The following is a 57,308-nucleotide window of genomic DNA, read 5'->3' on the forward strand; positions in this document are numbered from 1 at the left end:
CTCCGCCCTGTCCGCCGAGCCGTTCCCGTTCTCGCAGTTCAGCGCCGAGCCGACGGTGCTGTACCGGTACCGCGCCACGGTGCCGGGATGACCGCCGACGCCACCGGCACCGGCCAGGCGGCCTGCCACCACGGGGAGATCCTCCAGGGCGTCTTCCGCGACCGCCACGGGCGGATGTGCCCCGGCCTGGTCACCCTGCCCGTGCCGCCGGAGACCGGTCTCGGCTGCCACGCCGAGTTCACCCGCCACCCGGCGGGCGACCCCGACGACCTCACGGTCGACCCGCCCGACCGCGCCAAGGCCCTGCGCGCGGCACGCCTCGCCGCGGCCGAGTGCGCCCGCCGGGCCGGCCGCTCCCCCGGCGCCGGACGGCTGCGGCTGAGCGGGACCATCCCGGTGGGGCTCGGCATGGGCTCGTCCACCGGCGACGTCATCGCCGCCATCCGCGCGGTCGCCGCCAGCCACCGCGTCAGCCTCGCCCCGCACGAGATCGCGCGGCTGGCCGTCACCGCCGAGGGCGCCTCCGACCCCCTGATGCTGGCCGACCGCCCGGTGCTCTTCGCCCAACGCGCGGGCCGCGTCCTGGAGGTCCTCGGCCCCGCCCTGCCGCCGGCCGTGGTGGTCGGCTGCGCCACCGGCGGCGGCCGCCCCGTCGACACCCTCTCCCTGCCCGCCGACGCCTACCGCGACCGGGACCTGGCCGCCTTCGAGCGGTTACGCGCCCTGCTGCGCCGCGCCGTCGCCACCGCCGACACCGCGCTGCTCGGCCGCGTCTGCACCGCCAGCGCCACCCGCCACCAGCGGCTGCTCCCCAAGGAGGAGCTGCCGGCACTCGTCGCCGTCGCCGCCGAGACCGGGGCGGCCGGCGTCCAGGTCGCGCACAGCGGCAACGTGGCCGGGCTGCTGTTCGACCCGGCCCGCCCCGGCCTGGCCCGACGACTCGACCGCTGCGTCGAAGCCCTGCGACGCCTCGGCCTCCCCGTCCTCATGACGTTCACGACCCGTCAGACCCACGACGAGAGAGTGAGCCACCATGTACGACCACGTCGCCGACGCGATCGGCGCCCCGGACCTGATACGCCTCGAACCCGGCCTCGTCTGCCTGCGCTTTGAGACGATGAAGGTCGTCTCCGCGCTCGCCGCCGTCCGCCACCTCCTCGACCACGGCGTCGTACGGCCCGGCGACACCCTGCTCGACAGTTCGAGCGGCATCTACGCCTACGCCCTCGCGCTCGCCTGCCACCGCCACGACCTGCGCTGCCACATCGTCGGCTCCACCACCGTCGACCGGACGCTGCGCACCCAACTCACCATCCTCGGCGCCCGCCTCGAACAGATGGCGCCGAGCGCGGACCTCAAGCTCGACCAGAGCCGCCGCGTCGCGCGGGTGCGGGAGATCCTCGCCGCCCACCCCGACTACCACTGGATGCGCCAGTACCACGACGACATCCACTACCTCGGCTACCGCGCCGTCGCCGAACGGGTCGTCAAGGAGACCGGCGGCCAGGCCGTCACGCTCGTCGGCGGCGTCGGCTCCGGCGCCTCCAGCGGGGCGCTCGCCGCCTACCTGCGGGAGCACGCCCCGGACACCACGCTGGTCGGCGTCCAGCCGTTCGGCAGCGTCACCTTCGGCAGCGAGCACGTGGCCGACCCCGAGATCATCATCGCCGGCATCGGCAGCTCCATCCCGTTCGGCAACGTCGACCACCGCCGCTACGACGTCATCCACTGGACGTCCTTCGGGGCGGCGCTGGCCGGCAGCGTCGACCTGCTGCGCCGACACGCCGTGTTCGCCGGGCTCTCCACCGGCGCCGCCTACCTCGCCGCCCGCTGGGAACACCGCGCCCGCCCCGACCGCACCGTCGTGTTCGTCGCCGCCGACACCGGACACCGCTACGCCGACTCGGTCTTCGCCCGGCACCGGGAGGCCGCCCCCGTCGACGACCTCGCGCCCCGCCAGGTCACCAGCCCACGCGAACTGGCCCTGCCCTGGTGCCGCATGCGCTGGGCCGGCTCCCCCGCCCCCGCGGCCGCCGCCGTTGCGCCGAAGCGGTGAACCGGCCGTGCCCTGAGGCGTCGGGTGCCGGGCGGACGGTCGGCGGGCCGCCGATCATGGGCGGGCGCCGACCAGTCGGCGGCGCGGGGTCGGATCGGACGACGGAGGCCGCCGGTGACATTGGTCGAGCGCACCACGGAGAAGCCCCAGCTGGTCGAGCGCGACGACGAGTCGGACGTCTACCCGGACGACCGGCGGTGGGTCGTCGACTGCGTCCAGCGCATCCGCGGCGACCTCGCCCCCGTGGCGACGGAGTTGACCGAGATCCCGCTGCCGCCGCGGCTCAACGGGCTGCGGCTGTACGTCAAGCGGGAGGCCGACCAGCCGTCCGGCAGCCACAAGCACCGCCTCGCGGCGGCGCTGCTCGTCCACGCCCTGGTCAGCGGCTGGCTGACCAGGGGCCGGCCGGTGGTGGAGGCGTCCAGCGGCTCGACCGCCATCTCCGAGGCCTGGTACTGCCAGCGGCTCGGCATCCCCTTCTACGCGGTGGTGCCCGACAACACCAGCCGGGAGAAGAAGGCGGCCATCGCGGAACTCGGCGGCACCGTCGTCCCCGTCTCCGGCGACATCGTCGCCTACGCCCGCCGGGTCGCGAACCGGTACGGCGGCCACTTCCTCGACCAGTTCAGCTACGCCGAACGCGCCTACGACTGGCGCGGCGACGAGGGGCTCGGGCCCGAACTGCTGCGCGCCGTGCCCGACCTGGACTGGTTCGTGATGGGCGCCGGCACCGGCGGCACCGCCACCTCCGTCGCCCGGCACGCCCGCTACACCGGCAGCGAGCTGCGGGTGTGCGTGCCCGATCCCGAGCACTCGGCGTACTTCGACGGCTGGTACTGGCGCGACCCGACGATCACCGACCGGGGCTCGCACATCGAGGGCATCGGCCGGCCCAGGGTCGAGGCGTCCTTCGTGCCCTCGACCGTCAACCGCATGATCCGGGTCCACGACGCCGCCTCGGTGGCCACCATGCGAGTCCTCCACGAGCGGCGGGAGTGGGGGATCTCCCCCGGGCCGTCCACCGGGACCGGGGTGTTCGCCGCGATCCGCGTGCTGCTCGGCATGCGTGACCAGGAACAGTCCGGCAGCGTCGCCACCGTGCTGTGCGACGCCGCCAGCCGCTACACCAACGAGTACTACAACGACCAGTGGCTCGCCGACCAGGGCATCGACTACCAGCCCTGGCTGCCGACGATCCGGAACTTCTTCGCCACCGGCGACTGGACGCCGCCCGAGCCCTTCCTGCCCGTCCCCCGGCCCCTCGTCACCCTCTGGAACATGTGACCGGGGCGGAGGCCGCCCGCCCACGACCGGGTGGCCTCCGGGGGCTCCGGCCGTCAGGGCGCCAGCGGCCGGCCGCACCGGGCCCGCGCGTGGCGGGAGCCGGCGAACAGCGTCTCCGTCCTGTCCGTCTGCTCCAGGGTCCCGATGCGCTGCCCCATGCGCAGTTGGAGCGCCGGGAACCTCCCGTACTGGAACAACAGGATGTTCAGCGATCCGCCGTACCTGAAGTTCCCGATCTTCTGCCCCTTCCGCACCCGCACCGGCCGCTCGGGCCGCCGGAACTCCGGCAGGTAGTTCACCGAGGCGATCGAGTTGAGGCCGACGGTCACCATCGCCACGTATGTCTCGTGCTCCCGCCCGCGCGGGTCGGTGAACACGGTCCTGAAGACCAGGTAGCCCCGGCGGAACCGGTCGAACACCTCGTAGTCGAAGCCGTAGCCGACGTTCCCCTTGTTGAGCAGGCCAGGGAAGTTCCGCATGCCGTAGTAGACGCCGCCGACGTCGTCGCGGGCCTCCACCACCTCGCCCGCCACCGGCGCGTGGTACCAGTGGTAGGTGTCGGGCATCAGCACGCAGGACACCGCCGTGCCGCCGGGCCTGACCACCTCGCCCGCCGCGTCCCGCTCCGGGACGAACCTCCGGTAGTGCGGGGAGTCCGCGAGGAGCTGTCGGACGTTCATGGTGACCGTCTTGACGGGGATCGGCGTCTCCTCCGTCAGGTCGTCGACGATCATGTTGATGACGCAGTCGGTCGGGGCGACCACCACGCTGTCGTCGTCCTCGGCGTCGATCGGCCGCCTGGTGTCGTCCCGCAGGTTCCGGGTGAAGAAGTCGTTGAAGCTCCGCCACGGGCCCGGCTCGAAGTCGTCCATCCGGGAGCCGAGTTCCTCCCGCCAGCTGGCGATGAGCAGCTGCCCCCGCTCCCCCTCGTCGTCCATCTGGGCGCCCTGGAGGGCGGTGAAGTCGGCCGTCATCCGCAGCCCGGGTCCGGTGGTCACGAAGACCATGCCGTAGTCGTTCTCGTAGGTGAGCCAGCTGAACTTCTCGATGTGGTGCAGGCCCTCGCTCGGTCTGGTGGTCCACCCCGCCTCGTACCACTCCCGGAAGAAGTCGCACAGGTCCTCGATCGACCTGCCCCGCCAGTCGTACCGCGCCCCGGGCGGCGTGTCCTCCGGGTACGGCACCACGTTCGCGATCGCCGCGTCGTACATGGTCGCGAAGCCGTCGCGGTCCTCGCGGTACCACCGCCTGACCCTGCCGAGGAACTCGTCGAGGGTCTTCGAACAGCTCTCTTCGCCCGTCATCGCTTCTCCCGCTCCTCGGACATCGCACGGCACGACGGATATGTGCCCGCCCCGGCCCCCGGCCAGGGGCAAACCCGGTCGCTTCACCGAAAAGTGGCCGCCTTTCGACGCGTCGATGGGGGCCGCCTCGCCATCCGGATGACGGACGTGACCCGCCGCGTCCCGGTGGCGGCCCGTAGGCTGGCCCACGCAGCTGGTTCGCCCCGTCCGCCAGGCGGGAGGCGTCGCAAGAGGGAACCCGGTGGGAATCCGGGACTGCCCCGCAGCGGTGAGCGGGAACGACCGCCGTCACACGCACTGGGTCCGGGAACCGGGCCTGGGAAGCGACGGCCAGTAGGTGTCCTCCGGTCCGGAGGGCGGGCCCGCGAGTCCGAAGACCTGCCAACTGCCCGCGCCCGGCCACCCGTGCGCGGACATCCCGGTGACCTCGAGGGCGGGTCGGCGACACACCAGGCGGACGGCGGCGCCTCGCGCGCGGGCCCGGGCCCGCCCGGTCACCGTCCCCTTCGCGTCCTCGTCCCGTCGCCGGGATCCCAGGGAACCATCTCGCGAAGGAGAGCTCCGTGACCCCCAAGCCCGCAGCCGCGGCAGCACGGGCCACCGTGTACGGCTACCCCCGACAGGGCCAGGACCGGGAGTTGAAGAAGGCCACCGAGGGCTACTGGAAGGGCCGCGTCACCGCCGACGCCCTCCGGGCCACCGCCGCCGAACTGCGCCGCGCCACCTGGCGGCGGCTGGCCGAGGCCGGCGTCGCCGAGGTCCCCACCGGCGACTTCTCCCACTACGACCACGTGCTGGACACCACCGTCATGGTCGGCGCGATCCCCGACCGGCACCGCGCCGCCTTCGCCGCCGACCCGCTCGACGGCTACTTCGCCATGGCGCGCGGCACCCGGGACGTCGCCCCGCTGGAGATGACCAAGTGGTTCGACACCAACTACCACTACCTGGTCCCCGAACTCGGCCCGGACACCGTGTTCTCCCCCGACTCCGCCAAGCAGGTCGGCGAGCTCGCGGAAGCCCTCGCCCTCGGCCTGACGGCCCGTCCCGTCCTCGTCGGCCCCGTCACCTACCTGCTGCTCGCCAAGCCCGCACCGGGCGCGCCCGCCGACTTCGAGCCGCTGGCCCTGCTGGACCGCCTGCTGCCGGTGTACGCCGAGGTCCTCGCGGACCTGCGGGCGGCCGGCGCCGAGTGGGTGCAGCTGGACGAGCCGGCCCTGGTGCAGGACCGCACCCCGGCCGAGCTTGCCGCCGCCGCCCACGCCTACCAGCGGCTCGGCGCCCTCGCCGACCGGCCGCGGATCCTGGTCGCCTCCTACTTCGACCGGCTCGGCGACGCCCTCCAGGTCCTGGCCCAGGCCCCCGTCGACGGGCTCGCCATGGACTTCACCGGCCCCGCCGCGGCCAACCTGGACGCGCTGGCGGCCGTCGGCGGGCTGCCGGGCAGGCGCCTGGTCGCCGGCGTCGTCGACGGCCGCAACATCTGGATCAACGACCTGTCGAAGTCCCTCACCACCCTCGGCACCCTGCTCGGCCTCGCCGACCGGGTCGACGTCGCCGCCTCCTGCTCCCTGCTGCACGTCCCCCTGGACGCTGCGGCGGAACACGACATCGACCCCCAGATCCTGCGCTGGCTGGCCTTCGCCCGGCAGAAGACCACCGAACTCGTCACCCTCGCCAGGGGCCTGTCCCTCGGCACCGACGCCATCGCGGCCGAACTCGCCGCCAACCGCGCCGACCTGGCCTCCCGCGCCGGCTCCCCCATCACCCGCGACCCGGCCGTCCGGGCCCGCGCCGGCGCGGTGACCGAGGCCGACGCCCGCCGCCCCCACCCCTACCCCGAGCGGGCCACCGCCCAGCGGGCCCGGCTCGGCCTGCCGCTGCTGCCCACGACGACCATCGGCTCCTTCCCGCAGACCGCCGAGCTGCGCGCCGCCCGCGCCGACCTGCGCGCCGGCCGCGTCGACCCGGCCGGCTACGAGGAGCGGGTCAGGGCCGAGATCCGGGAGGTCGTCGCCTTCCAGGAGCAGCTCGGCATCGACGTCCTGGTGCACGGCGAGGCCGAACGCAACGACATGGTCCAGTACTTCGCCGAGCAGCTCACCGGCTACCTCGCCACCCGGCACGGCTGGGTGCAGTCCTACGGCACCCGCTACGTCCGCCCGCCGATCCTGGCCGGCGACGTCTCCCGCCCCGAGCCGATGACGACGCGCTGGACGGCGTACGCCCAGTCCCTCACCCCGCGCCCGGTCAAGGGCATGCTGACCGGCCCGGTGACCATGCTCGCCTGGTCCTTCGTCCGCGACGACCAGCCGCTGGCCGACACCGCGCGCCAGGTCGCCCTCGCCCTGCGCGACGAGGTGGCCGACCTGGAGGCGGCCGGCACCGCGGTGATCCAGGTGGACGAGCCCGCGCTGCGCGAGACCCTGCCGCTGCGGGCCGCCGACCGGGCCGGGTACCTGGCGTGGGCCACCGAGGCGTTCCGGCTCACCACCGGCGGCGTGCGCCCCGACACCCAGATCCACACCCACATGTGCTACGCCGAGTTCGGCGACATCGTGCGGGCCATCGACGACCTCGACGCCGACGTCATCAGCCTGGAGGCGGCCCGCTCCCACATGCAGGTGGCCCGCGAACTCGCCGCGCACGGCTACCCGCGCCAGGCGGGCCCCGGCGTCTACGACATCCACTCCCCGCGCGTGCCGAGCGCCGAGGAGGCCGCCGAACTGCTGCGCACCGGGCTGCGGGCCATCCCGGCCGAACGCCTGTGGGTCAACCCCGACTGCGGCCTGAAGACCCGCGGTTGGCCCGAGACCCGCGCCTCGCTGGAGAACCTGGTACGGGCCGCGCACGCCGTGCGTGCCGAGCTGTCCACGGCCTGACCCGAACCCGCCCGCTGGGGCCGGTCCGCCACGCGACCGGCCCCGGCGGCGTCACCCCGCCGAGCGGGTTGACGGTGACCAGTCAGGCCGTTACGTTGCCAGCGCGTATGGGAGCGCTCCCAAAGTCGTGACCCCGAGCGTTCAGGAGGCGGAACAGTGACGTTACGTCCCAACGAGTCCACCGGAACCGGTCCCGGATCGCCGAGTCGGCGGTCGGTGCTGGCGACGCTGGGCGCCCTGCCGGTCATCGCCACCGCCACGCCGGCCCTGGCGGCGCCCGGGGCACCGATCACGGCGGCGGCCACCGTGGTGGTCGACCCCGCGGCGTCCCGGCAGACCATTCGCGGCTTCGGCGGCATGAACCACACCGTCTGGATCAGCGACCTGACGGCCGCCCAGCGCGACACGGCCTTCGGCAACGGCACCGGGCAGCTGGGCTTCACCGTGCTGCGCGTCCCCGTCCACGAGGACCGCAACAACTGGAGCCGCGAGGTCGCCACCGCCCGCCGCGCCGTCGAACTCGGCGCGACCGTCATCGCCTCGCCCTGGAACCCCCCGGCCAGCATGGTCGAGACCTTCGTGCGCGGCAGCCAGACCGACGCCCGGCGGCTGCGGTACGACAGCTACGCCGCCTACGCCCAGCACCTCAACGACTTCGTCGTCTTCATGCGCAACAACGGCGTCAACCTGTACGCGATCTCGGTGCAGAACGAGCCCGACTACGCGCACGACTGGACCTGGTGGACCCCGACCGAGATGGTCCGCTTCCTGCGCGAGAACGCCGGCTCGATCAGCACCCGGGTCATCGCCCCGGAGTCCTTCCAGTACGTCAAGAGCTTCTCCGACCCCATCCTCAACGACGCCCAGGCGCTGGCGAACATGGACATCCTGGGCGCCCACCTCTACGGCACCCAGTTCCAGAACTTCCCCTACCCGCTCTTCACCCAGCGGGGCGGCGGCAAGGAACTGTGGATGACCGAGGTGTACTACCCCAACAGCAGCGACTCCGCCGACCTCTGGCCACAGGCGCTCGACGTCGGGGAGCACATCCACCGCGCCCTGGTCGACGGCCAGTTCCAGGCGTACGTGTGGTGGTACATCCGCCGCGGCTACGGACCCATGCGGGAGGACGGGCAGATCAGCAAGCGCGGCGCCAACATGGCGCACTTCTCGAAGTTCGTCCGCCCGGGCCACGTCCGCGTCGACGCCACCCCCAGTAGCCAGTCCAGCCTCTACACCTCCGCCTACCGGGGCACCAACGGCCAGGTCGTCATCGTCGCCGTCAACAAGGGGACCTCGGCGGTGAGTCAACCGTTCACCCTCACCAACAACGCCTCCACCCGCGTCTCGTGGTGGTTGACCGACGCCAGCAGGAACCTGGCGCCACAGACCACGCTCACCATGACCAACGGCACCTTCACCGCCCAACTCCCCGCCCGCAGCGTCACCACCTTCGTCACCGGCTGAGGTCCGCCCATCCGGCCGGCGGCCGGGTGGGCAACCTCCGGGGGCGCCGGACGGTCCAACCGGGCGGCAACCGCCCCGACCTCGTTGGAGGCCCCATGTCCGCACGCCGACTCCTCGCCACCACCCTCGCCGCCGCCTGCGCCCTGGCCGCGGCGCTCACCGTCTCCGATGTCGCCCCGATCCTCATCGGCGGTGTGCTGATCGGGGCCTGAGCCGCTTCTTGCCGGGCCCGCGAGCCCCGCGGCCGGGCCGGTCAGGCGCGCGGGGCCCGGGGTCCGCCGACGCGGCGGACGGAGCCGAGCTGGTTGCGGTCCAGGTTGGTGTCGGTGAACCGCTCGGCCACCGCGTGCAGGATGTCGATCATGGCGAGGGTGGCCGGCGTGGGCATCCGGTTCTCAGGGCGGGCCAGCAGGATTCGGCGAATCGGCGCGGGCACGTCGGCGCCGAGCCGCACCAGCCGCACGTCGTTGCGCCGGTTGGTGAGCGCGAGCCGGGGCGCGATGGCGATGCCGAGGCCGGCGGCGACCATGGCCTGCGCCTCCTGGTAGTCGTGTGACTCGTAGGCGATCCGCGGCTCGAAGCCGGCGAGCCGGCAGCTGCGCCGCAGCACCTCGGCGACCGGATGGTTGTCGGCCCGAATGATCCAGTGCTGGGCGGCCAGGGAGCGCAGGCTGACCTCGGGCTCGTCGAGGAGCCGGGAGTTGGCCGGGACGACGAGCACGGTGGGGTCGTTGAGCAGGTGGGTCAGGGTCAGGGCCTCGTCGCTGACCCGGTTCCACCGGTAGTCCCACAGCAGGGCGAGCTCGACCTCGCCGGTGTGCAGCATCTCGCGCAGCTGGGCGAGCATCGCCGATCTGACCACCACCTCGGCGCCGGCGTGGGCGCGGGCGAACCGGGTGAGGGCCAGCGGCAGCAGCGAGGCGCTGACGGTGGGGAAGGAGCCGAGCCGCAGGGTGCCGCGGTCGAGTCGGGCGAAGGCGTCGAGATCCGCCTGGGCGGCGCGCAGCTCGCGGCGGATCGCCCGGCCCCTGGCCACCAGCGCCTCCCCCGCGCCGGTCAGCCGCACGCCGCGGGGCAGCCGTTCGAGCAGCGGCTGGCCGACCTCGGCCTCCAGCCGGGACATCTGCTGGGAGGCGGCGGAGGCGGTCATCCCGGCGGCGGACGCGGCGCCGGTCAGCGAGCCGTGTTCGGCGATCTCGGTGAGCAGCAGCAGTCTCCGTACGTTGAGCACGCGTCGAGTCTAGCCTTTAGCTCCACTAAACCCCTTCTAAGAAAATGGGTATTGTTCTCAACTCTTCGCGGTGCCATCGTGAGCGCGTCCACCCCCCGTAATAAGCACAGAAGGACGGCTGAGGTGCGCGTTTCCGCGAGTCTGGTGCGTGGTGGCACGAGCAAGTGCTGGCTGTTCGACCACCGGCACGTCCCCGCCACGCTGGACCGCCTGGAGCGGCTGCTGGTCGACGCGTACGGCGCGAAGGACCCGGTCCACCTGGACGGCGTCGGCGGTGCCACGCCGACCACGTCCAAGGCCGCGGTCGTCAAGCCCTGCCCGGACGAGGGTGTCGACGTCGAGTACCTCTTCGGCCAGGTCGGCATCGGCGTCGACCGGGTCGAGTGGGGCAGCAACTGCGGCAACTGCGCCACGGCGATCGCCCTGTGGTCGGTGGCCAGGGGGCTGGTCCCGGTCGGCGGCGACCTGACCCGGGTCGTGATGCGCAACACCAACACGGGCGCGCTGCTGGAGGCCACCGTCGACACCGCCGGCGGTCTGGTGCCCGAGTTCGGCACCCAGACCGTGCCGGGCACCAGGTCCGGCGGGGTCGCGGTCGGCCTGACCTTCCTCGACCCGGCAGGGCGGACGACGGGCGCGCTGCTGCCGACCGGCAACGCCGACGAGGAGCTGCGGCTGGCGGGCGAGGCGGTCCGGGTGACCATGCTGGACGCCGGCGCGCCCGTCGTCCTGGTCGACGCGGCCGCGGCCGGCCTGACCGGCGCCGAGCCGGTCGCCGCGCTGCGCGGCGAGGTGGGCTGGCTGCGCGCGGTGCGGCACGCCGCCGCGCCCCGGATGGGACTGCTCCGTGCCGGCGAGGAGCCGGGCGACGCGGTGCCCAAGGTGGGGCTCGTCGGCGCGCCGGTGCCCTACGTCAGCTCGACCGGCGACCGTGTGGCCGCGAGCGACTACGACGTCTCGGTGCGGATGCTCACGATGAACGACCCGCACCCGGCGATCGGCCTCACCTCGGCGGTCGCCGTCGCCGCGGCGCACCTCGTTGACGGATCGGTGGTGCGGCGGGTATCAACGGCCACAGCCGACTCCCAGCTGCGCATCGGCACACCCGCCGGTGTGGTGCTGGTCAGCGCGACCGACATCGGCCCATCGGGACCTCACCGGGTCACCGTGCGTCGTGCCGCACGCGTCCTGTGCGACGCCGAGATCCTCGTGCCGGAACCGGCCCTTCCGACAGCGGCCTGACGGTTCCGCCTTCTCTCTCCCCCGGTAAGGACGACAACGATGTCTGCTGAAGCCATATCCATCGCCGCGCTGTTGGTCATGTTCCTGGTCGGCACCGTGCTGCCGATCAACATCGGCATCCTCGCCTTCGTCGCCACGTTCGTGGTCGGCACCTCGGCGCTGGGGATGACCGAGGACGAGATCTTCGCGGGGTTCCCGGTGAACCTGTTCGTGACGATCGTCGGCGTCACCTATCTGTTCTCGATCGCGCGCCGCAACGGCACCATCGACCTGCTGGTCACCGCCGGCGTGCGGCTGGTCCGGGGGAAGGTCGCGCTGATCCCCTGGGTGCTCTTCGTCGTGGCCTCGGTGCTGACGGCGTTCGGCACCTTCACGCCGGCCGCGGTGGCCATCCTGGCGCCGATCGGTATGAACTTCGCCTTCCAGCACCGGCTCAACCCGCTGATGATGGGGATGATGGTGATCAGCGGGGCCCACGCGGGCGCGTTCTCGCCGATCGCCGTGTCGGGCGCGCTCGTCCTGGACATGGTCGAGGACACCTCGGTCTCGGTGTCGGCGCCGACCCTGTTCTTCGCCAGCTTCGGCTTCAACCTGCTGCTGTCCGCCCTGACCTTCGTGCTCCTGCACTGGCGGGCGCGCGCCCGGGTCCCGGCCGGCGCGACCGGGAGCACGGCCGCGGCCGAGCCCGCCGAGCCCGCGGAGGGCACCACTACCGGCGTGACCTGGCGGCAGGCGCTGACGCTCGTCGCGCTGCTCGTCCTGGTGGTCGGCGCGCTGGTCTTCGAGCTGCAGATCGGCTTCCTGGCCCTGGCGGCGGGCGCGGTGCTGGCCCTGGTCGACATGAAGAACCAGGAGAAGGCCGTCGAGGGCATCGGCTGGTCGACCATCCTGCTCGTCGCGGGCATGATGACCTACGTCGCGATGCTGGAGCACGCCGGCACCATCGAGATGATCTCCGAGCACGCGGCCGGCGTCGGCGCGCCGCTGGTCGTCGCCCTGCTGCTGTGCTTCACGGTGGCGGTGACCTCGGCGTTCGCGTCCTCCACGGCCATCCTGACGGCGATCATCCCGATCGCCGTGCCGCTGCTGCTCGCCAGCCACCTGAGCCCGGCCGGTCTGATCGCGGCGCTGGCGATCTCCACGACCATCGTGGACGTGTCGCCGTTCTCGACCAACGGCGCCCTGGTGCTGAGCAACGCCAGGGGCGTCGACCGGCAGGGCTTCTACCGCCAGGTCATGAGCTACACCGCGGGCATCGTCGGCCTCGGCCCGGTCCTCGCCTGGGGCACCCTGGTGCTGGTGCCGTGGTCCTTCTGATCGGGCCGCCGGGGGGCGCGGGCGCCACGCCCGCGCCGTCAGTAGCAGAACCAGGCGTCGGGCAGGTCGTCGTACGCCTCCCGCGACTCCGTGACGTTGTCGTCGTAGGTGACGTACCCGGCCGCCAACCGCTCCGGCCTGAAGGCCAGACCACCGCCGCGCCCCGAGACCGTGGTGGCACGTATCTCGTACGTGGTCCCGGCGCGCGGTTCGGCGGTCAGCGGGTGTCGGGTGGTGTAGCCGTCCGGCTCGCCGCCGAGGCCGATCTCACGCACCGGCTCACCCCCGTCGACCTCGACGCGCCATAACAGCAGTCGTTTGCCGGTCCGCTCGGCGGAGGCCGAGTTCGTGTCGCCGCGCAGGTACAGGCTCATCTCGGTGATGCCGCCTCCGGACTGGCAGTCCCGCACGCTGATGACCGCGTCCTCGGCGTCGTCGCCCTGGACGAAGAACACCCCGTAGTACGGGCCGCACGCGCTCAACAGTGGAATCAGACAGAGGACCGAGATCACTCTTCCCCACCTCATGCGGTGGAGCCTACGAGCGGCAGGGCACCGCGCGGTTCCGCGGACGTCTCGATCCGACGGCGGTCGGCGCCCGGGCGTCGCTGGTGGTGGGTCAGACGGCGAGGGTGGCGACGATCGTGCCGTAGAGGACGATGAGGAGGACGCCGTCGAAGCCGACGCGCAGCCAGCCGCGTTCCTGGCGGACGAGGAGGCCGCCGAGCAGGATCGTGGTCATCACGAGGGCGCCGGCGGTGAGGAACAGCTCGTCGGGGCTGGCCGCGTGGTAGAGGGATCCGCCGCGGTAGGCGAGGTCGCCGACGACGAGGTTGAGCGCGTCGAGGCAGTTGCCGCCGATGACGGCGGCGACCGCGAGGGTCACCGCGCCCCGGCGGACGGCGGCGATGGCGGTGACGGTCTCCGGCAGCGCGTTCACGATGCCCAGCAGGACGGCGCCGACGAAGCCGGCGGCCAGGCCGGTGGCGGCCACGAAGGTCTCCGCGGCCCGGACGACGACCCAGCCTCCGGCCACCACGACGACCGCGATGCCGAGGAACTCGGCCCACAGTCGGCCGTTGCCCCGCCGGGCGGTGGCCGGTCCTTCGTCGGGCACGTCCGGCACGGTCTCGGTGGTCCTGACGGCCACCCACAGGGCGCGGCGCCGGTCGCTGATCAGCCGCAGGCCGCCCCAGTAGCAGAACACCAGGACGGCGGAGGCCGGGTGCACGCCCCACAGGGTGACGTCGGGGCTGAAGGCGGCCATCAGCGTGATGCCGAGCAGGGCGATGAGCAGGCAGCCGAAGAGCAGGTTCGGCAGCGAGGCCGCCGCGTGTTCGAGGTTGACCCTGCGGTAGGCGAGGTCGGCGGCGGCGACGGCCAGGGTCTGGGCGGCGATGCCGCCGACCGCGTTGGAGTAGGCGAGGTCGGGGTGGTTGTCGGCGGCGCTGACGGCGGTCATGACGATCCCGGAGAGGGACGTCACCAGGCCGAAGAAGACGGCGCCGAACAGCGCCTCGCCCTGGCCGGTGCGGTCGGCCAGGACGTCGCCGAGGGTCGCCAGGCGGACGCTGCACAGCACGGTGAGCGCGCCCGCCACCAGGAAGAGGACGATGCTCCAGCCGAGCGGCCATTCTCCGGTCACCAGGTCGGGCACCATCAACTCCTCGTCTCGGAAACGCCGTACCGGGACCGTTTCGGGTACCCGGGGCACGGTGTCGCACGCTTCCGAGCCGGCGTTCAGCGGGCCGTGGGCCTCACTCTCGCGCCACGGGGTCGGGCCGCGCGGCGGGCGCCCCGACCAGTTCCGCCAGGACGTCCTCCATGGTCACGAAGCCGAGCAGGGTGCCCTTGTCGCTGGTGACGGCGGCCAGGTGGGTGGAGGCGGCGCGCATCGCGGTGAGCGCGTCGTCCAGCGGGGTCTCCGGCCGGACGCGGATCACCGGGTGCGCGGCCTCCCGGGGGAACGGACGGTCGCGCTCGACGGCGGCCAGCGCGTCCTTGACGTGCAGGAAGCCGAGCACGGTGGCGCCGGGGCCGGTCACCGGGAAGCGGGAGAAGCCGGAGGTCGCGGCCGCCCGTTCCAGCTCCCGTGGCGTGACGCGGTGGCTGACGGTCGTCATCCGGCTCAGCGGGACGGTGATCTCGGCGACGGCGCGGGTGCCGAGGGCCAGCGCGGTGCGCAGCCGCTCGCTCTCCGCGGTCTCCAGCAGGCCGGCGTCGGACGAGCTCTGCACGATGCGGGCCAGCTCCTCGTCGGTGAACACGGAGGCCACCTCGTCCTTCGGCTCGACCCGCAGCAGTCGCAGCAGGGTGTTGGCGAAGGCGTTGATCCCGAAGATCACCGGGCGCAGTGCCCGGGTGAGGCGCACCAGCGCGGGGCCGAGCACCAGCGCGGTGCGCTCGGGCGCGGCCAGCGCGATGTTCTTCGGCACCATCTCGCCGACGAGCATGTGCAGGTAGGTCGCCACCGAGAGGGCGATGGCGAACGCGATCGGGTGCACCAGGCCGTGCGGCACATGGGCCGCCTCGAACACCGGCTCCAGCAGGTGGGCGATGGCCGGTTCGGCGACCGCGCCGAGCACCAGCGAGGAGACGGTGATGCCCAGCTGGGCGGTGGCCATCATCGGCGAGAGGTGTTGCAGCGCCCACAGCACGGTGCGGGCCCGCCGCTCGCCGGCGGCGGCGCGCGGCTCGACCTGGTCGCGGCGCACCGAGATCAGCGCGAACTCGGCGGCCACGAAGAACGCGTTGGTGAACAGGGTCAGGACGCCGAGGGCGAGTTGGAAGGCGGTCACCGGTCGTCCTCCTGCCGGGTCTCCTCCGGGCGGGGGGCGGTGATCCTGACCCGGTCCGCGCGGTGGTGCTCGGTGGCCAGCACGGTCAGCCGCCAGCCGGTCACGACGGTGGTGTCCCCGGCCTCGGGTATCCGTTCGAGGCGGTGGGCGACGAGTCCGGCGACGGTCTCGTACGGGCCCTCGGGGACGGTCAGGCCGACCGCGTCCCGCAGCTCGTCCACCCGCAGGCCGCCGTCGACCTCCCAGGCGCCCGGGCCGGTGGCGGTCAGCTCGGGGCGCTCGGCCGGGTCGTGCTCGTCACGGACCTCGCCGACGACCTCCTCCACGATGTCCTCCAGCGTCACCACGCCGGCGGTGCCGCCGTACTCGTCGACGACCACCGCCATCGGGCCCTCGTCGCGCAGCCGCTCCAGCAGCCGGTCGACGGGGGCGCTGTCGGGGACCAGCGGCGGCTGCCTGACCAGCTCGGCGACCGGGGTGGTGCGGCGCTTCTCCTCGTCGAGGGCGAGGACGTCCTTGATGTGCACGATGCCGTCGATGTCGTCGAGGCCGGTGTCGTAGACCGGGAACCGGGAGTGGCCGGTGGCCAGCGTGAGGTTGGCGGCGTCGGCGGCGGTGGCCGAGGCGTGCAGGGCGTGGACGTCCACCCGGGGGGTCATCACGTTCTCCGCGGTCAGCTCCCCGAGGTGCAGGGTGCGCACGAACAGCTCGGCGGAGTCGCGCGGCAGCACCCCCTCGGCGGCCGAGTGTCGTGCGAGGGCCACCAGCTCCTGCGGGGTGCGCGCCGACGCCAGCTCCTCGGCCGGCTCCAGGCCGAACCGCCGCACCAGCCGGTTGGCCGTGTCGTTCAGGTGCCGGATCAGCGGGCCGAACGCGGCGGTGAAGCCGCGCTGCGGGCCGGCGACGACCTTGGCGACGGCGACCGGCCGGGAGATCGCCCAGTTCTTCGGGACCAGCTCGCCGATGACCATGAGGAGGATCGTGGAGACGGCGACCCCGAGGGCGACGGCGACCGAGGAGGCCGCGCCGTCGGGCAGCCCGGTCGCGCGCAGCGGGCCGGCCAGCAGGCGGGCCAGCGAGGGCTCGGCGAGCATGCCGATGACCAGGGACGTCACCGTGATGCCGAGCTGGGCGCCGGACAGCTGGAACGTGAGGCGGCGTACGGCCGCCAGCGCGCCGGCCGCGCCCTTCTCGCCGGCCTCGGCGGCGCGCTCCAGCGCGGCGCGCTCCACCGTGGTCAGGGAGAACTCCGCCGCGACGAACACCGCGCAGGCCAGCATCAACGCGAGGGCCAGCGCCAACAACAGCACTTCGGTCACCGTGTCACCCCCGCCCCGGCTGCTCGGTTCGGTCGTTCGGGGGGACACGGCGGCTACTGGGTGGCTCGTCCACGGGGAGTGCGCACGCTCCGTTCGGTCGTCCAGGGCTGTTCGGGTGAGCCCATGCTAAAGGGACGACCGGCGAGCGGCCCGGTGGCCGTAGCCACCCGGAACGCGAGCCGGGGCCCGCACCATGCGGTGCGGGCCCCGGTGGGTGATGCTTCGAAGGCGATCAGGCGGGGGTGATGTTCTCCGCCTGCGGGCCCTTCTGGCCCTGGGTCACGTCGAAGGAGACCCGCTGGCCCTCCTGCAGCTCACGGAAGCCCTGAGCCGCGATGTTCGAGTAGTGGGCGAAGACGTCGGGGCCGCCGCCGTCCTGCTCGATGAAGCCGAAACCCTTTTCGGAGTTGAACCACTTAACAGTGCCCTGAGCCATGACATTCTCCTTCGGTAGGCAGAGGCCCCATCCGGAGAAGCCGGAGAAACAAATAATGCGCCTGAGAGAAGCAATCTCGTCAGGCGCACATAAGTCATATGGGTACCACAACTGCAACTACCTTCAGCCTAGCACGATCCGCCCCGGAAGGAACGCGAAGGCCGACACCTCGGCGTGTTCAGTCGGGCAGGGGTTCCGCGTAGTGCCGGAAGGCGTCGCGGGTCCGGTGTATGTCGTACAGCCGCTCGGCCAGCGCGGTGGGGCTGCTGTGCTCGGCGTCGGGCCGGATGGCACCGGGGACGATCAGCTGCGCGGCGTGGATGTTCTCGGGGGCCAGGGCGTCGTGGAGCATACGGGCGTAGGCGCTTTCGGCGGCGAAGGCGACGGAGGTGCCGGCGCGCTCGGGGTGGGGGCGCACCGCGCTGCCGCCGTTGACGAACAGCAGGGTGCCCCTGCCCAGCTCGCGCATCCCGGGCAGGACGGCGTTCACGCAGGTCACGGGGGACCTGAGGGAGAAGGTGAGCGGGTCGTCCAGGTCGTCGGCGCCGGTGTCGAGGACCGGCCTCATGAAGTCGGCGCGGGGCACCGGGCTGTACTGCAGGATCTCGACCGGGCCCAGGGCGGTGGCCGCCTCGGCGAGCGCGGCGGTCAGCGAGGCGGGGTCGAGGGCGTCCGCGGTGAAGCCGCGGGCGGTGATGTCCGCGCCGGCCAGCTCGGCGGTCAGCGCGTCCAGGTGGCCGCGGTCACGGGCGACGAGGGCGACGGAGTGGCCGGCCGCGCCGAAGCGGCGGGCGGCGGCCAGGCCGAGGCCGGGCCCGGCGCCGACGAGGGCGTAGGTGGTCATGACGGGCTCCCTGAGGGGGACGGGTGCGGTGGCCGGCTTCCCGGCGGGTCAGTCGTTCGTCGTCGTGGTGGGTCGGGCGCTCTCGGCCCGCGCCCGGTCGCCCGTGGCGCCGGACTCGCGGGTCGCCGCCCAGCTGGCGAGCAGCGCGAACTTGTCGGCGGACTCCGTGCCCGGGTCGACGCTGTAGGTGACGATCGACAGGCCCGCCTCGCCCGGCATCTCGAAGACGTCGAACGCGACCTCGACCACGCCGACCTCGGGGTGCCGGAAGGACTTGACGCCGGTGCGGTGCGAGTGCACGTCGTGTCCCGCCCAGTCCTTCCTGAACTGCGGGCTGCACGCCGAGAGCTCGCCGATGAGCGCCGTGAGCTCCCGGTTGAGCGGGTCGCGGCCCGCTTCGAGGCGCATGATGGCCGCCACCGTGCGCCGGGCCTGGGGCCAGTCGACGTAGTAGTCCCGGGCCCGGGGGTCGAGGAAGACGAACCGGGCGATGTTGGGCTGCCGCTGGGTGTCGAAGTGCGGCGCGTACAGGGCCCGCCCCATGAGGTTGGCGGCGACCAGGTCCTGGGTGGCGTTGTGGACGATCGCCGGGACCGCCAGGTTGTCCAGCACGCGCCGGACCGACTCGCGGACCGACCGCTGCGGCCGGCCGCGGCGCGCGGTCGGCGCCGCGGGGGCGGTGCGGGCCAGGTCGAACAGGTGGGCGCGCTCGACGTCGTCGAGCTGGAGCGCCCGCGCGATGGCGTTGAGCACGCTCTCGGAGGCGCCGCGGATGTTGCCCCGCTCCAGGCGCGTGTAGTAGTCCACGCTGACCCCGGCGAGCATGGCGACCTCCTCGCGGCGCAGCCCTGGCACCCGCCGCTCCCCGCCGAAGTCGGGGAGGCCCGCCTGCTCGGGGGTGACGTTCGCGCGGCGGGAGATCAGGAACTCCCGCACCTCGTCCTTGGTGCTCATGACCTCAACGGTAGATCGGTCCCCGGCCCGGGTGGGGGGTCCCGTCGCAACCCCCCACCCGGGCGCACGTCTCGTCGCGGGCGGGGGTCAGGCCGCGGCGAAGGTGCTGGCGTCGATGACGAAGCGGTAGCGCACGTCGGAGGAGAGCACCCGCTCCCAGGCCTCGTTGATCTTCTCCGCCGGGATGATCTCGACCTCGGGGGCGATGCCGTGCTCGGCGCAGAAGTCGAGCATCTCCTGCGTCTCGGCGATGGAGCCGATCTTCGACCCGGCGAAGGAGCGCTGGTTCTCGAACAGGGTGAACAGGGTCACCGGGACGGCCTCGGGCGGGGCGCCGACGCTGACGATGGTGCCGCCGAACGACAGCAGCCCCAGGTAGGCGTCCAGGTCGAGGGGCGCGCTGACGGTGTTGACGATCAGGTCGAAGCTGTTGGCCAGCCGCTCGAACGTCGCCGGGTCGCTGGTGGCGTGGTAGTGGTCGGCGCCGAACCGCAGGCCGTCCTCCCGCTTGCGCGGGCTCTGCGAGAGCACGGTCACCTCGGCGCCCAGGGCGTGGGCGATCTTCACGGCCAGGTGCCCGAGGCCGCCCAGGCCGACGACGGCGACCTTCCGGCCGGGGCCGGCGTTCCAGCGGCGCAGCGGCGAGTACGTGGTGATCCCGGCGCACAGCAGCGGGGCGGCCTTCTCGAACGGGATCGCCTCGGGGATCCGCAGCACGAAGTGCTCGTCGACGACGATCCCGGTGGCGTAGCCGCCCTGGGTGACCCGGCCGTCCCGGTCCTTGCCGTTGTAGGTGTCGGTGAAGCCGTTCAGGCAGTACTGCTCGCGGCCGGCGCGGCAGTTCTCGCACTCCCGGCAGGAGTCGACCATGCAGCCGACGCCGACCCGGTCGCCGACCCGGTGCCGCGTGACCTCGGAGCCGACCTCGGCCACCACGCCGGCGATCTCGTGCCCGACGGTCAGCGGGTAGGGGACCGGCCCCCAGTCGCCGCGGACGGTGTGGATGTCGGAGTGGCAGATGCCGGCCCACCGGATGTCGACGCGGACGTCCCTGGGGCCCACGGCACGCCGCTCGACCACCCCGGGAACGAGCGGCTCCGTGGCGGAGGTGGCGGTGTACGCGGGTACGGAAGTCATGGGTTGTCCTCGGAAGAAGTCGATCGTGGAACGGGTGGTCGACGGCCACGTTTCACCCCGAAGGTAGGCGGACAGACGCGCTGGGTGGGAGGCCCCGTCAGGACCCCCCGCGCGCGGAAGACGCGCCGTTAACGTCGACCGATCACCGGACCAACGTCGAACAGGGATGTTCCCCATGCAGCAGCGCTCCATCGGAGATGTGCGGGTCAGCGCCATCGGGCTCGGCGGGATGCCGATGTCGGTCGAGGGCCGCCCGGACGAGGACCGCTCCGTCGCCACGATCCACGCCGCCCTGGACGCCGGCGTCACCCTCATCGACACCGCCGACGCCTACCACCTCGGCGCCGACGAGGTCGGCCACGACGAGACCGGCCACAACGAGTCCCTGATCGCCAGGGCCCTGCGGACGTGGGGCGGCGACACCTCCGGGATCCTCGTCGCCACCAAGGGCGGCCACCTGCGCACCCAGGACGGCACCTGGATCCTCGACGGCCGGCCGGAACACCTGAAGCGGGCCGCCAGGGAGTCCGCCGCCCGCCTCGGCGTCGAGGCCATCGGCCTCTACCAGCACCACCGGCCGGACCCCGAGGTCCCCTACGCGGAGACCATCGGGGCGCTCGCCGAACTCCTCGACGAGGGCGTGATCCGCCTGGCCGGCATCTCCAACGCCGACCTGGACCAGATCCGGCTGGCCAACGAGGTCCTCGGCGGCCGGCTGGCCGCCGTGCAGAACCAGTTCTCGCCCGCCTTCCGCTCCAGCCTGCCCGAGCTCGACCTCTGTGCCGCGCTGGGCATCGCCTTCCTGCCCTGGAGCCCGCTCGGCGGCATGCGGCACGCCGGGGAGCTCGCCGCGCGGCACGCCGCGTTCGACACGGTCGCCAGGCGGCACGGGGTCAGCCCGCAGCAGGTCTGCCTCGCCTGGGAGCTCGCCCTCTCGCCGACCGTCGTCCCGATCCCCGGCGCCTCCCGGCCGGAGACCATCCGCGACTCCCTCGGCGCCCTGGACCTGACGCTCACCGCCGAGGAGCTCGCCAGCCTGAACGCGGCGGGCTGAGGGGCGGCGCCCCGCACGCCCCCACCCCGCGTACCGACAGATTTTCCTGTCTTGACAAAAATTATTGTCGGTACGAGGCTGGGGGCGTGCTGGACGTCGCTGTGATCGAAGAACCCGCCGCGGCCGAGGCGTCCCTGGACCCGACCCGGTCCCGGATCCTCGCCGCCCTGGCCGAGCCCGGCTCGGCCGCCATGCTGGCCGGCCGCCTCGGGCTGCCCCGGCAGAAGGTCAACTACCACCTCAAGGAGCTGGAGCGGCACGGCCTGGTCGAGCTGGCCGAGGAGCGGCGCAAGGGCAACGTCACCGAGCGGGTGTACCGCGCCACCGCCGCCTCCTACGTGATCTCCCCCAGCGCCCTGGCCGCCGTCCGCCCGGACCCGTCCCGGTCCCCCGACCAGCTCTCCGCCCGCTGGCTGCTGGCGCTCGGGGCCCGGCTCGTGCAGGAGGTCGGCACCCTGCTGACCGGCGCCGCCCGGGCCAGGCGGCGGGTCGCCACCTTCGGCGTCGACGCGGAGGTGCGGTTCGCCTCCGCCGCCGACCGCACGGCCTTCGCCGAGGAGCTGGCCCAGGCCGTCACGGGCCTCGTCAGCCGCTACCACGACGAGTTCGCCCCCGGCGGCCGGAGCCACCGGGTGGTCGTCGGACTCCACCAGATCCCGCAGATCCCGGCCGAGCGGCCCGCCACCGAGGGGACGCCGGAGCAGGCGTCCGACGCGCGACAGGAGAACCCGCGATGACGCACCCCTTCGAGATCGAGCAGCGGGCCGACCTCCCGGCCGGTCCGGAGGAGGTCTGGGAGGCCATCGCCACCGGCCCGGGGATCGACTCCTGGTTCATGGGGCGCAACGAGGTCGAGCCGCGCGAGGGCGGCACCACCGTCATGGAGACCGGGGGCCAGCGGGAGGAGGCCGTGGTCACCGCCTACGAGCCGGGCAAGCGCTTCGCCACCCGCACGCCCACCGCCGAGGACGGCCGCTTCATGGCCTTCGAGTACCTGATCGAGGGGCGCGACGGCGGCAGCACCGTGCTCCGCGTCGTCCACAGCGGCCTGCTCGGCGACGACTGGCAGGACGAGTACGACGCGCTGCGCCGCGGCTGGCCGTTCCACCTCCACACGCTCACCGAGTACCTGGCCCACTTCCCCGGCCGCACCGGCACCCCCGTCTTCGCCGTGGCGCCGGCCGGCGAACAGCCGGTGCGGCGGGTGCGGGACGCCCTCACCCGCGCCCTCTCGCTGCCGAGCCGGGTCGCCGTGGGCGCGCGGGCCCACGCCGAGCCGGCCGGCCTGCCGCCGCTGGACGGCGAGGTGACCTGGGCGGACGACGAGCGCTTCGCGGTCCGCACCGCCGACGGGATCTACACCTTCCACCACTTCCCCGGCGTGGCGCTGATGTTCCACCACCTCTTCGGCCCCGCCCCGGAGGCCGCCGAGGCCGCCTGGCAGCGGTGGCTGACCGACCTCGTGGCCTGACCGGCCCCCTACCGAGACAACGGGAGAACCTCATGCGCACCCTGATCAGCACCGCCTTCGTGTCGCTCGACGGCGTCGTGGAGGCACCGGGCGGCGAGCCCGGTTACCGCAACGCGGGATGGACCTTCAAGGAGGTCGAGTTCCTTCCCGAGGCGTTCGAGATCAAGGACCGGGAGCAGCGGGAGTCCACCGCGCTCCTGCTGGGCCGGGTCAGCTACGAGTCGTTCAGCCCGGTCTGGCCCGGCATGGCGGACTTCGCGCACTACAACACGCTGCCGAAGTACGTCGTCTCCACCACCCTCACCGAGGACCGGCTGGTCACCGACTGGGGCGAGACCACCGTCCTGCGCTCCCTCGACGAGGTCGCCGCGCTGAAGGAGACCGAGGGCGGCCCGATCATCGTCCACGGCAGCGCGACCCTGAACCACGGCCTCTCGGACGCCGGCCTGATCGACCGCTACCACCTGCTCGTCTTCCCGCTGCTGCTCGGCGCGGGCAAGCGCCTGTTCAGCACCACGGACAGGGACACCCAGCGGCTGCGTCTGGTGGAGCACGAGGTCTACGGGAACGGCCTGCAGAAGCAGGTCCTCGACGTCGTCCGCTGACCCGGCGGCGCCCTCCGGTGACTCCCGGGGGACGGTCTCGTTCACCGGTCATGACGCCGAGAACGACCGGACGCGCGGAGCAGGCTCCGCCCGCCACGACCGTCCACCTGCCGCGCGGCGGCCCCGACGCGTCCTGGTGGGACCGCAGGTTCGAGACCGACCGGGTGGAGTACATCGACCGCCCGGACGCCGAGGCGCGGTGCCGGCGGGTGCTCCGCGGCCTGCACCGGTTCCAGCGCCTCACGGGCGCCTACCGGGTCTTCAGCCGTCTCGCCCTCGCCGAGGTCGAGGGGGTGCCCGAGCCGCGCGTGCTGGAGCTCGGCGCCGGCTACGGCTCGCTGGCGCGGCACCTCGTCGACCGGCACCCCACCGTCAGGATCACCGTCAGCGACGTGAACCCCGCCGTGGTCGACGCCGTCCGCCGGGGACCGATCGGGCACCACCCGCGGGTCGACTGCTCGGTGGTCGACGCCACCGCGATCGACGCCGACGACGGCGCGTACGACCTGGCGGTGCTGACCACCTCGCTGCACCACCTGGCGCCGGACGGGGTGGCGGCGTTGCTCAGGGAGGGCACCAGGGCCGCCAGGACTCTGCTGGTCGTGGACGGCTGGCGCACCCCGCTGCTGCTCGGGGCCGTGCCGCTGATGTTCCTGACCGGCGGACCGGCGCAGGCCCACGACGGCATCCTCAGCGTGCGCAAGATGTACGGCGCCGCGGCCCTGCACGCCCTGGCCGAGCGGTGCGGGGCGCCGGTCCGGCTGCGCACCCGGTTCGCGCTGCCCGGCTACCTGGTCGCCAGCGCGGCGCGCGACCCGCGCCCGCCCCGGAGGGCGGCCGGTTGAGCCGCCGCCCGGCCGGGCGGCGGCTCAGCACCCAGGTCGCGATCGTCGGCGCCGGGCCCGCCGGTCTGGTGCTCGCCTGCGCGCTGGGGCGGGTCGGCGTCGACGCGCTCGTCTTGGAGCGGCATCCCCGCGAGGTCGTCGAGCGGCGCCCCAGGGCCGGGCTCCTCGAACCGCGGGTCGTCGCGTACCTGCGCTCGCTCGGCCTGGCGGACCGGCTGCTGGTCGAGGGCACCCGGCACGGCTGGTGCGACTTCCTGTGCCGCGGCGAGCGGCTGCGCGTCGACTACGCCGCCCACAGCGGCGGGCTCCGGCACTGGGTCTATCCGCAGCAGTCGCTGGTGCGCGACCTGGTCGCCGCCCTGTGCGGAGCGGGCCGCCCGCCGCTGTTCGGCCGGCCGGTGACCGCCGTGCCGGCTCCGGCCACGGGCCGTCCGCGCGTCGAGTGCGCGGGTCTGGAGATCGACTGCGAGTACGTGGTGGGCTGCGACGGCGCGCACGGCGTGACCGGCGACGCGTTGCCGAGGGCCCTGAGCGGCCGCGGCGTCCGCCGTTACCCCTACGACTGGCTCACCGTGCTGGCGGAGGTGGACCGCCCGGTGGCGGGCGTGCTCTACGCCCTCCACGAGGAGGGCTTCGCCGGTCTGATGCCGCGGAGCCACCACGTCGCCCGGCTCTACCTCCAGGTCCCGGCCGGCGACGACCCCGCGCGCTGGCCCGCCCCCCGGATCCACGAGCGGCTGCGGGTCCGCCTCGCCGGGGTCGTCGGGGAGCTGCCGCGGATCGGCCGCGTCACCGGGACGGGCGTGCTGCGCATGCGGAGCAGCATCAGGGACCACCTGGTGAGCGGCCGGCTGCTGCTGGCCGGCGACGCGGCGCACGTCCTGACCCCCTCGGGCGCCAAGGGCATGAACCTCGCCATCGCCGACGCCGCCGAGCTGGCCCACGCCTTCGCGCGCCGGTACCTGGACGGCGACCGGCAGGGGCTCGCCGCCTACGCCGCCCGCCGGCTGCCGCACGTGCACGCCACCCAGCGGTTCTCGGACCGGCTGCTGCGGCTGCTGCACCTGTCGCCGCGCGACCTGCACGACCCCCCGCGCGCCCTGGCCCTCCGGGCCGCCGAGATCCGCCGGCTGACCGAACCGGGCCGGCACGCCACCGCCTTCGCCCGCCAGTACGTCGGCGCGGGCCCCGAACTGCCGCCCCTCCCGGCCGCCACGGCGCGGGGCGTACGGTCGGGGGCGTGGCCGACCGCGGCGAGGCCCGGACCGGTTCACGCGTCCCACACCACCCAGACGGGAGACGACTGACATGGCACTGGTCCTGGTCACCGGGGCGTCCACCGGCCTCGGGCGCGGCACGGCCGAGGCGTTGGCCGACGACGGGCACGAGGTGGTCGTGCACGCCCGCAACCCCGCCCGGATCACGGACCCCGCCCGCTGGAAGGGCGTCGTCTTCGGGGACCTCGCCGATCCGGACGAGACCCGGGGCGTCGCCCGGCAGGCCGCCGGGTTCGGCCGCTTCGACGCCGTCATCCACAACGCCGGCGTCCTGGGTTCCCCCGACGTGGTGGCCGTCAACGTCCTCGCGCCCTACCTGCTGACCGCCCTGCTGGAGAAGCCGGGCAGGCTCGTCTACCTCAGCAGCTCCATGCACCGCACCGGCTCCACCAACCTGCGGCGGCTGACCGCCGGCACCGCCTCGTACGACGACACCAAGCTGTGGGTCACCGCGCTGGCCCTCGCGTTCGCCGCCCGGTGGGAGGGGACGTCGAGCCACGCGGTCGACCCCGGCTGGGTCCCCACCCGCATGGGCGGCGCCGGCGCCCCGGACGACCTGGTCGCCGGCCACCGCACCCAGGCCTGGCTCGCCACCCACCCCGACGTGACCCCGCCCACCGGCGGCTACTGGTACCACCAGCGGACGCAGGCGCCACACCCCGCCGCGCTGGACGAGGACTTCCAGGCCCGCCTCGTCCGAACCCTGGAGACCCACACCGGCGTCCCCCTCGACTGACCGCGCCGGTGGCGCCGCGCTGGGGCCCTGCGGGTGGGCTGCTCAGCCGAGTTCGGCCAGGCGCCGTACCGCCGGCGCCACCCGCTCCTCGATCCAGCGGGCCGGCCGGGGTTCCGCCGTGGCCGCGATGACGGTGTCGATGCCGAGTCCGGCGTGGTCGGCCATCTCCCGGCCGAAGGCGTCGAGATCGCCGAGCGCCTCCCCCCGGCAGATCACCGTCTTGCGGATCCGGTCGTAGTCCCGCCCGAGGTCGTCGCAGTGGCGGCGCAGCACGTCCAGCTTGTGCGCGGTCTCCTGCGGGGTGGAGGTGAGCAGGTTGCAGGCGTCGGCGTACTGGGCCACCAGCCGCAGCGTCTTCTTCTCACCGCTGCCGCCGATCATGATCTCCGGGTGCGGACGGCTCAGCGGCGCGGGCACGTCGCGGGGTTCGGCCAGGCGGTAGTACTCGCCCTCGAAGGGGCCGTTGTCCTCCGGGTCCCATACCCGCAGGCAGATCCGCAACGTCTCCTCGAGTCGCTCGAACCGCTCGGCGACCGGCGGGAACGGCACGCCGAGCCCCAGGTGCTCGCGTTCGTACCAGGCGGCGCCGATGCCGAGGGTGGCCCGGCCGCCGGAGAGGGTGTCCAGGGTGCTGACGATCTTGGCCAGCAGCCCCGGATGGCGGTAGGTCACCCCGGTCACCAGCGCGCCGAGCCGAACGGTGGAGGTGTGCGCGGCCAGGTAGCCGAGGGTCGTGTAGCACTCGAGCATGGCGAGTTCGGGGCCGCCCAGCTGCTCCATCTGGAAGTAGTGGTCCATCACCGACAGCCAGCTCGCCCCCGCCGCCTCGGCCGCCGCTCCCGCGGCGGCCAGCTCGGGGCCCAGCGCGCCCGGCCCGTCCGGGTGGTCGAACCCCGTGATGTGAACGCCCAGCTGCATGTTCCCACTCCTCGTGAGGTTCTGTCGGGTGCGGATCACCCGCTCGGCCGTGCGGTGAGCCTGCCGTTGCGCCCCGGGGAAAGCCCGGTCCCGGCACGGGTGTTACTCGGGCGCCGGCGGACGCCTTCAGCAGGCGTGCCTTCCCGTGGGAGGCCACGATATGCACACGCGGGCGCCACGGAAACGCCACCCGCCGCACGCGGCTTCACACACGGCCCGGCCACCCGCACGGCCGGCCGTCGCCCCACCGCCTCGCCGGCTTCCGGGAGTCACCGGGCAAACACCTGGTCAGCGGGGCCTGACGTGCCAGGACCGCCGCCGGACCCAGGTAGTTAATTTCATGTGCCAATTATCTCGGGCAGGTTCCCCTGCCCGTTGGCCGCGCTTACGGTCTCCTGCAAGCACGTCGCACCACAGGAGGCAACATGAGTATCAGCCGTCGCACATTCGCCAAGCGGGGCGGGCAGTTGGCGGTCGGCGCCGCGTGGGTGGCCAGTGGGGCGGCGGGGTTGGCGGCACCGGCGCGGGCGGCCGCGCGCGGGCGGGCCGAGCAGGTGACCGTCAGTGAGATGACCAACGCCTCGGTGGCGCTCTCCCCCGACGGGCGGACCCTCGCGTTGGACCTGCTCAACCTGCTGTGGACCGTGCCCGCCTCCGGCGGCGAGGCCACCCGGCTCACCGGCGTCGAACAGGAGGCGACGGAGCCGGACTTCTCGCCCGACGGCCGCCGGATCGTCTTCGTCTCCTACACCGAGGACAACTTCCACCTGTGGCTGGTCAACACGGACGGGACCGGCCTGCGCCGGCTCACCAGCGGTTCCGCCGACCACCGCGAGCCCCGGTTCTCCCCGGACGGCACCCGGATCGCCTGCGCCGTCGAGACCGGCGGCCGGTACGCCGTCCACGTGCTGCCGGCGGACGGCGGCGAGAGCGAGGTCTGGACCGAGGGAACGGCCCAGGAGGCCCAGCCGGTGTGGACCCCGGACGGCTCCGCGATCGCGTTCACCTCCGGCACCGGCAGCGCGCCCCGGGCCGTCGAGCAGGTCGACGCGTCAGGACGGCGCACCACCCTGGCCACCGTCTCCGAGGGCTTCCTGGCCGGCCCCTCCTTCTCGCCCGACGGCCGCCGCCTCGCCTATGTGCACCTGACCTCCGGCGGGACCGCCCTGGTCGTCGACGGCGAGACCGTCAGCGCGGCGGGCGAGGACGTCTTCCCGTTCCCCGCCCGCTGGATATCCGACGACGAGCTGCTGTACACCGCCGACGGCCGGCCGCGGGCCCGGGTGCTCGGCGGCGCGGCGCGCGACATCCCGTTCACCGCCCGCGTCACCGTGCCGCGCGTCGAAGAGCGCCCGTCCGCCCGGGACTTCGACTCCACCGCGCCCCGGCCGGTCAAGGGGCTCGTGAGCCCGGCCCTCTCCCCCGACGGCACCCGGGTCGCCTTCGCGGCCCTGGGCGACATCTGGATCACCCGCCGCGGCGGCACGCCCGAGGCCGTGGTCTCCGACGGGCACCACAACACCGCGCCCGCCTGGTCCCCGGACGGCCGCACGCTCGTCCACGTCAGCGACCGGACCGGCGCCGAGGAGCTGTGGCTGTACGCGACCGAGGACGGCACCCGACGGCAGCTCACCGCGCTCGACGGCTCCGTCGCCACCCCCGTGTTCAGCCCGGACGGCGCCACCGTCGCCTTCGTCAACTCCGCCGACCTGTACACCGTCGACGTCGCCACGGGCGACCTCCGCAAGGTCACGGGGCCGCTCAACTCCCCGGGCCGCCCCAGCTTCACGGCCGACGGCCGGCGGCTCTCCGCCGCCGTCCTGGTGCCCGTCACCCCGCGCTTCCGCGAGGGCCGCAACCAGATCCTCACCGTCGACCTCGACACCGGCGAGGCGCACTACAGCGAGCCGGTGCCCGGCGCCTCGCTGAGCAACCGCGTCGACGCCGGCCCGGTCCACTCGCCGGACGGCCGCCGGATCGCCTACGTCGTGGGCGGCACGCTGCGGCTCAGCGCGGTCGACGCCGCCGGCCGGCCGACCGGGGAGGCCACCGAGCTCAACGGCGAGACCGCCGACGCCCCCACCTGGAGCGCCGACTCCCGCTCGCTGCTCTACCTGTCCGACGGCCGGCTGCGCCTCGCGGACGCCGACGGCGGCCGCGCCAGGGACGTGCCGGTGCGGCTGACCTGGCGTCAGGCCCGGCCCACCGGGCGCACCGTGATCCGGGCCGGGGCGCTGTGGGACGGCACGGGCGACACGCTGCGCCGCGAGGTCGACATCGTGCTGGACGGCAACCGGGTCGCCGAGGTCGCGCCGCGCGGCGCGGCCCGCACCCGCCCCGGCGACCGGATCGTCGACGCCCGCCACCTCACCGCGCTGCCCGGCATGATCGCCGTGCACGAGCACGGGCCCTGGGGCCGCAACGCCACCAGCCGCCTCTGGCTGTCGTTCGGCGTCACCGCCGTGCGCTCCCCCGGCACCGCCAACTACCACGCGGTCGAGGCCAAGGAGGCCGTCGACTCGGGTCGCCGCACCGGCCCCCGGGTGTTCGCGGCCGGCGACCTCGTCGACGGCTCGCGGGTCTACTACTCCTCGGGCCGGCCGGTGACCGACGAGGCGGAGCTGCGGCGCGAGCTGGCGAAGGCCAGGGCGCTCGGCCACGACCTGGTCAAGACGTACGTCCGGCTGCCCTACACGCTGCAGCGCGCGGCCATCGAGGGCGCGCACCGCCTCGGGCTGCGCACCACCTCGCACTACCTGTTCGGCCCGCTCGCCCTCGGCGGCGACGGCGTGGAGCACATCGGCGGCACCAGCCGCTACGGCCGTCGCCAGAAGGAGACCCACCTCGGGCACACCTACCAGGACGTGACCGGGCCGCTGGTCGGCTCCGGCATGCCCCTCACCCCGACGCTGGGTCTTTCGGGGCTCGGGCTGCCCAGCGTGCGGGGCGGGCTCTACCGGTACGCCGAGTGGGCGCTGGACGACCCGCGGCTGACGGCGCTCATGTCGCCCGCGGAGTACCGGGAGTTCGCCGAGGACGTGGCGGCCGCGCTGGCCGAGGAGCCGGCGGCGGAGGTCGCGTTCGTCCGGCGCCACGCGGAGACGGTCCGCCGGCTGATCGACGCCGGCGGGCGCGTCGTCATCGGCACGGACAGCCCCCTGGTGCCGCCCGCCGTCTACTACCACCTGAACCTGCAGACCCTGGTGCGCAACGGGGTCAGCCCGTACCAGGCGCTGCGCTCGGCCACCGTGGAGGGCGCCCGCGCCCTCGGGCTCAGCGCGGACCTCGGCACCGTGGAGCCGGGCAAGCTGGCGGACCTGGTGCTCGTCGAGGGCGACCCGCTGGCGGACATCGCGGCGGCGGCCGCGGTGCGGCAGGTCGTGGTCGGCGGCACGGTGCACAGCGTGGACGACCTGACGACGGGCCGGGCCGCGACGAGGACCACGGCCACGGCGAGCGCGGGGACCGTCCGCAACGCGGCGCTCCCCGAGGTTCCCCAGGCCCCCGCCCGGGACCGCTTCTGGTGGCACCACGAGGAGCACGCGCCCCACTCCTGCTGCTGACCGGGCGCGGCGGTGGGCCGGGTGGTCAGGAGACGCGGTCCCTGATCCACACCCCGGCCTCCTTGAGGGAGGCCGGGTCGGCCCACCGCCCGCTGTCGCAGGTGCCCGGCTGGAAGACGGCGCCGGAGCGGAAGTCGTCGGAGTAGTTCCAGTTGGTCCAGCTGATGCCCTTCTCCGCCATCAGGTCGAGGTACCGCTGGGCCATGGCGAAGTCGTTCGGGCCGTCGCCGCTGTAGTCCTGGGTGCCGAACTCGGTGACGAACACCGGGAGCCGGTCCGCCGCCCGGGAGAGCGCCTGGAGGTAGGCGTCGCGGTGGGACGCGGCGTAGAAGTGGAAGGTGTACATGATGTTGTCGGCGTCCACCGGGTTCGCCACCACCTCGGACTCGTCGGCGCCGTCCGAGACGCCGAACGAGGACCAGGCCCGGGTGCCGACGAGGACGACGGCGTCGGGGTCCCCGGCGCGCACGACCGGGATCATCTCCTCGGCGTAGCTCCTGATGGCGTCCCAGCTGACGCCGTTGGGCTCGTTGGCGATCTCGTAGAGCACGTTGTCCTGGTCGCCGTGGCGGGCGGTGATGTCGGTGAAGAACCGCTTGGCCAGCTCGGTGTTGGCGTTGGGGTCGCCGGGGGTGAGCAGATGCCAGTCCACGACGACGTACAGGCCGCGCTCGGTCGCCTGGTCGATCACGCGGCTCGCCAGGTCGGTGAAGTACGCGGGGTCGGTCTCGTACCCGTCCTCCTGGACGTAGGTCGACACGCGCACCACGTTCGCCCCCCAGTCCCGGGCGAGGACGTCGAGCGAGGCGCCGGTCACGCAGTTCTCGTACCACTGGGTGCCGTGGGTGCTCATGCCGCGCAGCCGCACCGGCTCGCCGTCCTCGCCGCACAGGGTGGTGCCGCAGACCGCGATCCTTCCGTGCTCCTGGTACGGGGTGGCCGCCTCGGGCGGCGCGGCCCAGACCGAGGCGGATCCGACGACGGCCGCGCAGCCGGCGAGCACGCCGGCGGTCCAGGCGAGGCGATGCGACTTCGGCACGATCCTTACCGTCCTCTCCGGTACGCGGGGCCCGTCGACCGGCCCGCGCGGTGGGGGCGATGGAGCTGAGGTCGTGGTGACCGTACGATCGGCCGCCCACCCGGTCAACGGGCCCCGCGCGCCGGGATCGACGGGCGGCGGCTCTCGTTCAGGGCGTGGCGCGCACCGCCGCGCGCAGGCGGGGCAGGGCCTCGGGGTCGGCGAGGGCGGAGCCGATGGCGACGGCGGAGCAGCCGGCGCGGAGGAAGTCGGCGGCGTTGTCGGGGCCGACTCCGCCGGTGGCGACGAAGTGGACGTCGGGGAAGGGGGCGCGCTGGGCGGTGATCCAGCCGGGGCCGAGCTGTCCGGCGGGGAAGGCCTTGACCCAGGTGAGTCCCGCGGCCTCGGCGGCGGCGATGTCGGTGGCGGTGGCGACGCCCGGCAGGTGCGGCAGCCCGAGCTCACCCGAGGCCGCGACGACGGGCGGGTGCAGCCCGGGGGCGACGGTGAACGCCGCGCCCAGCTCGTGGGCGGCGCGCAGGCGCCGCTCGGTGGTGACGGTGCCGGCGCCGACGTGCCTGCCCTGCTGCCGCGCGGCGTCGACCGCGGCCTCCAGGGAGGGCAGGGCGGCGTCGGACTGGATCGGTATCTCGACCAGGTCGACGCCGAACTCCCAGGCGCGGTGGCAGAGTTCGACGGTGGCCCGGGGGTCGAGGCCGCGGAAGATGCCGATCACCGGGGTCTCGGCCAGGTGGCGGGCGAAGAAGGCGGCGCTGACGTCGGTGGTGGTCGTCATCGGGGGGTTCCCTTCCAGCCGAGCCTGGTGCTGACGCGCTCGGCGGCGGTGCGGAACTCGTCGAGGTGGGCTCGGAGTTCGGTGAGCGGGGCGACGGCGGCCAGCGCCGTCACGGAGATGGCGTGGGTGACCTTGCCGCGCGCGTCGTAGACCGGCAGCGCGACGCAGTTGACGTGTCCCTCGTGTTCGCCGTCGTCCTCGGCCCAGCCCCGGGAGCGGGTCAGGGCGAGCTCCTCGACGAGCGACTCACGGCTGGTGCGGGTGGTCGGGGTGTAGCGCTCGAACGTGGCGCGGTCCAGGATGCGTTGCCGGGTGGCCTCGTCCTGGTGGGCGGTGATCGCCTTGGCGACGGCGGCGGTGTGGGTGCGGGCGGGCAGCCCGATCCGGGAGCCCATGGCGACGCTGCCGCGCCCGTCGACCTTGTCGACGTAGATCACGCGGTCGCCGACGAGTTCGCCCAGGTGCGTGGTGTGGCCGTGGCGCTCGCTCAGCTCCTGGAGCACGGGGTGGGCCAGCGCCCTGGCCTCCACCTGGTCCAGGGCGAGTTGGCCGTAGGCGATCAGCTGGAAGCCCATGGCGTACCGGCCGTCGACGCCCCGGCGGACGAAGCCGGCGTCCTCCAGGGTGCGCAGCAGCCGGAGCGCGGTCGACTTGTGTACCCCGAGCCGGTCGGCGACCTCGGTCAGCGAACGCGACCGGTCCGAGACGAAGCCGACGATCTCGATGGCGCGGGCGACGGTCTGCGACACGGTGCCGCCCCCTATCCGCCGGTCGTGACGCCGCTGGGGGCCGGCTCGTCCACCAACCCGGCGACGATCTCCGCGGCGCGGGGCAGTTCCGCGAGGTCGGAGGCGGAGGCGAGGACCTGGGCCGCGGCGTAGTGCCCGAGCCCCAGGCAGAGCGTCTCCCGGTGGCCGGTGAGCCAGCCGCTGAGCCAGCCGGCGGCGAAGGCGTCGCCCGCGCCGACGGCGTCGACGACCCGCACCCGGCGGGACGGCACGCGGGTGACCCGGCCGCCGGTGAACGCCACCGCCTCGACGGCCGCGTCCTTGACCACCAGGCGCTCGGGCCCGTCGACGAGGGCGCGGACGCTCTCCGCGTCGGTGGTGCCCCACAGCGCCTCGGCCTCGTCCCGGCCGACGAAGACGATGTCGCTGCGCTGGGCGAGCTCGAGCAGCGTCTCGGCGGCGCCGGCGGGCTGGCCCGACCACAGCACCGGGCGGTGGTTGACGTCGAAGCTCACGGGCGCGTCCCCCCAGGGCCGGTCGACCACGATGTGCCTGGCCAGCGCGGCGCAGCTCGGGGAGAGCGCGGGGAGGATCCCGGAGAGGTGCACGACCCGGGGGCGGACGGCGGCGGTCCACGCGGCGACGTCCGCCGGGCCGAGGCCGGCGGCCGCGGAGCCCGAGCGGTAGTAGGAGACGCGGGTGCCCTCGGGGGTCGGGTCCTTGAAGTACACGCCGGTGGGCCGCCCCGGGTCGCGGCGCACGAGTGAGGTGTCGACGCCATGTCCGGCGAGCACGGTGGTGACGAGGTCGCCGAGCCGGTCGGCGCCCAGCGCGCTGGCCCAGTGGGCGCGGTGGCCGAGCTGGGCGAGCGAGGCGGCGACGTTGGACTCGGCGCCGCCGGGGCGCAGCAGGTAGGTGGAGTCGGCGTCGAGGCGGCCGCCGGCCTCGGGGGTGACCATCGCCATGGTCTCGCCGATCGTCAGGACGTCGGTGTGGGCGGCGGGGGTCCGGTGCTCGGTCATCGTGTGTTCACTGCCATCCGCCTTCTCGCTGTCGCCGCACACCTCCACGCGTTGCATCATGTGCAACACCAGTGCGGCATACGCAAAACCTAGGTGGCGTCCGCCGACCGTGTCAACGGGCGGCGGTCTCGGCGTCACAGCAGGACCACGCCCGCCACCATCGCGGCCGTGCCGGCGAGCAGCAGGACGACGATGAAGCCGATGGCCCGCTCGTTCCCGCGGCGCTCGAACGCGAGGTCGGGGGTGTGCACGGTCAGGTCGGAGGGGGCGTAGTGGATGGTGAGCTCACGGCCGAGGGACCGGCTCGGTTCCGGGATGCCGTCGCGGGAGAGGATGGTGACCCGGGTGCCGTCGAGGGTGGTGAAGGTGACGACGGGGGCGTGGTTGACGATCTCGCCGCCCTCGCCGTCGGTGTAGACGTCCCTGGTGACGGCCACGACCCGGGCCGGGACGGCGACGGCCGAGGCCAGCAGGGCGTCGCGGGCGCGCGCCTCGCGGATGTCGGGGCTGACCGCCGCGAAGGCGGTGACCAGCGCGCCGAAGCCGAGCAGCGCCCCCGGCCAGCCCCAGAGGACGGTCGCGTGGACGGCCAGCCCGACGAGCAGCAGGATGACCGCGCAGTTCGGGCCGGCCCGGCCGTGCCGGTCGTCCACGTCGTGGAGCACGACGCGGAACCGGTCGGGCCGGCCGCGCGGGTAGCGCACCGCGACCTCACGGCCCACCCAGGCCACCTCGACGGAGTCGCCGTGCTTGCCGGCGTTGGGCAGGGTGAACTCCCGCCCGGTGGCCGGGTCCCGGAACGCGACCGTCACCGGTATCCCCGGCCGCTTGGAGGCGAGGTGCGCCGGTATTCCCACCGCCACGATCCGCGCCGTCACCCAGACCGCGCGCTGGGCCCGGCTCAGCCCGGCCAGCGAAAGCCCGTAGCCGAGCAGCGCCAGCGCCGAGGGCACCAGCCACCACAGCCGCACCACCTCGTACACGTTCGTCGACCCCGCTTTCCTCGTGCGGGTCGCCGCTCAGAGGTCGACCCGGAACAGGTTGTCGGCCGGGTCGACCACCGCCCCGAGCCGGAGCCCCACCCGCAGGGCGGGGTGGTGCGACCGCTTCCAGGTCGACTCGAACGTCCGGAACCCCGGGCCGCTGACCCGCAGCCCGACGACGACACCGGTCGACTCCCCGTCGTCCCAGTCGGTCAGGCTGGTCACCTCCGCGGTCGCCGCGACCCCGGCGGCGTCGAGCCGCCGGTTGTTCTCCCGTTCGTGGGAGGTGCTGAACCAGATGACGAGGCCCAGGGGCGTGCAGAGCACCGTGCACAGGACGCCCCCGATCAGGAGGCCGGCGCCGGCGAGGACGGCGCCGACCAGCATGACGGGACCGGACCCGACCAGCGCCACGGAGAGGGAGTACAGGAACAGGGCACCGAGCGGACCGATCCTCGACGCCTGGACGGGCCCCGGGCCGTCACCGTCGTCCGTCATCTCGGCCTTCCGTTCGCCCGGCGACGCTCCGCGCCGGCGCCTCGTACGGCGGGGTCGGCGTCACGGCGCCACCCCGTCCCCGGCGTAGAGGTAGCCGCCGGGCCTGGCGGGGTCGGCGACCAGCAGCACCTGGTCGCCGACGCGGGGGATCCGCAGCTTGGAGACGACGGCCTGGAGGGCGATCGACTCGGTCGCCCCGGCCGGCCGGAGGACCAGGTCGACGACCGGGTCGAAGTTGACCAGCCTGCCGGTGTCCCCGATCGACACGACGGCGGCGGGTGTGGTCGGCGCCCCGGCGGCGAGCAACTGCTGGACGTACTGACCGGAGTTGTAGGCGCCGATCGACTGCTGGACCTTGGCGAAGTCCTCGGCCCCGAGGAACGCGCGCATGGTGCGGCCGTAGATGCCCTTGCCGCTCGCCACCTTGCCCGCGATCTCGGCGGCCCGCTCCTCACGGCTCTTGCGCCGTCCGAAGATTCCCATGGCCTCTTTCCCCTCCGGCGATGTCGCCCTCGTTGGGCGTTCCTGCCTGACGGCACGGACACTAGACGGGCGGGAACGCCTACCGATCCCAGGTTCGCCCGCCGCTCTCCCGGCGTACGCTCCTCACATGCCGCCCCCGAGCCCGCCGACCGGTGAGCGCCGACCGCGCGCCCTGGTCATCGACCACGCCTGGCGCGGCCTCGGGCCGGGCGTCGAGCCGTTGAGCGGCCCCGGTGGGGCGCCGCTGACCCGGACGGTCAAGCTGATCGTGCTGCCGCTGGTCGTCAGGCCGACGCTCCGTCCGGAGTTCGCCGGGGACTTCCTCGATCCCGAGCAGGCCGCGCGCCTCGACGGGCTGATCCGGGAGTCCGGAGCGCGACTCGTCGCGACGGCGCGGTGGTTCACGCTGCTCAAGCGGGCCCGCCGGGCGCGGGGCATCGTCTCGGGCCACCCCCAGGACCTGTACTTCCAGCGCTGCTTCGAGCTGGCCACCGAGCACGGACCGCCCGCGGCCGGCGCGGAGGCGACGGCCCTGGCCGTGGTCGAGGAGGTGGCGGATACGGCCGGCGGGCGCACGGTCGAGGCGCTGAGGGAGTATCTGGCGGACGCCGCCCGGCGGGCCCGGCTGGACGGGGAGTTGGCCGCCGCCTGGGTGCGCCGGCCCCCGCCCGCCGACGCGGCCCCGGCGGTGGCGCGGGCCGCCGAGGTGCTGGACGCCTGCGGCGGGCCGGCCCCGGTCGGCGGCGCACCGGCGCACGCCGCCATGGTCGAGGCGGGACACGGAGCGCTGTTCGGCCGGGCCCTGTGGGCGCACACCAGCGGGGTCTGGGGCCGCGACGACCTGCCGACGCATCTGGGGCTGACGGCGCGGCGGTTGCCGGCGCGCCCGGAGGTCGGCCGGGGCGCGGCGACGGCCACGCTGCCCGCGCCGCTCGACCGCTCGCTCGCCGAGCGGCTCTTCGTCGTCCTCCAGTCGTCGGCCAGGCGGGAGGAGTTGCCGGCGCTGCCGGAGCTCGTCGGCCGGGAGGTGGACCGCGGCTGCGCCCCGCTCGGCCTGCACGACGAGACGCTGCGGGTCGCCGTGGTCCTCGGCTGCCGGCTCGCGGCCGGACTCGATCCGCTGGGCAGCGGGGAGCCCGCGACGGGACGCACGGCGGCGCACCGGGCGGTCAACGGCCGCTGGCGGCGGGAGGCTTCGGCCCTCCGCGCCCGCCGCATGACCGTCTCGCCCCGCCCCGACCCGGACGGCGGCGTCCTGGAGGCCCTCGCCCAGGACCTCCGCACCCCGTGGGCCGCCTACACCCGGCGGCTGTGGGTGCGACTGCACGGGCGCGACGTCCGCGACACGCCACTCCCGGATCTGGCAGCGGTCTGGGCGGTGCTCGACGGGGTCGCCCGCTCGGTGATGATGGACCACCGCGCCCGCGTCCGGGCCGCGCTGCGCGGTCTGTCGGCGGCCCCCGCGCGGCCGGCCGGGTCGAGGAGCGCGTGATGGCGCGGGGCGGCGTCGACGTCCGGGTCGCGCGGGACGCGGACGGCACGGTGCGGATCGCCGCCGGGCCCGCCCCGGGCCACGTCGAGGCGTCCGACGATCTCGCCGCCGGGGGCCCCGACTTCACCCGGGCCGTCCTCGACGTCGCGGGCGCCGTGCTGGTCTGGCCGGTACTCGGCGACCCCGGCCCGCCGTCGGCGTGGGTCCACGATCCGGAGCGGGCCCAGCAGTGGCTGTGGGCGCTCTACGGCGAGCGCGTCGCCGCCGCCGTGCACGACCGGCCGGCGCGGGACCTGGGCGGCGTGCGGGTGGCGGCGGAGCCGACCGCACTCGCGGGCGGCGCCGCCCGGCTCGGCCTCGGGCACTGGGCGGCCCGGTGGTGGCCGGCGTCGTACCCGGACGGCATACCGGCGCTCGAACCCGACGTGCACGGCCTGGAGTTGGCCGCGCTCACGCACCGCTGCCAGCAGCTCTTCGACGACGGGGACGATCAGCCCGACGACTGCGCGGCCCACCTGGTCGGAGAGCACCGGGCCGCGCTCGACCCCCTCGTCCGGTGGTGGCTCGGGGCACCGGGGCCGGCCACCACGGCACGCCGGCTGGAGAGCGTGCTGCGGCTGATCGACGCCGCCGCGGACGGCGCCGGCCTCGACGGGCCCGAGCTGCGCCGCCTCCGGTCGGCGCTGGAGCGGCACGGCCCGGCCGGCGCGCCGGTCGACCCCGGCGAACTCTTCGCCCCGCACGACCGCTACGCCCTCGCGGCCGGCGAACCACCCACCGCGGGCGGCCGGGTGATCGCCCGTGGCTCGGGCATCAACGACTGGCGCCGCTACCCGCCCGGCCTCGTCGACGCGGCCGAGAGCGCGGTGTCCTGGACCGTGCGCGCGCTCGGCGCGCGCCGGCGGATCGAGGTCGAGGTCCTCGCGCTCGGCACGGCACCCGCCGCCGGCGCGCCCCTCTTCGCCGAGGTCCTGGTGAACGGTGGCGGCCCGCTGCGGGTGCCCCTCACCGGACGGTACGACCTGTGGACCGGCGGTTTCGAGCTGGGCCCGGAGCTGGGCCCGGAGCCGGCGGCCGGGGCCACGCCGCCGCGCGTCGAGGTCGGCGTCCTGCTGCCCGGCTTCGACCCGGGCCCCGGCCCGTCGGGCGAGGCCGACGCCCGCGCCGCCCGGGAAGCCGTCCGCGCCCTGGTCGGACGGCGGCTGGCCGCCGCGGCGCGGCCGCCGGCCTACGAGGGGTCGCCGCACGACACCCCCACCGCGCCGTTCCTCGCCGAGACCACCGCCGCCACCACCGACGAGGAGTACTGACCCGTGCCGGACGAGGACCAGGACGAGGGCACGGGGGTGCCCCGGCTGTACGGGGAGCCGTTCGACGGCGGCTTCGCCCTGGCCGAGGAGCACCAGCGGGCGGCCGATCTCACGGCCGCCCGCGCCGTCTACGAGGAGTTGCTCACCGTGGCCGAGTCCTTCCAGGACTCGCCCGACGTGCGGTTCCTGCGGGCGCATCTGCTGTCCGACCTCGCCAGCGTCCGGCTCACCGCCACGGACCTGGCCGGGGCCGAGGACGCCGTCGGGCGCTCCCGCGGGCTGCTCGACTCCGTCGCGTCGGCGCCGATGGGGCCGCGCGGCCGTCAGCTGTGGCTCGAGGTCCTGCTGAAGACGCTGCTCGCCGGGGCCGACCTGCTGCGCACCAGGGGACGGCTCGACGAGGCGGGGGCCTGTCTCGACGAGGCGGCGGCGAGGCTGCCCGAGTTCGACGATCCCGAGGGGGTGCGCGCCGCCGAACTCGGCCTGAACCGGGTGCATCTGCTGATGGAGCGGGCCGAGTGGGGAGCGGCCGAGGAGCAGGCGACGGCGCTGCTGTCCACCCTGCCGTCGACGGCGGTGGAGACCGCGCCGCGGCTGCTGACCGCCCTCGGCCTGATCTGCGCCGCGACCGGGCGGTTCGACCCGGCCGAGGACCACCTCGCCCGGGCGGCGGACGGCTACCGGGCACTCGGCGACGCGGGTGAGCAACACTCGCTGCTCGCCAACCGGGGCTACGTGGCGCTGCGCCGCGGTGAACTCGACCTGGCGGAGCGGTTGTTCGCCGAGGCGTCGGCGTTCTTCGAGCGGCACCGGCGGTTTGGTGACCTGGCGGTCTGCGAACAGGCCCGGGCCTTCCTCGCCGGCCGGCGCGGCGACCTGGCCCGCGCCGGCGACCTGACGGCGGCGAGCCTGGCCCGGTTCGAACGGCTCGGCGCCTCGATCGCCGCCGCGGACACCATGCTGCTGGGCGCCCAACACGCCTACGAGCGGGGCGACATCGCCGAGATGCGGCGGCTGGCCCAGGCGGCCCGCGACGTGTACCAGGAGCGGGAGGTGCCCGAGCGGTGCGCGCAGGTCGACCTGATGCTCGCGCGGACCATCGAGGACAACCTGAACCGGACCGACCACGGCGCCCACGAGCGGCGGTCCGTCGACACCGCGCTCTCCCTCGCCGTGCCCGCCGCGCTGGCCCTCCAGGCGGCGCGCTACGACTTCGCCACCGCGCACGCCCGCAGCCAGTGGCTCCGACTGGCCGAGGACGCCATGGAGTTGGTGTTCCGTCTGGCCATGCGCCGGCAGGACCAGGGGCTGCTGTTCGAACTGGTGGAACACCGCAGCGCGGGTGCCTCGCTGGCCCTGGACCGCACCGCGCCGGCGCCGCCAGCCGGGCCCGCGGAGGAGACCGGCTCGGTCTTCCCGACCGCGGCCATGAAGACGTACGGGTCCGCCGAGGGACCGATGACGCTCGGCGGGGTGGCCGCGGAGGCCGCCGTCTCCGCCGGCCTGCGGGTGGCCCCGCCGCCGAAGGTGCGGATGTCGGCGGAGTCCGACCGGGTCGCGCTCCAGGAGTACGTCGCGGCGGCCGAGTTCCGCTATCACCGCCGGATCGTGAGCGAGGAGGAGGTGCCGTTCTGGGCCACCGACGACCTGACGAGCCGCCCGGTGGTCCAGATCCGCCTGGTCGACGCCGGCGACCTGTTCATGACCTGGATCTGGGCCGGCGGTGCCCGCGGCCACGGCACGGGACACGGGCCCGCCGACGAGGTCGACCGGGCGGTGCGCGCGCTGACCGCCGCGCTGCCGGGGGCGGGCGAGGGCGCGGAGGGCATGCGGCGCGCGGTGGTCGCGGGCGCCCTGGCCGACCCCCGGGACGAGCGGCGGCTCGCGTGGCTGCTGGCCGAGGCGCTGTGGCCGGCGGGCCTGACGGCGCAGATCCGGCAGGTGTCGGCGCGCGTGGGCCGTCCGCTGGTGCGGATCCAGCCGTCGCCCCGGGTCGCCCAGGTCCCCTGGGAGTTGCTCGCCGTCGACGACGACAACGACGTCCGGCTGATCGAGCTGGCGGACGTCGTGACCACCGCGCCGGCGTCGTCGCGGTCCCGGCACGCCCCGGCGCGCCCGACACCGGACGCGGACCCCGGCCCCGGCACCGCCCCGGTCGTTCTCGTCCTCGACCCCCGGGTCCCCGGTTTCCGGGCCGACTCCTCGCTCGGCTCCGTGCTGGGACGGCCGGGTTCCGACCCGGAGTTGCTGGCGCTCGTCCGGCGCCGGCTCGACGCGGGCCCCGTGGCGCCGTCCCTCACCACCCCGGCGGACGGCTTCCGCCGCACCGACCTGGACCGGGACTGGCTGAGCGACGTGCTGCGCGGCGGGGCCCGCAGACTCGTCTACGTCGGGCACGTGAGCGGCGCGCCGGTCGAGGGCGGGCAGAGCGAGGACGGCGCGCTCCACCTGTGCTGCGGCCCCGGCACCACCGGCCTGGCCGAGCCGGTCCGGGCCCACCGGCCACTGTCCGCCAAGGACCTCCTGCTGGGCACCCTTCCGCTGCGTGCCGACGGGGAGCCGGGCGCGCGGCTCTGGCCGGCGCCGCCCCGGGTCGCCCTCATCGGCTGCGAGAGCGGTGGCGACCTCCGGTTCGCCGAGTCGTTCGGCCTGGCCACGGCGATGATCCACAACGGCGCCGAACTGGTCACCGCCACCCGCTGGGTGCTGCCGACCAGCTTCGCTTTCCACCGTCTCGCCGGCCTGCCGGAGTCCGTCCGCCCGCTGACGGAGGCGGTCGTCGCCGTCGACACCGCCCACGAACACCCCGACCCCGTGGCCCGGTTGGGCCGCTGGCAGCGCGAACGACTCGACCACTGGCGCGCCGCCGGCCGGATCGAACACTCGCCCCTGCTGTGGGCGGCGCTGACCTGCGTCACCCGGTGACCCCACCGCAGGGCCGGATGGAATCACACGATCCGCTTGCCCTATTCAAATGATTACCCGATTTTGATCACTCTTGATCATCTCTTTTCCATGCGCTGGTGGGCCACATCCAAGGCTTGGGGCGGCACCAGCCCGGTGCCTCGTCGACTCGACCCCTCAACGAGGTGCGCCCACATGTCCCCTCGCGTCACGCGCGCGCGTATGTCCGCCATAGCCGGAGTCACCACCCTCACCGTCGTCACGGCCGCCTTCAGCCCGGGGAGCCACGACACGGCCAGCGCCGCCTCCCCCGTCCACTGGAGCTACCGCGGCCACACCGGGCCTGAGTACTGGGCGACGCTCTCGGAGGACTTCGCGGCCTGCGGCGAGGGCCGGGAGCAGTCGCCCATAGATCTCCCGGAGGACTCCGCGATCGACGCCTCGACCGACGCGGCCATCACCATCGACTACGAGCCCGTGACCGCGGACCTGGTGAACAACGGCCACACCGTGCAGGCCAACGTGTCCCCCGGCAGCCGGATCATCGTCCAGGGGACGGCCTACGACCTGCGGCAGTTCCACTTCCACCTCCCGAGCGAGCACACGGAGGACGGCGAACACACCGCGATGGAGGTGCACTTCGTCCACGCGGACGCGGAGGGCGATCTCGCCGTCGTCGGCGTGCTGATGGAGAAGGAGGGGGGAGAGTCCGCCTTCACGGACCTCTGGCGGAACCTGCCGACCGAGGAGGGCGACGAGGCGGCGATCGACGAGCCGTTCGACCTCACCGAGTTCCTGCCGGACGACCGCGACCAGTACCAGTACGACGGTTCCCTGACGACCCCGCCGTGCACCGAGGGCGTGCGGTGGATCGTGCTCGACGACCCGGTCTCCGTCACCCCGCGTCAGGTCGCCGCCTACCGGCAGATCTTCCACACGAGCAACCGGCCGACCCAGCCGCTCAACGACCGACTGGTGACGGTCGTCGAGGACTGACGACGGCGTCGGAGCACGCCGTACTCCTCGGTGAAGACCGCCGGCGCCGGCCGGCACGGTCAGCTCGGCGGTCAGCACGTTGCCCTCCCGCACGGTGACGTCCCCGGCGCCGGTGCGCCGCAGCCGGAGGCGGCCGAGGCCGGCGGTCCAGGCGCCGCCCGGGCGTCGCCGCCCGGCCCGGCACGGCGCCGCGCTCGCCGTCACCGACGAAGGCGTGGCGCACGAGCCGGAGGATCACCTCGCGGCCGCGTGTCAGCGCCCGGTTCCCCGGCTCGGCACCCCATGCTGATCAGGGCCGTCGACGTGCCGAGCAGGGGAGCGCGATATGAGGCTGGTCACGCTGGGAGAGCTGGAGGTCTCCGCCCTCGGCCTGGGCGCCATGGGGCTGACCGAGTACGCTCCGGGCGGCGCGGAGGACGAGGCGGAGGCCGTTCGCGCCGTCCACCGGGCCCTGGACCTGGGCGTCAACCACATCGACACGGCCGAGGTCTACGGCCCCTACGACAACGAGGGACTGCTGGGCCGCGCCCTGCGCGGCCGGCGTGACGAGGTGGTGCTGGCCAGCAAGTTCGGGATCCTCTCGCACACCGGCCACGGCCCGGTGGACGGCAGGCGGGCCAATGTGCGGCTCGCCCTCGAGGGATCGCTGCGCCGGCTCGGCACCGACCACGTCGACCTCTACTACCAGCACGGCGAGGACCCCGACGTGCCCGTCGAGGAGACCGTCGGCGCCCTCGCCGAGCTGGTCGGCGAGGGCAAGATCCGGGCGGTCGGCCTGTGCGAGGTCCGGGCCGACACGATCCGCCGGGCCCACGCCGTCCACCCGCTGGCCGCCGTGCAGACGGAGTACTCGCTGTGGACCCGCGGCGCGGAGGCGTGGCTGCTGCCGCTCCTGCGCGATCTTGGCATCGCCCCGGTGTGCGCGGCACCGCTCGGCCACGGCTTCCTCACCGGCCGGATCCGCGCCCCCGAGTACTTCGCCCACCGCGACCGGCGCCGGCACAACCCCCGCTTCAGCGCGGAGAACCTGCCGCACAACCTCCGGATCGCGGACGAACTGGCCGCCGTCGCCGAGGAGTTGGACGCCACCCCGGCGCAGGTCGCGCTGGCCTGGCTGCTGGCCCACGGCAGCGACATCACCGCCGTCCCCGGGGCGCGGCGCGCGGAGTTCGTGACCGAGAACGTCGCCGCGGCACGGCTCGCCCTCCCCCACCCGCAGATGGCCCGCCTCAACCGGCTGCCGGCGCCCGCCGGCGCCCCGTTGACCGACACCCGCGCCTGGCGGTTCGGCCACTGACGCGGCCCACCCCGGCGGTCCCCGGACCTTGACGCCGCGGGGCGCGGCGGGAAGCCTCCTGTCCCGGAGCCGACCGGCCGGCCGACCGGGAGAGACGAGAGAGGTACCCCATGACATCCGTGCCCCTCACCCGCCGGACCGTCGGCCCGGCGCGCGTCTACCTCGGGGCCTACACCGGCGACGACGCCGAGCGCGGCATCGGGGTCGCCCGGGTCGACGACGCCACCGGCGCGCTCCGGCTCGACGCCGTGACGCCCGCCGCGGACCCGTCGTTCCTGGCCCTCGCCTCGTCGGGTCGCGTGCTGTACGCGGTGCACGAGACCGGCGGCGAGGGCCGGGTGTCGGCGTTCTCCCTCGACCGGGACGGCGGCGTCACGGGCGTCCTGGGGAGCTGCCCGAGCGGCGGCGGCGCGCCGTGCCACCTCAGCGTGCACCCGGCGGGCCGGCACCTGTTCACCGCCAACTACGCGACGGGCACCGTCGGGGTGGTGACGCTCGCGCCCGACGGCGCGCCCCTGGAGGTGAGCCAGGTCGTCCGGCACGTCGGGTCGGGTCCCGACCCGGACCGGCAGGAAGGACCGCACGCGCACATGGTGCTGACCGACCCGGCCGCCCCCGACCGCGTGCTGGCCGTCGACCTCGGCACCGACTCCGTCCACGGCTATGCCTTCGACGCCGCCCGGGGCCGGCTGACCAGCGAGCGGGAGACGCGGCTGGCGCCCGGCTCCGGGCCCCGGCACCTGGCGCTGCATCCCGTGGCGGGCGCCGCCTACGTGCTGGGCGAGCTGGACTCCACCCTCACCGCCTGCGCGTACGACCGGGCCACCGGCGCCCTCACGCCCGGGCCCGTCGTCTCCCTGCTGCCCGCCGGCGTCTCCCCGGCGGGCAACATGCCCGCCGAGGTGCTGGTCTCCTCCGACGGCCGGTTCGTGTACGCCTCCAACCGGGGCCACGACAGCGTCGCGGTCTTCGCCGTCACCGGGTCGGAGGGCACCGGGCTGCGGCTTCTCGGCCACCATCCGTGCGGCGGGCGGGGCCCACGCCACCTGAGCCTGGACCCCGACGAGCGGTGGATGTTCGTGGCGAACCAGGACTCCGGCTCCGTCGCGGTCCTCGCCCGGGACCCCGCCACCGGCGCACTCGCCCCCTCGGCCGCGCCGCTGCCCTACCCGGAGGTCGTCTGCGTGCTCCCGAAGGCCCCGGTGGCCTGAGGCCGGCCAGGCCGCGCGCCCCGCCGCCCCCGTTCCTGCGCGAACTCGGGGAACGCGTGTCCGGACCCGTGTCCGGATCCGTGTCCCGACACGCCGCTGACCAGGCCGGACGCCGGTTGGCTGTCCGGGACAGCCGACGACCGTTGCCCGGCGCCGTTCGACCGCCACAGACTCGATTCCGCCGCCGACGGGCCGAGTTCGAGCCCCCGATCGGCGGAGTCCGAGCCAGTCCGAACGAGGGGGAACGGCGATGAGCGACGAGGTGAAGCTCGCTCCCGAAGAGGTCGACCGGGTCATGGGCGTCATCCAGCAGGCGTACACGGACATGGCAGGGGTGGCCGCCGGGATCGGCGCCCACAGCGCCAACGTGAGCTCCGCCTACCACGGCGGTGGCACCAGCAGGGCCGTGGCGACCTACGAGGACCTGGGACGCGCCGGGCAGGCGCTGGCCCACGTGCTGGACGGGCTGTCGCAGGACCTGGGGCTGACGGCGAACACCGGCCGGGAGACGGACGCGGACGCGTCGAGCGTGCTGAACGGCGTCGACACCTCCGGCATCCGGATCGACGCGGGCGTGGCCCAGGGCCTCTGACCGGCACAGCGCGACGAGCAACGACGACGAAAGGCAGGGGGACATGACGTACGGCGGCGACATCATCAGGTTTGCCAACGAGGGCCTCGACGCGATCCAGACGCAGACGAGGAGCCAGCAGGACCAGTACACCGAGATCTGGAACAACGTGCACACGCAGCTGCTCGGCCTGGTCGAGCAGGGGCAGGTGGACGCCAGCATCGGGCAGGTGCTCAACGAGCGCGACGAGCAGTTCCGCCGCGAGTCCGCCGGGTTCGACGACGGGGTGACCGCGCAGAACACCGCGCTGCGCGACGTGCAGACGATCGGCAACGAGGGCGGCGCCGCGATGGTGCGGGCGGCCATGGGCGGCGGGCGCTGAGCCATGACCGAATCAGGCGACGTGGACCTCAACCCCGGCGCGGCGCGGCAGGCGGGGGATCAGGCCCGGGACAGCGAGCGACTCGCCGCGATGCGGGCGGCGTTCGGCGGTGTCGGCGGCGCCCGCGGGCTGTTCGGTGACGTGCCGGGCGGCGACCTCGCCGAGCGGGCGCTGGAGTCGGCCGCCGCCACCATGGCGGACGAGCTGGGCCGGACCGGGCTGACCGTGCAGGACATCAGCGACAGCGCCTACCTGATGGCCGAGATCGCCGACGAGACCGACCAGGCGGCGCACGGCCGGCTCGTCGCGGCGGGCGCGGCCGCCCAGCGCCGGTCCCCCGCCCCGGGCGGGGCGCCGGCGCCCTCGACGAACGGATCGGAGTGAGGGCGATGGCGACCGACGAGGAGTTCATGGCAGTCATCGCGCGCATTCTCAGCGCCCAGCACGTGTCGATCCACGCGGTGGCCGAGGCGTGGACCGCGCTGGCCGCCGCGGGGACCACCGAGCGGGACCGGCTCGCGAACGCCGCCGCGAACGCCGAGGCCGAGCGGGGCGCCGGGCTCGCCGAGCTCGCCGACCGGCTCGGCGGCACGGCGGCCTGGGCCGAGGGCGCGAGCGCCGTGGCCCAGCAGGTCGCCGGCCAGCTGCGCACCGCGGGGGAGGCGGCGGCCCGGGCCACGGAGCGGGCGTTGACCCTGCTGGTCGAGTACGAGGCGGCCCAGGTGGACCTGCCGGCCGACGCGATCAGCCCGGCCATGGTGAGCGCGGCGATGCGCGGAGAGGCGGAACAGGAGCGGCTGCTCGCGGAGGCCCGCGGCGTGCTGGAGCAACTCAGCCAGGACGTGAGCAGGGTGACCGGCGGCGACGCGCCGGCCGCCCCCGAGCGGAGCGGCACGGTCAGGGCGGACGCCACCCGGGAGACCGCGGCCAGAAGCGACGCCCAGCGCGCCACGGCCGACGACCGGCCAGAAAGCGAAAGGTCCGGCCCGACGGCGGCCGACCGGGACAACATGATCGAGGGGCACCCGCCGTCCCCCAACGCCCAGACGACGGACGGACAGTACCCCTCGTACCTCTCGGTACTGGGCCCGGAGGCCGGCGAGTTCGACGGCTGGGTGCAGAGCCCCAACACCGGCTACCTGGTCGATCCGGCGACGGGCCGGGAGTTCGACCCGGGCAGCGGCCGGTGGATCGACCCCGTCACCGGGCTGCCGTTCGGGGAGTCCACCGAGTACGCGACCCGGCTCTCCGGGCTCGGCACCGGGCCCAGCGCGATGGCCACCGGCATCGGCCTCGCCGCGCTCGGCGGCGGCGCGGGGGCCGTCGGCGGGGGCGGCGGGCTCGGCGGGCTGTACGGCGGGGTGCTGCCGCCGAGCGTGGCCCACCCGGGTCCCGCGCAGCAGCAGGTCATCCGCGAGGCGCAGCGCAACCTGGGCCAACGCGCCGCGGTCGCCCAGCGGTTCGCGATGCGCGAGGCGGCGCAGGGCGGTCGGCCGTTCGCCCCGCCACCGGCCGCGATGGGCGCGGCGGGCCGGTCGAACGGTGAGGGGTCCCGCGAGTCGGGCCGGCAGGGCCGGCCCACCGACCTCACCGAGGACCCCGACGTGTGGTCCGCGCACCGGCGGGCCGCCAACGGCGTGCTGGGCGAGTAGGCGGGACGAGCAGGCACGAGAGAGGGGGAAAGTCGTGTCCGAGGACGGTCTGTACGTCATCCCGGACCGGTTCCGGGAGTCGGCCCGGATGAGCCTGACGGACGAGGCCGACCGGCTGCTGGACGAGTGGCGCAAGGGCCCCGGGAGCCGGTCATGAGCGGGCCGACGACCGTGGTGCGGCGGCCGGCGCGGGTGGCGCGTCCTGTGGTGCCGACGAAGGAGCTGGTGCTGAAGCCGCCCCCGCTGCTGCCGAAGCCGGAGGAGACCAACATCTGGATGACCGTGCTGCCCGCGCTCAGCGGCTTCGGCTCGGTGTTCTACATGCTGACGATGCGGCGCGGCCCCATCGGCTACATCATCGGCGGGCTGTTCCTGGTGTCCTGCGTCGCGATGGTCGTCGGGTTCCTGATGCGGCAGCGCGGCACGGTGAAGGGCCAGGCGCGCAACGACCGCCGCGAGTACCTGCGGCACCTGGAGCGCACCAGGACCGAGGTGCGGCGCACCGCCGAGGCGCAGCGCGAGGCGCTGGAGTGGGGCGCGCCCGAGCCGCGCCAGCTGTGGTGCCTCGCCGACAGCCGCCGGCTGTGGGAACGCCGAAGCGGCGACGCCGACTTCGGTGTGGTGCGGGTCGGTCTCGGCCCGCACCACCTGGCGCGGCCGCTGGTTCCGGGCGAGTCCGCGCCCGTGGAGGACCTGGACCCGCTGTGCGCCGCCGCGCTCAAGCGGTTCGTCACGACGTACTCGGTCGTCCCGGATCTGCCGGTGCAGGTCGCGCTGCGGCGCTTCGCGGCCGTGTCGGCCACCGACGACGAGGAGCGGGCGGCGGCGCGGGCGTTGTTCCGCGCGATCATCGCCCACGCGGTGACGTTCCACTCGCCGCGGGACCTGCGGGTCGTGGCGTGCGTCCGGGACGTCGAGGGCCCTGAGTGGGGGTGGCTGAAATGGCTGCCGCACCTCCAGCACCCGGATGAACTGGACCACGTGGGCCCGGTGCGGATGATCCACCCGTCGCTGGCCGTGCTGGAGGAGTGGCTGGGCACCGAGCTCAGCCGCCGCACCCGGTTCCACCGCGGCGCCCCGCCCGACCCCGACCTCCCGCACCTGCTGGTCGTCCTGGACGGCGGCCTGGTCGGCGGCGGCGAGGCGCTGCTCGACCCCAACGGCATGCAGGCGGTCACGGTGCTCGACGTGGACGGCCAGGCCGCCGCGCTGACCGAGGCGCACGGCGTGCGGTTCGAGATCCGGGAGAGGACGCTCGCGGTCCGCGCCGGCGACACCCTCGACGACCTCGGCACCGCCGACGCGCTCACCGTGGCCGAGGCGGAGGCGCTGGCGATGCAACTCGCCCCCTGCCGCGCGGACGTGGACACCGGCGGGGACGCGGAGGACCTGACGACCACCGTCAACACGCTGCCCGCCCTGCTCGGCATCCAGGACCCCGGGCACCTCGACCTCGACACCCTGTGGCGCGCCAGGCCCATGCGGGACAGCCTGCGGGTGCCCATCGGGGTGTCCGCGGACGGTGGGCTGCTCGAACTGGACATCAAGGAGTCGGCGCAGAGCGGCATGGGCCCGCACGGCCTGGTGGTCGGCGCCACCGGCTCTGGCAAGTCCGAGCTGCTGCGGACCCTGGTGCTCGGCATGGCGGCCACCCACTCGCCCCAGCAGCTCAACTTCGTCCTCGTCGACTTCAAGGGCGGCGCGACCTTCGCCGGCATGGCCGAACTGCCGCACGTGGCGGCCGTCATCACCAACCTGGAGGACGACCTCAGCCTGGTGGACCGGATGCGGGAGGCGCTCTCCGGCGAGATGAACCGGCGCCAGGAGGTGCTGCGCGACGCGGGCAACCTCGTCTCCATCCGGGACTACGAACGCGCCCGCCAGCGGGGGGCCGAACTGCCGCCGCTGCCCAGCCTGTTCATCGTCGTCGACGAGTTCTCCGAACTCCTCACGCAGAAGCCGGACTTCGCCGAGCTCTTCGTCCAGATGGGCCGGCTGGGGCGGTCGCTCGGCCTGCACCTGCTGCTGGCCTCGCAGCGCCTGGACGAGAGCAAGCTGCGCGGACTCGAGGCCCACCTGTCCTACCGCATCGGGCTGCGCACGTTCTCCGAGGCCGAGAGCCGCACCGCCATCGGCGTCCCCGACGCCGCCCGGCTGCCCAGCGCCCCGGGCCACGGCTACCTCAAGACCGACACCACCACCCTCAAGCGGTTCCGCGCCGCCTACGTCTCCGGCGCCTACCGCACCGGCGACGACGGCGCCTCGGCCGTGCTCGGCGGCAGCACGGACATCCGGCCGTTCCGCGCCGGCTACGTGCCGGTGCCCGTCGACGAACGCCCGCCGGAGCCCGAACCCGAGCCGGCGCCCGACGAGTTCGGCGACGGCGAGGACCCGGGCAGCACGGTGCTCAACGTGATGGTCGGCCAGCTGGCCGGCCAGGGGCCGCAGGCCCACCAGGTCTGGCTGCCGCCCCTGGACGAGCCCGAGCCCCTGGACGCGCTGCACGCGGAGCCCGCCGGACGGCCGCGACGCGCGGGTGACGACGCCGGGTTGACCGCCGTCATCGGCGTCGTGGACCGGCCGTTCCACCAGCGTCGCGACCCGCTGGAGCTGGACCTGGCGGGTGCCGGCGGCCACGTCGCGGTCGTCGGCGGCCCGCACAGCGGCAAGTCGACGGCCGTCCGGTCGCTGATCGCCTCCCTCGCGCTCCGCTACACGCCGGCGGAAGTGCAGTTCTACTGCCTCGACTTCAGCGGCACCCTGTTCCCCCTCGCCGGGCTGCCGCACGTCGGCGGCGTCGCCGGGCGGCTGGACGCGGAGGTGGTCAACCGGACCGTCGCCGAGGTCCTGGAGGTCATGGAGGCCCGCGAGACCCGCTTCCGCGAGCTCGGCGTCGAGTCGATGGCCGCCTACCGCCGCGCCCGCGCCGAGCGGAACCACACCGACGACCCCCACGGCGACGTCTTCCTGGTCGTCGACGGCTGGGCGGTGCTGCGGCAGAACTACCCGGATCTCGAGCAGACGTTGACGGCCGTCGCCGGCCGGATGCTCACCTACGGCGTGCACCTGGTCGTCACCGGGAACCGCTGGCTCGACATGCGCATGGGCCTGCGCGACCTCCTGGGCACCAAGGTGGAGCTGAAGCTCGGCGACGCCCTGGACTCCGAGGTGGACCGCAAGGCGCAGCGCACCATCCCCAGCGACCGGCCGGGCCGGGGCATCACCCACGAGAAGCTGCACTTCCTCACCGCCGTCCCCCGGGTGGACGGCGTCCGCTCCGCCGCCGGGCTCGCCGAGGGCGTGGCGCGGCTGGTGCGCCGGGTGGCCGACGGCTGGCAGGGCGGCCGCGCCCCCGGGGTCCGGCTGCTGCCCACCAGCTTCGCGGCGGAGGACCTGCCGGCGGCCGCGACCGGGCAGCCCGGCGTGACCATCGGCGTGGAGGGCAACCGCCTGGAGCCGGTCGTGCTCACCCCGGGCGAGGACGCCGGGCTGATCGTCATCGGCGACAGCGAGTCGGGGAAGACGTCGCTGCTGCGCGGCATCGCCCGGCAGATCACCACGACCCGCACCCCCGAGCAGGCCAAGCTGATCATCCTGGACCACCGCATGACCATGCTCCGCGAGTTCGACGGGCCCAGCCTGCTCGGCTACTCCGCCTCCCACGAACGTTCCATGGAGGTGGTCGGCGGCCTCGTCGAGGGACTCAGGAAACGCCTCCCGGGCCGCGACGTCACCCCGGAGCAGCTGCGCGACCGCTCCTGGTGGACCGGCCCCGAGGTCTACCTCCTCGTCGACGACTACGACCTGGTCGCCACCTCGCGTGGCAACCCGCTCAAGGCGCTCCTCGACATGCTCCCGCAGGCCCGCGGCATCGGACTCCACATCGTGGTCACCCGGCAGGCCGGCGGCTCGGCCCGCGCCGTCACCGACCCCGTGCTCGGCCGCCTCAAGGAACTCGGCACACCCGCCGTGCTGCTCAGCATCCCCAAGGACGAGCTGCCCCTGTGGGGCGTCAAGCCGGCCCAGCGCCGCAAGGGCCGTGGCCTGCTCCTGCACCGCAGGCTCGGCAACGTCCCGGTGCAGCTCGTCCGCGCCGACTCGCCCCTGTCCACCCTCGCCCAGCCCACCGGGACCCCCTCATGAGCGGCAGCCTCACCCAGCAGCAACCGACGTCCACCGGAGCGACGTTCGTCCGGGTCGGCGTCGCGGGCCCCACGGGCCGCGCCGACCTGGCCGTCCCGGCCACCGTCCCGCTGGCCCGACTGATGCCGGCCCTCCTGCGGCACGCCGGCCAGGAGCCCGGCCCCGACGGCGGGGTCCGGCACGGCGGCTGGGTGCTGCGTCGCGCCGACGGCACCCGGCTCGACACCGCGGGCACGCTCGCCGGCCAGCACGTGCGCGAGGGCGACCTGCTGTTCGTCGGGCACGGCACGGACGACGCCACGGCGCCGCTGTACGACGACGTCGTGGAGGTCATCGGCAGGGACGCGGTACGCGCCGCCTGGCCGACCGCCGCCACCCGCCGGGTCACCGGCGCGCTGGCCACCGGGGCCGTGCTCACCGGCTGCGGCGCGCTCGACGCGGCGCCGGGACCGCTGTCCGGCTGGCTGGGCCTCGCCACGGCCCTGTTCGCGCTCGTCGTCGGGGTCCTGATGTCCCGGGCCTTCGCCGACCCGCCCGCCGGCGTCCTCGCCGTGGTGCTGGCGGCGCCGCCGGCCATGCTCGGCGCGGTCCGGCTGCTCGGCGGCGAACCCGGGATCCTCAGCGGCGGCACGGCCGGGCAACTGCTCCTCGCCTGCGGAGTGTTGGCCCTGGTCGGGGCGGTCGGGCCGCTGCTGGTCGAGGGCGGCGACGGGACGTTCGCGGCCCTGGTGGTCGCCGGGCCGCTCGCCGCGACCGGGGCGCTGGTGTGCGCGGTCTGGGACGTGCCGCCGGCGAGCGCCGCCGCCGTCGCGGCCCCGCTCGCCCTGGCCCTCACCACCCTGTGGCCCACGCTCGCCGTGCGCCTGGCCCGCATCCCCGCCCCACAGATCGCGGCCACCGTCGAGGAGTTGGAGGCGTTGCCGAGCCAGCTCGATCACGACCGGCTGCGGGCCAGGATCGGCGCCGCCCGGCGGCTGCTGCTCGGCATGCTGACCGGCAGCCACCTGGTGGCCGGCGCCGGCGCCTGCGTGCTGTTCGCCTCGAACCGGCTGTGGCCCGGGGTGCTCGGGGCGGTGCTGGTGCTGCTGACGCTGATGCGTGCCCGGCTGTTCAGGGAGCCGGCCCAGGTCGCCGTCCCCCTGGCCACCGCGCTGCTCGCGACGGGCGGCGCCGCGTTCGCCTCGGTGACCGGCCACTTCGGCGAGCGGGCCCCGATGCTGGGCGTGGTCCTGCCGGTCGCGCTGCTGACCGCCCTGGTGACCGGGGCCGTCGGCGTCCTCGCCGGCCGCACCCCGCTGAACCCCCGGCTCGCCCGCGCGATCGACGTGCTGGAGACGACGCTCCTGCTGTCCGTCGTCCCGCTCTGCCTCGCCGTGTGCGACGTCTACTCCACCGTGCTCGACCTGAGGGCGTGAGGAAGGTGACCACGGTGCAGCGGAAGCGGGACCGGCGACGGCCGTCGCCGCGGGCGGCGGGCCGCGCGGCCCTGGCCCTGGTCGCCGCCGCGGCGTCCCTCCTGAGCGTCCCCGGGCTCGCGCCACCGGCCGCGGCCACGCCGTGCCGCACCCAGGTCGTCGAGGACGACCTGGGGGAGAACACCGGCCCGCACCGGCTGATCGGCCAACTCGGGCTGCGCCAGGCGTGGGACCTGTCCACCGGCGAGGACGTCCTCGTCGGCGTCGTCGACTCCGGCGTCGACGCCCGCCACCCCGACCTGGCCGACGGGGCGGTCGTCCGGGGCAGCGAGTTCACCACGGTGGCGACCGAGCGCGAGGCCCGGCGCGGCACGCCGCCGCCCGAGCAGGACTGCTCGGGCCACGGCACGGCCGTGGCCGGGCTGATCGCGGCCCGCCGGGCGGCGGGTGACCGGATGACGGGGGTCGCCCCGGCCGCCGCCGTCTATCCGGTGCGGCTTGACGGCGCGGTCGACCAGGTGCCGCCCGAGACCATCGCCGCCGCCATCGACGACGCGGTGGCGGCGGGCGTCGACGTGCTCAACCTCTCCTTCGGCCGCCCGGTCGACGACCCACCGGTCCGGGAGGCGGTGGCCCGCGCGCTGGCCAGCGACGTCGTCGTGGTCGCCGCCGCCGGCAACGAGGGCGACCAGGGCCCGGCCGGTGGCCTGATGTACCCGGCCGCCTACGACGGCGTGCTCGCCGTCGGCGCGGTCACCGACGACGGGCAGCCCATGGAGTCGTCCAACACCGGCGACTGGGTCGACCTGGCGGCCTACGGCGAGGCGCTGACCGTGGTCGCCCCGGAAGGCTCCGGCTACCGCGTCGAGTCGGGCAACAGCTTCGCCGCCGCGCAGGTCTCGGGCGTGGCCGCGCTGGTCAGGGCCCGCTTCCCCGAGCTCGCCGCCCAGGAGGTGGCCCGGCGGCTGACGGAGACCGCGTCGCCGGTCGGCGGCGGCCCCAACGAGGCCACCGGAGCCGGGATCGTCGACCCCTTCGGCGCCCTGACCTACCTGGGTCCGAGCGAGGCCGCCGGCCCGGAGCCCGGGGCCGAGGCGGGCGCGGCCGGCGCCGTCGCCGTCCGCCCCGTCCCGCCCGACGAGCCGCTGGTCGGCGCCGCCACCGCCACCGCCCTGGCGTGGAGCGGGGCGCTGCTGCTCGCCGTCGCGCTCAGCCTGCTCGGCGTGCCCGCGGTGCGCCGGGCCACCGCGCGCGGCTGGCGCGCCTGGCCGGGACCTGAGGACCGCCGGTCGGCGCCCGCCGGGCCCCGGCGCGCCGCCCCGAGCCTGCGCTGGCTCGACGGCGGCGACGACGCCACGACCACCACGCCGCGCGGCGGGAACGGGGACTGACGGATGGCCACGACACGCGAACGGGCGGACGCCTACGCCTACGACCACCTCCGCCGGAGCACCAGCGTCTTCCGCGGCGCGGACGAGGCCGTCCTCGACCCGCGCCGCCGGCTGAACCGGGCGCTGGCCGGCGGCACGGCCCTCGCCGTGCTGATCCTGGCCGGCTTCGGCATCGTCGGCTGGCTCGGCGGCGGCCGGGGCCCGGCCCTGCCCACGGCCGGCGCCGTCGTGGTCGGCGACGACGGGGACAGCTATGTCGTCAGCGACGGGACCGTGCACCCGGCGCTCAACCTCAGCTCGGCGCTGCTGGTCGGCGGCGGCGAGCTCACCAGGGTGCGGCAGGCCACCCTCGACCGGGCGCCGCGCGGGCTGCCCGTGGGCATCCCCGGCGCCCCGGACGCGCTGCCCGGCGCCGACCAACTCGTCGACGAGGACTGGACGTTGTGCGTCACCCCGGCGGAGACCGAAGGACCGCCGACCGCGACCGCGCTGTATGTGTCCGTGCCCGGCGTGGCACCCGGCGACGACGCGGCGGGCAGCACGGTGCTGGCCAGGACCGACGACGACGGTCTCTGGCTGCTCACCGAGGGCCGCCGGTACGCCCTGACCGAGGCCGTCCGCGACCTGCTCGGCCTCCAGCGGGTGCGCGCCGTCCCGCTGCCGCGGGAGGTCGTAGCGACCGTGCCCGAGGGGCCGGAGATCACCGTCCTCGAATCCGGCGCCGCCGGCCGGCCGCCCGAGGTCGAGCTGCCGTTTCCCGCCGAGGTCGGGGACCTGGCCCACACCGGGGCCGGCGGCGCGGAGCCGCAGTACTACCTGGTGCGCCCGGACGGCCTGGTGTCCGTCTCCCCGCTGGTGCACGCGCTGTTGGGGGCCACCGCGCCGGCGGACCACGAGCTCAGCGGGACCCAGGCGGCCGCGGCCGCACGCTCCGAGGAGCCGGCGCCCGGCGACGCGGCGTGGCCCGACGCCCTGCCCGCGGCGGAGGAACCGGGCCGCGACCAGCCGGTGTGCGTGAGCACCCCGCCCGGCAGCCGGCCGGGCGACGCGCCCTGGCGGGCCACCGTCCACCTGCCGGAGGCGATGCCGGAGCCGCCCGGGCTCACGCCGGTCGGCCCGGCGAACGGCGACCGCCTCGGCCTGCTCGACGCCGTCTACCTGCCGGCCGGCGCCGGCGCCGTCGTGCTGGCCACCACCTCCGGGGGCACCGGCGGCACCCACACGCTGATCACCGACGCCGGGACCGCCTACCCGTTCGCCTCCGCCGACGCCGTTCGACGACTGCGCTACGCGCCCGAGGACGCGCCCACCATGCCGGGCGCCTTCGTGGACCTGCTGCCCGGCGGCCCGGTCCTCGACCCCCGCGCCGCCGCCGAGGAACAGCGCGCCCCGACCGCGGGCGAGGAAGCAGAGGAAGCAGCGGACGAAGAGAGCGAAGAGGAGGTGGCGCCATGAGGTTCCGCACCGCGTGGCCGCGCTTCGGCCGGGCCCGGCTGGTGGCCGTGCAGAGCGGCCTCGCCCTGCTGGTGGCCGGACTCGCGCTCCACGACCACCGGGGCTGGGCCCCGGCCGCCTCCGGAGTCCTGGTCCTCACCGGAGCGCTGCTGCGGCGCCGGGGCGCCTTCGCCGACCGACGGCTGCTCGACCGGCTGCGGAACGACGCCTTCGCCCCCGCCGCCTCCGCCGCGCCCGCCTCGCCCGTCTCGGGGCAGGAGCGGCTCGGGCTCGCGCACACGCTGCTCCGCACCCTGGACGTCAGCGAGGTCGCCGACCGCAACCTGCCCGCCGACGTCCCCGACCTCGGCGTGCTGTCCGACGGGCGCGGCTGCGCCGCGATCCTCGCGTTCCCCGCCGGCACGCTGCCAGGACTGCCCGCCGCGATCGTCCGCGACTGGCTCGACAGTGACCCGGCGCGGCCGGCCGCCGCCCAGCTCGTGGTCGAGCAGTTCGGCCTGCCGCCCTGGGACTTCCAACACGGGTACCAGCCCACCGCCGCCTACCGACAGCTGCCCGGCGGCCCCCGGCCGGTCGCCGTGCGCTCCTGGCTGGTGCTGCGCTGCGAGAGCTTCGGCACGCCCGACGCCGCCGAGCGGCGGGGCGGCGGCACCGCCGGCGCGCGGGCGGCGACGGCCGCCGCCACCGCCCGCGTCCGGGCCCGCCTCGCCGCGGCCGGCGCCCCCACCACCCCGCTCCGCGCCTCCGAGGTCCGTGACCTGCTGCGGGAGACCGGGGACGCGGCCGGCGAGGGACGGGCGCTGCGGACCAGCTGGGCCGGCG

Annotated in this window: 50 protein-coding genes and 1 riboswitch (2 of these 51 cut by a window edge); of the genes, 32 read left to right on the forward strand and 18 right to left on the reverse strand. The window is 74.8% G+C overall.

Going from position 1 to position 57,308, the window contains the following annotated elements:
• The 4 genes from RNC47_RS10530 to RNC47_RS10545 all read left to right on the forward strand — a co-directional run.
• A protein-coding gene (locus RNC47_RS10530) for a Rossmann-like domain-containing protein (protein WP_311597734.1) crosses the window boundary here: on the forward strand, positions 1-91 show its end. It extends 701 nt beyond the left edge of the window; 91 of the gene's 792 nt are visible here — the last part of the coding sequence; its start codon lies off the left edge, out of view; the stop codon is at positions 89-91.
• Complete coding sequence (locus RNC47_RS10535; protein ID WP_311597645.1) at positions 88-1,113, forward strand: GHMP family kinase ATP-binding protein; 1,026 nt, start codon at positions 88-90, stop codon at positions 1,111-1,113. The genes RNC47_RS10530 and RNC47_RS10535 overlap by 4 nt, the downstream gene beginning before the upstream one ends.
• A complete protein-coding gene (locus RNC47_RS10540; RefSeq protein WP_311597647.1) occupies positions 1,034-2,056 on the forward strand; it encodes a pyridoxal-phosphate dependent enzyme in 1,023 nt (340 codons plus the stop codon). The genes RNC47_RS10535 and RNC47_RS10540 overlap by 80 nt, the downstream gene beginning before the upstream one ends.
• A 114-nt stretch (positions 2,057-2,170) precedes the next feature.
• Entirely contained in the window at positions 2,171-3,340 is a 1,170-nt protein-coding gene (locus tag RNC47_RS10545) for a PLP-dependent cysteine synthase family protein (protein ID WP_311597649.1), read from the forward strand.
• A gap of 53 nt (positions 3,341-3,393) precedes the next feature.
• Here RNC47_RS10545 and RNC47_RS10550 read toward each other — a convergent pair whose 3' ends face one another.
• Positions 3,394-4,644, reverse strand: coding sequence for a phosphatidylserine decarboxylase (locus tag RNC47_RS10550; protein ID WP_311597651.1), 1,251 nt, complete (start codon positions 4,642-4,644; stop codon positions 3,394-3,396).
• 190 nt (positions 4,645-4,834) lie between these two features.
• Positions 4,835-5,032, forward strand: a riboswitch (cobalamin riboswitch).
• Positions 5,033-5,207: 175 nt separating this feature from the next.
• Between RNC47_RS10550 and metE the strand changes: the two genes are divergently transcribed.
• Both metE and RNC47_RS10560 read left to right on the forward strand, forming a co-directional pair.
• Positions 5,208-7,526 carry a 5-methyltetrahydropteroyltriglutamate--homocysteine S-methyltransferase gene (gene metE / locus RNC47_RS10555; RefSeq protein ID WP_311597653.1) on the forward strand — a complete coding sequence of 773 codons (2,319 nt, stop codon included), beginning with the start codon at positions 5,208-5,210 and terminating at the stop codon, positions 7,524-7,526.
• 156 nt (positions 7,527-7,682) lie between these two features.
• Complete coding sequence (locus RNC47_RS10560; RefSeq protein ID WP_311597655.1) at positions 7,683-8,993, forward strand: glycoside hydrolase family 30 beta sandwich domain-containing protein; 1,311 nt, start codon at positions 7,683-7,685, stop codon at positions 8,991-8,993.
• Between the two features lie 253 nt (positions 8,994-9,246).
• On the opposite strand, the gene RNC47_RS10565 is transcribed toward RNC47_RS10560, so the two are convergent.
• Entirely contained in the window at positions 9,247-10,224 is a 978-nt protein-coding gene (locus RNC47_RS10565) for a LysR family transcriptional regulator (RefSeq protein WP_311597657.1), read from the reverse strand.
• Positions 10,225-10,347: 123 nt separating this feature from the next.
• Between RNC47_RS10565 and RNC47_RS10570 the strand changes: the two genes are divergently transcribed.
• Both RNC47_RS10570 and RNC47_RS10575 read left to right on the forward strand, forming a co-directional pair.
• Positions 10,348-11,466 (forward strand): PrpF domain-containing protein, encoded by a 1,119-nt coding sequence (locus tag RNC47_RS10570; protein WP_311597659.1) that lies wholly within the window; start codon positions 10,348-10,350, stop codon positions 11,464-11,466.
• A 39-nt stretch (positions 11,467-11,505) separates the two neighbouring features.
• Entirely contained in the window at positions 11,506-12,783 is a 1,278-nt protein-coding gene (locus RNC47_RS10575) for an SLC13 family permease (protein ID WP_311597661.1), read from the forward strand.
• A 38-nt stretch (positions 12,784-12,821) separates the two neighbouring features.
• On the opposite strand, the gene RNC47_RS10580 is transcribed toward RNC47_RS10575, so the two are convergent.
• From RNC47_RS10580 to RNC47_RS10615, 8 genes are all read right to left on the reverse strand, one after another.
• Positions 12,822-13,310 carry a hypothetical protein gene (locus RNC47_RS10580; protein ID WP_311597662.1) on the reverse strand — a complete coding sequence of 163 codons (489 nt, stop codon included), beginning with the start codon at positions 13,308-13,310 and terminating at the stop codon, positions 12,822-12,824.
• Between the two features lie 91 nt (positions 13,311-13,401).
• Complete coding sequence (locus tag RNC47_RS10585; protein ID WP_311597736.1) at positions 13,402-14,430, reverse strand: sodium:calcium antiporter; 1,029 nt, start codon at positions 14,428-14,430, stop codon at positions 13,402-13,404.
• 109 nt (positions 14,431-14,539) lie between these two features.
• Positions 14,540-15,580 carry a hemolysin family protein gene (locus RNC47_RS10590; RefSeq protein WP_311597663.1) on the reverse strand — a complete coding sequence of 347 codons (1,041 nt, stop codon included), beginning with the start codon at positions 15,578-15,580 and terminating at the stop codon, positions 14,540-14,542.
• Positions 15,577-16,899, reverse strand: coding sequence for a hemolysin family protein (locus RNC47_RS10595; protein WP_311597665.1), 1,323 nt, complete (start codon positions 16,897-16,899; stop codon positions 15,577-15,579). Before RNC47_RS10595 ends, RNC47_RS10590 begins: the two co-directional genes overlap by 4 nt.
• 232 nt (positions 16,900-17,131) lie before the next feature.
• On the reverse strand, positions 17,132-17,335 hold the full coding sequence (locus RNC47_RS10600; protein WP_311597666.1) for a cold-shock protein: 204 nt from the start codon (positions 17,333-17,335) through the stop codon (positions 17,132-17,134).
• Between the two features lie 178 nt (positions 17,336-17,513).
• On the reverse strand, positions 17,514-18,179 hold the full coding sequence (locus RNC47_RS10605; protein WP_311597668.1) for an SDR family NAD(P)-dependent oxidoreductase: 666 nt from the start codon (positions 18,177-18,179) through the stop codon (positions 17,514-17,516).
• Between the two features lie 48 nt (positions 18,180-18,227).
• Positions 18,228-19,133: a helix-turn-helix transcriptional regulator gene (locus RNC47_RS10610; protein WP_311597670.1), complete on the reverse strand. Its 906-nt coding sequence runs from the start codon at positions 19,131-19,133 to the stop codon at positions 18,228-18,230.
• Positions 19,134-19,220: 87 nt separating this feature from the next.
• A complete protein-coding gene (locus RNC47_RS10615; RefSeq protein WP_311597671.1) occupies positions 19,221-20,270 on the reverse strand; it encodes an NAD(P)-dependent alcohol dehydrogenase in 1,050 nt (349 codons plus the stop codon).
• A 175-nt stretch (positions 20,271-20,445) separates the two neighbouring features.
• Between RNC47_RS10615 and RNC47_RS10620 the strand changes: the two genes are divergently transcribed.
• The 7 genes from RNC47_RS10620 (at position 20,446) to RNC47_RS10650 (ending at position 26,258) form a co-directional block, all read left to right on the forward strand.
• Positions 20,446-21,324 (forward strand): aldo/keto reductase, encoded by an 879-nt coding sequence (locus RNC47_RS10620; protein WP_311597673.1) that lies wholly within the window; start codon positions 20,446-20,448, stop codon positions 21,322-21,324.
• An 86-nt stretch (positions 21,325-21,410) separates the two neighbouring features.
• The gene (locus tag RNC47_RS10625) at positions 21,411-22,061 is read left to right on the forward strand and encodes an ArsR/SmtB family transcription factor (protein ID WP_311597675.1); all 651 of its coding nucleotides are present in this window, start codon (positions 21,411-21,413) and stop codon (positions 22,059-22,061) included.
• The gene (locus RNC47_RS10630) at positions 22,058-22,795 is read left to right on the forward strand and encodes an SRPBCC family protein (RefSeq protein WP_311597677.1); all 738 of its coding nucleotides are present in this window, start codon (positions 22,058-22,060) and stop codon (positions 22,793-22,795) included. Before RNC47_RS10625 ends, RNC47_RS10630 begins: the two co-directional genes overlap by 4 nt.
• Before the next feature lie 32 nt (positions 22,796-22,827).
• Positions 22,828-23,400 (forward strand): dihydrofolate reductase family protein, encoded by a 573-nt coding sequence (locus tag RNC47_RS10635; protein ID WP_311597679.1) that lies wholly within the window; start codon positions 22,828-22,830, stop codon positions 23,398-23,400.
• A 50-nt stretch (positions 23,401-23,450) separates the two neighbouring features.
• Positions 23,451-24,245, forward strand: coding sequence for a class I SAM-dependent methyltransferase (locus tag RNC47_RS10640; protein ID WP_311597681.1), 795 nt, complete (start codon positions 23,451-23,453; stop codon positions 24,243-24,245).
• On the forward strand, positions 24,242-25,552 hold the full coding sequence (locus RNC47_RS10645; RefSeq protein ID WP_311597682.1) for an FAD-dependent monooxygenase: 1,311 nt from the start codon (positions 24,242-24,244) through the stop codon (positions 25,550-25,552). The genes RNC47_RS10640 and RNC47_RS10645 overlap by 4 nt, the downstream gene beginning before the upstream one ends.
• A gap of 1 nt (position 25,553) precedes the next feature.
• Positions 25,554-26,258, forward strand: coding sequence for an SDR family NAD(P)-dependent oxidoreductase (locus RNC47_RS10650; protein WP_311597684.1), 705 nt, complete (start codon positions 25,554-25,556; stop codon positions 26,256-26,258).
• Between the two features lie 42 nt (positions 26,259-26,300).
• On the opposite strand, the gene RNC47_RS10655 is transcribed toward RNC47_RS10650, so the two are convergent.
• Entirely contained in the window at positions 26,301-27,176 is an 876-nt protein-coding gene (locus RNC47_RS10655) for an LLM class F420-dependent oxidoreductase (RefSeq protein WP_311597685.1), read from the reverse strand.
• Between the two features lie 425 nt (positions 27,177-27,601).
• Here RNC47_RS10655 and RNC47_RS10660 point away from each other — a divergent pair, with 425 nt between their 5' ends.
• The gene (locus tag RNC47_RS10660) at positions 27,602-30,739 is read left to right on the forward strand and encodes an amidohydrolase family protein (protein WP_311597686.1); all 3,138 of its coding nucleotides are present in this window, start codon (positions 27,602-27,604) and stop codon (positions 30,737-30,739) included.
• A gap of 25 nt (positions 30,740-30,764) precedes the next feature.
• Here RNC47_RS10660 and RNC47_RS10665 read toward each other — a convergent pair whose 3' ends face one another.
• From RNC47_RS10665 to RNC47_RS10695, 7 genes are all read right to left on the reverse strand, one after another.
• Positions 30,765-31,778, reverse strand: a complete 1,014-nt coding sequence (locus RNC47_RS10665) for a glycoside hydrolase family 5 protein (RefSeq protein WP_394814752.1) — start codon at positions 31,776-31,778, stop codon at positions 30,765-30,767.
• A gap of 148 nt (positions 31,779-31,926) precedes the next feature.
• A complete protein-coding gene (locus RNC47_RS10670) occupies positions 31,927-32,553 on the reverse strand; it encodes a bifunctional 4-hydroxy-2-oxoglutarate aldolase/2-dehydro-3-deoxy-phosphogluconate aldolase (protein WP_311597687.1) in 627 nt (208 codons plus the stop codon).
• Complete coding sequence (locus RNC47_RS10675; RefSeq protein WP_311597689.1) at positions 32,550-33,302, reverse strand: IclR family transcriptional regulator; 753 nt, start codon at positions 33,300-33,302, stop codon at positions 32,550-32,552. The genes RNC47_RS10670 and RNC47_RS10675 overlap by 4 nt, the downstream gene beginning before the upstream one ends.
• A gap of 11 nt (positions 33,303-33,313) precedes the next feature.
• Positions 33,314-34,303 (reverse strand): sugar kinase, encoded by a 990-nt coding sequence (locus RNC47_RS10680; RefSeq protein ID WP_311597691.1) that lies wholly within the window; start codon positions 34,301-34,303, stop codon positions 33,314-33,316.
• Positions 34,304-34,437: 134 nt separating this feature from the next.
• On the reverse strand, positions 34,438-35,286 hold the full coding sequence (locus tag RNC47_RS10685) for a DUF3592 domain-containing protein (protein WP_311597693.1): 849 nt from the start codon (positions 35,284-35,286) through the stop codon (positions 34,438-34,440).
• Between the two features lie 36 nt (positions 35,287-35,322).
• Entirely contained in the window at positions 35,323-35,784 is a 462-nt protein-coding gene (locus tag RNC47_RS10690; protein ID WP_311597695.1) for a hypothetical protein, read from the reverse strand.
• Positions 35,785-35,844: 60 nt separating this feature from the next.
• Positions 35,845-36,267: a hypothetical protein gene (locus RNC47_RS10695; RefSeq protein WP_311597697.1), complete on the reverse strand. Its 423-nt coding sequence runs from the start codon at positions 36,265-36,267 to the stop codon at positions 35,845-35,847.
• A 127-nt stretch (positions 36,268-36,394) separates the two neighbouring features.
• On the opposite strand from RNC47_RS10695, the gene RNC47_RS10700 reads away from it, so the two are divergent.
• From RNC47_RS10700 to RNC47_RS10775, 16 genes are all read left to right on the forward strand, one after another.
• Entirely contained in the window at positions 36,395-37,759 is a 1,365-nt protein-coding gene (locus tag RNC47_RS10700) for a hypothetical protein (RefSeq protein WP_311597698.1), read from the forward strand.
• Positions 37,759-39,069, forward strand: a complete 1,311-nt coding sequence (locus RNC47_RS10705; protein ID WP_311597700.1) for a hypothetical protein — start codon at positions 37,759-37,761, stop codon at positions 39,067-39,069. The genes RNC47_RS10700 and RNC47_RS10705 overlap by 1 nt, the downstream gene beginning before the upstream one ends.
• A 3-nt stretch (positions 39,070-39,072) precedes the next feature.
• Positions 39,073-41,994, forward strand: coding sequence for a hypothetical protein (locus RNC47_RS10710; protein WP_311597702.1), 2,922 nt, complete (start codon positions 39,073-39,075; stop codon positions 41,992-41,994).
• A 201-nt stretch (positions 41,995-42,195) separates the two neighbouring features.
• A complete protein-coding gene (locus tag RNC47_RS10715; protein ID WP_311597704.1) occupies positions 42,196-42,969 on the forward strand; it encodes a carbonic anhydrase in 774 nt (257 codons plus the stop codon).
• Positions 42,970-43,294: 325 nt separating this feature from the next.
• Positions 43,295-44,266 carry an aldo/keto reductase gene (locus RNC47_RS10720; protein WP_311597706.1) on the forward strand — a complete coding sequence of 324 codons (972 nt, stop codon included), beginning with the start codon at positions 43,295-43,297 and terminating at the stop codon, positions 44,264-44,266.
• 110 nt (positions 44,267-44,376) lie between these two features.
• Positions 44,377-45,477, forward strand: a complete 1,101-nt coding sequence (locus RNC47_RS10725; protein ID WP_311597708.1) for a lactonase family protein — start codon at positions 44,377-44,379, stop codon at positions 45,475-45,477.
• A gap of 250 nt (positions 45,478-45,727) precedes the next feature.
• Positions 45,728-46,069 carry a hypothetical protein gene (locus RNC47_RS10730; RefSeq protein ID WP_311597710.1) on the forward strand — a complete coding sequence of 114 codons (342 nt, stop codon included), beginning with the start codon at positions 45,728-45,730 and terminating at the stop codon, positions 46,067-46,069.
• Positions 46,070-46,112: 43 nt separating this feature from the next.
• Entirely contained in the window at positions 46,113-46,430 is a 318-nt protein-coding gene (locus tag RNC47_RS10735) for a hypothetical protein (protein WP_311597712.1), read from the forward strand.
• A gap of 3 nt (positions 46,431-46,433) precedes the next feature.
• A complete protein-coding gene (locus RNC47_RS10740) occupies positions 46,434-46,814 on the forward strand; it encodes a hypothetical protein (protein WP_311597714.1) in 381 nt (126 codons plus the stop codon).
• Positions 46,815-46,819: 5 nt separating this feature from the next.
• Positions 46,820-48,082: a hypothetical protein gene (locus RNC47_RS10745; protein ID WP_311597716.1), complete on the forward strand. Its 1,263-nt coding sequence runs from the start codon at positions 46,820-46,822 to the stop codon at positions 48,080-48,082.
• 34 nt (positions 48,083-48,116) lie between these two features.
• On the forward strand, positions 48,117-48,239 hold the full coding sequence (locus RNC47_RS10750; RefSeq protein ID WP_311597717.1) for a hypothetical protein: 123 nt from the start codon (positions 48,117-48,119) through the stop codon (positions 48,237-48,239).
• Entirely contained in the window at positions 48,236-52,225 is a 3,990-nt protein-coding gene (gene eccCa / locus RNC47_RS10755; protein WP_311597718.1) for a type VII secretion protein EccCa, read from the forward strand. Before RNC47_RS10750 ends, eccCa begins: the two co-directional genes overlap by 4 nt.
• Entirely contained in the window at positions 52,222-53,640 is a 1,419-nt protein-coding gene (gene eccD, locus RNC47_RS10760) for a type VII secretion integral membrane protein EccD (RefSeq protein ID WP_311597719.1), read from the forward strand. The genes eccCa and eccD overlap by 4 nt, the downstream gene beginning before the upstream one ends.
• Positions 53,637-55,031, forward strand: coding sequence for a S8 family serine peptidase (locus tag RNC47_RS10765; protein WP_311597721.1), 1,395 nt, complete (start codon positions 53,637-53,639; stop codon positions 55,029-55,031). The genes eccD and RNC47_RS10765 overlap by 4 nt, the downstream gene beginning before the upstream one ends.
• Positions 55,032-55,034: 3 nt before the next feature.
• Positions 55,035-56,486: a type VII secretion protein EccB gene (gene eccB / locus RNC47_RS10770; RefSeq protein ID WP_311597723.1), complete on the forward strand. Its 1,452-nt coding sequence runs from the start codon at positions 55,035-55,037 to the stop codon at positions 56,484-56,486.
• Positions 56,483-57,308: the 5' portion of a type VII secretion protein EccE gene (locus tag RNC47_RS10775; RefSeq protein WP_311597725.1), read on the forward strand. Its footprint extends 338 nt past the window's final position; the window shows 826 of its 1,164 coding nt (coding positions 1-826); the start codon lies at positions 56,483-56,485; its stop codon lies beyond the right edge, outside the window. Before eccB ends, RNC47_RS10775 begins: the two co-directional genes overlap by 4 nt.

The sequence above is a fragment of the Streptomyces millisiae genome, assembly GCF_031845425.1.
GTDB classification, from domain to species: domain Bacteria; phylum Actinomycetota; class Actinomycetes; order Streptomycetales; family Streptomycetaceae; genus Streptomyces; species Streptomyces millisiae.

What these genes read in the sequence shown, in the direction of transcription:
- RNC47_RS10535 (WP_311597645.1), top strand. Translation starts at nt 88, where the DNA reads ATGACCGCCGACGCCACCGGCACCGGCCAGGCGGCCTGCCACCACGGG.
- RNC47_RS10540 (WP_311597647.1), top strand. Translation starts at nt 1,034, where the DNA reads ATGTACGACCACGTCGCCGACGCGATCGGCGCCCCGGACCTGATACGC.
- RNC47_RS10550 (WP_311597651.1), bottom strand. Translation starts at nt 4,644, where the DNA reads ATGACGGGCGAAGAGAGCTGTTCGAAGACCCTCGACGAGTTCCTCGGC.
- RNC47_RS10575 (WP_311597661.1), top strand. Translation starts at nt 11,506, where the DNA reads ATGTCTGCTGAAGCCATATCCATCGCCGCGCTGTTGGTCATGTTCCTG.
- RNC47_RS10580 (WP_311597662.1), bottom strand. Translation starts at nt 13,310, where the DNA reads ATGAGGTGGGGAAGAGTGATCTCGGTCCTCTGTCTGATTCCACTGTTG.
- RNC47_RS10600 (WP_311597666.1), bottom strand. Translation starts at nt 17,335, where the DNA reads ATGGCTCAGGGCACTGTTAAGTGGTTCAACTCCGAAAAGGGTTTCGGC.
- RNC47_RS10605 (WP_311597668.1), bottom strand. Translation starts at nt 18,179, where the DNA reads ATGACCACCTACGCCCTCGTCGGCGCCGGGCCCGGCCTCGGCCTGGCC.
- RNC47_RS10610 (WP_311597670.1), bottom strand. Translation starts at nt 19,133, where the DNA reads ATGAGCACCAAGGACGAGGTGCGGGAGTTCCTGATCTCCCGCCGCGCG.
- RNC47_RS10615 (WP_311597671.1), bottom strand. Translation starts at nt 20,270, where the DNA reads ATGACTTCCGTACCCGCGTACACCGCCACCTCCGCCACGGAGCCGCTC.
- RNC47_RS10620 (WP_311597673.1), top strand. Translation starts at nt 20,446, where the DNA reads ATGCAGCAGCGCTCCATCGGAGATGTGCGGGTCAGCGCCATCGGGCTC.
- RNC47_RS10630 (WP_311597677.1), top strand. Translation starts at nt 22,058, where the DNA reads ATGACGCACCCCTTCGAGATCGAGCAGCGGGCCGACCTCCCGGCCGGT.
- RNC47_RS10635 (WP_311597679.1), top strand. Translation starts at nt 22,828, where the DNA reads ATGCGCACCCTGATCAGCACCGCCTTCGTGTCGCTCGACGGCGTCGTG.
- RNC47_RS10640 (WP_311597681.1), top strand. Translation starts at nt 23,451, where the DNA reads ATGACGCCGAGAACGACCGGACGCGCGGAGCAGGCTCCGCCCGCCACG.
- RNC47_RS10650 (WP_311597684.1), top strand. Translation starts at nt 25,554, where the DNA reads ATGGCACTGGTCCTGGTCACCGGGGCGTCCACCGGCCTCGGGCGCGGC.
- RNC47_RS10655 (WP_311597685.1), bottom strand. Translation starts at nt 27,176, where the DNA reads ATGCAGCTGGGCGTTCACATCACGGGGTTCGACCACCCGGACGGGCCG.
- RNC47_RS10660 (WP_311597686.1), top strand. Translation starts at nt 27,602, where the DNA reads ATGAGTATCAGCCGTCGCACATTCGCCAAGCGGGGCGGGCAGTTGGCG.
- RNC47_RS10670 (WP_311597687.1), bottom strand. Translation starts at nt 32,553, where the DNA reads ATGACGACCACCACCGACGTCAGCGCCGCCTTCTTCGCCCGCCACCTG.
- RNC47_RS10680 (WP_311597691.1), bottom strand. Translation starts at nt 34,303, where the DNA reads ATGACCGAGCACCGGACCCCCGCCGCCCACACCGACGTCCTGACGATC.
- RNC47_RS10690 (WP_311597695.1), bottom strand. Translation starts at nt 35,784, where the DNA reads ATGACGGACGACGGTGACGGCCCGGGGCCCGTCCAGGCGTCGAGGATC.
- RNC47_RS10695 (WP_311597697.1), bottom strand. Translation starts at nt 36,267, where the DNA reads ATGGGAATCTTCGGACGGCGCAAGAGCCGTGAGGAGCGGGCCGCCGAG.
- RNC47_RS10700 (WP_311597698.1), top strand. Translation starts at nt 36,395, where the DNA reads ATGCCGCCCCCGAGCCCGCCGACCGGTGAGCGCCGACCGCGCGCCCTG.
- RNC47_RS10705 (WP_311597700.1), top strand. Translation starts at nt 37,759, where the DNA reads ATGGCGCGGGGCGGCGTCGACGTCCGGGTCGCGCGGGACGCGGACGGC.
- RNC47_RS10715 (WP_311597704.1), top strand. Translation starts at nt 42,196, where the DNA reads ATGTCCGCCATAGCCGGAGTCACCACCCTCACCGTCGTCACGGCCGCC.
- RNC47_RS10720 (WP_311597706.1), top strand. Translation starts at nt 43,295, where the DNA reads ATGAGGCTGGTCACGCTGGGAGAGCTGGAGGTCTCCGCCCTCGGCCTG.
- RNC47_RS10725 (WP_311597708.1), top strand. Translation starts at nt 44,377, where the DNA reads ATGACATCCGTGCCCCTCACCCGCCGGACCGTCGGCCCGGCGCGCGTC.
- RNC47_RS10730 (WP_311597710.1), top strand. Translation starts at nt 45,728, where the DNA reads ATGAGCGACGAGGTGAAGCTCGCTCCCGAAGAGGTCGACCGGGTCATG.
- RNC47_RS10735 (WP_311597712.1), top strand. Translation starts at nt 46,113, where the DNA reads ATGACGTACGGCGGCGACATCATCAGGTTTGCCAACGAGGGCCTCGAC.
- RNC47_RS10740 (WP_311597714.1), top strand. Translation starts at nt 46,434, where the DNA reads ATGACCGAATCAGGCGACGTGGACCTCAACCCCGGCGCGGCGCGGCAG.
- RNC47_RS10745 (WP_311597716.1), top strand. Translation starts at nt 46,820, where the DNA reads ATGGCGACCGACGAGGAGTTCATGGCAGTCATCGCGCGCATTCTCAGC.
- eccCa (WP_311597718.1), top strand. Translation starts at nt 48,236, where the DNA reads ATGAGCGGGCCGACGACCGTGGTGCGGCGGCCGGCGCGGGTGGCGCGT.
- eccD (WP_311597719.1), top strand. Translation starts at nt 52,222, where the DNA reads ATGAGCGGCAGCCTCACCCAGCAGCAACCGACGTCCACCGGAGCGACG.
- eccB (WP_311597723.1), top strand. Translation starts at nt 55,035, where the DNA reads ATGGCCACGACACGCGAACGGGCGGACGCCTACGCCTACGACCACCTC.